Origin of the sequence: Vibrio sp. ArtGut-C1, assembly GCF_002105475.1 — a bacterium.
GTDB classification, from domain to species: domain Bacteria; phylum Pseudomonadota; class Gammaproteobacteria; order Enterobacterales; family Vibrionaceae; genus Vibrio; species Vibrio diabolicus.
The window spans coordinates 1-57,671 of sequence record NZ_NCTH01000022.1; the positions used below are offsets into that span (position 1 = coordinate 1).

The 57,671-nt window shown below is 45.5% G+C and carries 48 protein-coding genes and 1 pseudogene (1 of these 49 running past the window's edge); 22 read left to right on the top strand and 27 right to left on the bottom strand.

Annotated features, from left to right (window positions below):
* The first annotated feature begins 100 nt into the window (after positions 1-100).
* The 5 genes from yqfB to B7360_RS17190 all read left to right on the top strand — a co-directional run bounded on the left by yqfB (position 101) and on the right by B7360_RS17190 (position 4,617).
* On the top strand, positions 101-421 hold the full coding sequence (yqfB, locus tag B7360_RS17170) for a N(4)-acetylcytidine aminohydrolase (protein ID WP_005392475.1): 321 nt from the start codon (positions 101-103) through the stop codon (positions 419-421).
* A 50-nt stretch (positions 422-471) separates the two neighbouring features.
* Positions 472-1,071 carry a TetR/AcrR family transcriptional regulator gene (locus tag B7360_RS17175; protein ID WP_006742221.1) on the top strand — a complete coding sequence of 200 codons (600 nt, stop codon included), beginning with the start codon at positions 472-474 and terminating at the stop codon, positions 1,069-1,071.
* A 149-nt stretch (positions 1,072-1,220) separates the two neighbouring features.
* Positions 1,221-2,255 (top strand): NADP-dependent oxidoreductase, encoded by a 1,035-nt coding sequence (locus B7360_RS17180; protein ID WP_065645713.1) that lies wholly within the window; start codon positions 1,221-1,223, stop codon positions 2,253-2,255.
* Between the two features lie 15 nt (positions 2,256-2,270).
* Positions 2,271-2,888, top strand: a complete 618-nt coding sequence (locus B7360_RS17185; RefSeq protein ID WP_047008454.1) for a glutathione S-transferase family protein — start codon at positions 2,271-2,273, stop codon at positions 2,886-2,888.
* A 289-nt stretch (positions 2,889-3,177) separates the two neighbouring features.
* Positions 3,178-4,617, top strand: a complete 1,440-nt coding sequence (locus B7360_RS17190; RefSeq protein WP_085344110.1) for a catalase — start codon at positions 3,178-3,180, stop codon at positions 4,615-4,617.
* Positions 4,618-4,783: 166 nt separating this feature from the next.
* On the opposite strand, the gene B7360_RS17195 is transcribed toward B7360_RS17190, so the two are convergent.
* Positions 4,784-5,662, bottom strand: a complete 879-nt coding sequence (locus B7360_RS17195) for an NAD(P)-dependent oxidoreductase (protein WP_085344112.1) — start codon at positions 5,660-5,662, stop codon at positions 4,784-4,786.
* A 180-nt stretch (positions 5,663-5,842) separates the two neighbouring features.
* Positions 5,843-7,714 (bottom strand): fructose-specific PTS transporter subunit EIIC, encoded by a 1,872-nt coding sequence (locus B7360_RS17200; RefSeq protein ID WP_085344114.1) that lies wholly within the window; start codon positions 7,712-7,714, stop codon positions 5,843-5,845.
* A 267-nt stretch (positions 7,715-7,981) separates the two neighbouring features.
* Here B7360_RS17200 and B7360_RS17205 point away from each other — a divergent pair, with 267 nt between their 5' ends.
* A complete protein-coding gene (locus B7360_RS17205; RefSeq protein ID WP_005463048.1) occupies positions 7,982-8,284 on the top strand; it encodes a PTS fructose transporter subunit IIB in 303 nt (100 codons plus the stop codon).
* An 8-nt stretch (positions 8,285-8,292) separates the two neighbouring features.
* Positions 8,293-9,069 (top strand): PTS sugar transporter subunit IIA, encoded by a 777-nt coding sequence (locus B7360_RS17210; RefSeq protein ID WP_005392466.1) that lies wholly within the window; start codon positions 8,293-8,295, stop codon positions 9,067-9,069.
* Between the two features lie 34 nt (positions 9,070-9,103).
* On the opposite strand, the gene B7360_RS17215 is transcribed toward B7360_RS17210, so the two are convergent.
* The gene (locus tag B7360_RS17215) at positions 9,104-9,946 is read right to left on the bottom strand and encodes a helix-turn-helix transcriptional regulator (RefSeq protein WP_005392465.1); all 843 of its coding nucleotides are present in this window, start codon (positions 9,944-9,946) and stop codon (positions 9,104-9,106) included.
* Positions 9,947-10,331: 385 nt separating this feature from the next.
* On the opposite strand from B7360_RS17215, the gene B7360_RS17220 reads away from it, so the two are divergent.
* Both B7360_RS17220 and manA read left to right on the top strand, forming a co-directional pair.
* Positions 10,332-12,239, top strand: coding sequence for a fructose-specific PTS transporter subunit EIIC (locus B7360_RS17220; RefSeq protein ID WP_085344116.1), 1,908 nt, complete (start codon positions 10,332-10,334; stop codon positions 12,237-12,239).
* A gap of 77 nt (positions 12,240-12,316) precedes the next feature.
* Positions 12,317-13,549: a mannose-6-phosphate isomerase, class I gene (gene manA, locus B7360_RS17225; protein WP_085344118.1), complete on the top strand. Its 1,233-nt coding sequence runs from the start codon at positions 12,317-12,319 to the stop codon at positions 13,547-13,549.
* A 129-nt stretch (positions 13,550-13,678) separates the two neighbouring features.
* Here the strand turns inward: manA and B7360_RS17230 are convergent, their stop codons facing one another.
* The 3 genes from B7360_RS17230 to norV are packed head-to-tail and all read right to left on the bottom strand — an operon-like array spanning position 13,679 to position 16,722.
* Positions 13,679-14,017, bottom strand: a complete 339-nt coding sequence (locus tag B7360_RS17230) for a DUF1971 domain-containing protein (RefSeq protein ID WP_006742231.1) — start codon at positions 14,015-14,017, stop codon at positions 13,679-13,681.
* 44 nt (positions 14,018-14,061) lie between these two features.
* Complete coding sequence (norW, locus tag B7360_RS17235) at positions 14,062-15,210, bottom strand: NADH:flavorubredoxin reductase NorW (protein ID WP_085344120.1); 1,149 nt, start codon at positions 15,208-15,210, stop codon at positions 14,062-14,064.
* Positions 15,211-15,219: 9 nt separating this feature from the next.
* A complete protein-coding gene (norV, locus tag B7360_RS17240; RefSeq protein ID WP_085344122.1) occupies positions 15,220-16,722 on the bottom strand; it encodes an anaerobic nitric oxide reductase flavorubredoxin in 1,503 nt (500 codons plus the stop codon).
* A 190-nt stretch (positions 16,723-16,912) separates the two neighbouring features.
* Between norV and norR the strand changes: the two genes are divergently transcribed.
* From norR to azu, 3 genes are all read left to right on the top strand, one after another.
* Positions 16,913-18,445 (top strand): nitric oxide reductase transcriptional regulator NorR, encoded by a 1,533-nt coding sequence (gene norR, locus B7360_RS17245; RefSeq protein WP_085344124.1) that lies wholly within the window; start codon positions 16,913-16,915, stop codon positions 18,443-18,445.
* An 88-nt stretch (positions 18,446-18,533) separates the two neighbouring features.
* Positions 18,534-19,184 (top strand): HAD family phosphatase, encoded by a 651-nt coding sequence (locus tag B7360_RS17250; RefSeq protein ID WP_005392456.1) that lies wholly within the window; start codon positions 18,534-18,536, stop codon positions 19,182-19,184.
* Positions 19,185-19,546: 362 nt separating this feature from the next.
* The gene (gene azu / locus B7360_RS17255) at positions 19,547-19,999 is read left to right on the top strand and encodes an azurin (RefSeq protein ID WP_005392455.1); all 453 of its coding nucleotides are present in this window, start codon (positions 19,547-19,549) and stop codon (positions 19,997-19,999) included.
* Positions 20,000-20,066: 67 nt separating this feature from the next.
* Here azu and B7360_RS17260 read toward each other — a convergent pair whose 3' ends face one another.
* From B7360_RS17260 to B7360_RS17285, 7 genes and pseudogenes are all read right to left on the bottom strand, one after another.
* The gene (locus B7360_RS17260) at positions 20,067-22,112 is read right to left on the bottom strand and encodes an EAL domain-containing protein (RefSeq protein WP_085344126.1); all 2,046 of its coding nucleotides are present in this window, start codon (positions 22,110-22,112) and stop codon (positions 20,067-20,069) included.
* 402 nt (positions 22,113-22,514) lie between these two features.
* Entirely contained in the window at positions 22,515-22,865 is a 351-nt protein-coding gene (locus tag B7360_RS17265; protein ID WP_085344127.1) for an ethanolamine utilization protein EutQ, read from the bottom strand.
* Positions 22,862-24,178 (bottom strand): FAD-binding oxidoreductase, encoded by a 1,317-nt coding sequence (locus B7360_RS17270; protein ID WP_074189840.1) that lies wholly within the window; start codon positions 24,176-24,178, stop codon positions 22,862-22,864. Before B7360_RS17270 ends, B7360_RS17265 begins: the two co-directional genes overlap by 4 nt.
* Before the next feature lie 12 nt (positions 24,179-24,190).
* Positions 24,191-25,474, bottom strand: coding sequence for an NAD(P)/FAD-dependent oxidoreductase (locus tag B7360_RS17275; protein ID WP_254048132.1), 1,284 nt, complete (start codon positions 25,472-25,474; stop codon positions 24,191-24,193).
* A pseudogene (locus tag B7360_RS25285) lies at positions 25,463-25,624 on the bottom strand (rubredoxin); the annotation flags it as partial. The gene B7360_RS17275 and the pseudogene B7360_RS25285, both read right to left, overlap by 12 nt.
* Before the next feature lie 142 nt (positions 25,625-25,766).
* The gene (locus B7360_RS17280) at positions 25,767-27,203 is read right to left on the bottom strand and encodes an aldehyde dehydrogenase family protein (protein WP_085344131.1); all 1,437 of its coding nucleotides are present in this window, start codon (positions 27,201-27,203) and stop codon (positions 25,767-25,769) included.
* Position 27,204: 1 nt separating this feature from the next.
* On the bottom strand, positions 27,205-28,392 hold the full coding sequence (locus B7360_RS17285) for an aromatic ring-hydroxylating dioxygenase subunit alpha (protein ID WP_085344133.1): 1,188 nt from the start codon (positions 28,390-28,392) through the stop codon (positions 27,205-27,207).
* Between the two features lie 319 nt (positions 28,393-28,711).
* Here B7360_RS17285 and B7360_RS17290 point away from each other — a divergent pair, with 319 nt between their 5' ends.
* Positions 28,712-30,448 (top strand): BCCT family transporter, encoded by a 1,737-nt coding sequence (locus tag B7360_RS17290; protein WP_085344136.1) that lies wholly within the window; start codon positions 28,712-28,714, stop codon positions 30,446-30,448.
* 92 nt (positions 30,449-30,540) lie between these two features.
* Here the strand turns inward: B7360_RS17290 and B7360_RS17295 are convergent, their stop codons facing one another.
* From B7360_RS17295 to B7360_RS17320, 6 genes are all read right to left on the bottom strand, one after another.
* Complete coding sequence (locus B7360_RS17295) at positions 30,541-31,467, bottom strand: LysR substrate-binding domain-containing protein (protein WP_005392445.1); 927 nt, start codon at positions 31,465-31,467, stop codon at positions 30,541-30,543.
* Positions 31,468-31,715: 248 nt separating this feature from the next.
* Positions 31,716-33,080, bottom strand: coding sequence for a TrkH family potassium uptake protein (locus B7360_RS17300; RefSeq protein ID WP_085344137.1), 1,365 nt, complete (start codon positions 33,078-33,080; stop codon positions 31,716-31,718).
* A gap of 1 nt (position 33,081) precedes the next feature.
* The gene (locus B7360_RS17305) at positions 33,082-33,735 is read right to left on the bottom strand and encodes a TrkA family potassium uptake protein (protein ID WP_005375180.1); all 654 of its coding nucleotides are present in this window, start codon (positions 33,733-33,735) and stop codon (positions 33,082-33,084) included.
* A 151-nt stretch (positions 33,736-33,886) separates the two neighbouring features.
* The gene (locus B7360_RS17310) at positions 33,887-34,585 is read right to left on the bottom strand and encodes a response regulator transcription factor (RefSeq protein ID WP_065645694.1); all 699 of its coding nucleotides are present in this window, start codon (positions 34,583-34,585) and stop codon (positions 33,887-33,889) included.
* Positions 34,582-35,616: an ATP-binding protein gene (locus B7360_RS17315; RefSeq protein ID WP_061781634.1), complete on the bottom strand. Its 1,035-nt coding sequence runs from the start codon at positions 35,614-35,616 to the stop codon at positions 34,582-34,584. The genes B7360_RS17310 and B7360_RS17315 overlap by 4 nt, the downstream gene beginning before the upstream one ends.
* A gap of 237 nt (positions 35,617-35,853) precedes the next feature.
* Positions 35,854-37,707 carry an ABC transporter ATP-binding protein gene (locus B7360_RS17320; RefSeq protein ID WP_046876143.1) on the bottom strand — a complete coding sequence of 618 codons (1,854 nt, stop codon included), beginning with the start codon at positions 37,705-37,707 and terminating at the stop codon, positions 35,854-35,856.
* 145 nt (positions 37,708-37,852) lie between these two features.
* Here B7360_RS17320 and B7360_RS17325 point away from each other — a divergent pair, with 145 nt between their 5' ends.
* The 4 genes from B7360_RS17325 to fhuB are packed head-to-tail and all read left to right on the top strand — an operon-like array spanning position 37,853 to position 43,680.
* A complete protein-coding gene (locus B7360_RS17325) occupies positions 37,853-39,958 on the top strand; it encodes a TonB-dependent siderophore receptor (protein ID WP_085344139.1) in 2,106 nt (701 codons plus the stop codon).
* A gap of 52 nt (positions 39,959-40,010) precedes the next feature.
* Positions 40,011-40,796 carry an ABC transporter ATP-binding protein gene (locus B7360_RS17330; protein WP_085344140.1) on the top strand — a complete coding sequence of 262 codons (786 nt, stop codon included), beginning with the start codon at positions 40,011-40,013 and terminating at the stop codon, positions 40,794-40,796.
* A complete protein-coding gene (locus B7360_RS17335) occupies positions 40,787-41,716 on the top strand; it encodes an iron-siderophore ABC transporter substrate-binding protein (RefSeq protein WP_085344142.1) in 930 nt (309 codons plus the stop codon). Before B7360_RS17330 ends, B7360_RS17335 begins: the two co-directional genes overlap by 10 nt.
* Entirely contained in the window at positions 41,713-43,680 is a 1,968-nt protein-coding gene (gene fhuB, locus B7360_RS17340) for a Fe(3+)-hydroxamate ABC transporter permease FhuB (protein ID WP_085344144.1), read from the top strand. Before B7360_RS17335 ends, fhuB begins: the two co-directional genes overlap by 4 nt.
* A gap of 99 nt (positions 43,681-43,779) precedes the next feature.
* Here fhuB and B7360_RS17345 read toward each other — a convergent pair whose 3' ends face one another.
* From B7360_RS17345 to B7360_RS17380, 8 genes are all read right to left on the bottom strand, one after another.
* Positions 43,780-44,628, bottom strand: coding sequence for a mechanosensitive ion channel family protein (locus B7360_RS17345; protein ID WP_005392418.1), 849 nt, complete (start codon positions 44,626-44,628; stop codon positions 43,780-43,782).
* Between the two features lie 96 nt (positions 44,629-44,724).
* On the bottom strand, positions 44,725-46,065 hold the full coding sequence (locus tag B7360_RS17350; RefSeq protein WP_085344146.1) for an HlyD family type I secretion periplasmic adaptor subunit: 1,341 nt from the start codon (positions 46,063-46,065) through the stop codon (positions 44,725-44,727).
* The gene (locus tag B7360_RS17355; protein ID WP_085344148.1) at positions 46,040-47,758 is read right to left on the bottom strand and encodes a type I secretion system permease/ATPase; all 1,719 of its coding nucleotides are present in this window, start codon (positions 47,756-47,758) and stop codon (positions 46,040-46,042) included. Before B7360_RS17355 ends, B7360_RS17350 begins: the two co-directional genes overlap by 26 nt.
* A 151-nt stretch (positions 47,759-47,909) precedes the next feature.
* Complete coding sequence (locus B7360_RS17360) at positions 47,910-48,500, bottom strand: calcium-binding protein (RefSeq protein ID WP_005392412.1); 591 nt, start codon at positions 48,498-48,500, stop codon at positions 47,910-47,912.
* A 207-nt stretch (positions 48,501-48,707) separates the two neighbouring features.
* The gene (locus tag B7360_RS17365; RefSeq protein ID WP_080619247.1) at positions 48,708-49,364 is read right to left on the bottom strand and encodes a LuxR C-terminal-related transcriptional regulator; all 657 of its coding nucleotides are present in this window, start codon (positions 49,362-49,364) and stop codon (positions 48,708-48,710) included.
* 228 nt (positions 49,365-49,592) lie between these two features.
* Positions 49,593-50,261 carry a LuxR C-terminal-related transcriptional regulator gene (locus B7360_RS17370; RefSeq protein ID WP_048625358.1) on the bottom strand — a complete coding sequence of 223 codons (669 nt, stop codon included), beginning with the start codon at positions 50,259-50,261 and terminating at the stop codon, positions 49,593-49,595.
* A 247-nt stretch (positions 50,262-50,508) separates the two neighbouring features.
* Positions 50,509-50,709, bottom strand: a complete 201-nt coding sequence (locus B7360_RS17375) for a restriction endonuclease subunit S (protein WP_005392406.1) — start codon at positions 50,707-50,709, stop codon at positions 50,509-50,511.
* Between the two features lie 56 nt (positions 50,710-50,765).
* The gene (locus B7360_RS17380) at positions 50,766-52,682 is read right to left on the bottom strand and encodes a methyl-accepting chemotaxis protein (RefSeq protein ID WP_085344151.1); all 1,917 of its coding nucleotides are present in this window, start codon (positions 52,680-52,682) and stop codon (positions 50,766-50,768) included.
* A 310-nt stretch (positions 52,683-52,992) separates the two neighbouring features.
* Between B7360_RS17380 and B7360_RS17385 the strand changes: the two genes are divergently transcribed.
* The 5 genes in view from B7360_RS17385 to B7360_RS17405 are tightly spaced (at most 38 nt apart) and all read left to right on the top strand, a layout consistent with a single transcriptional unit that may run on beyond the window.
* A complete protein-coding gene (locus B7360_RS17385) occupies positions 52,993-53,949 on the top strand; it encodes a MoxR family ATPase (RefSeq protein WP_085344153.1) in 957 nt (318 codons plus the stop codon).
* Between the two features lie 14 nt (positions 53,950-53,963).
* A complete protein-coding gene (locus B7360_RS17390) occupies positions 53,964-54,890 on the top strand; it encodes a DUF58 domain-containing protein (protein ID WP_053808320.1) in 927 nt (308 codons plus the stop codon).
* Positions 54,891-54,928: 38 nt separating this feature from the next.
* A complete protein-coding gene (locus B7360_RS17395; protein WP_085344154.1) occupies positions 54,929-55,405 on the top strand; it encodes a DUF4381 domain-containing protein in 477 nt (158 codons plus the stop codon).
* The gene (locus B7360_RS17400) at positions 55,398-56,402 is read left to right on the top strand and encodes a VWA domain-containing protein (protein ID WP_085344156.1); all 1,005 of its coding nucleotides are present in this window, start codon (positions 55,398-55,400) and stop codon (positions 56,400-56,402) included. Before B7360_RS17395 ends, B7360_RS17400 begins: the two co-directional genes overlap by 8 nt.
* Positions 56,395-57,671, top strand: partial view of a VWA domain-containing protein gene (locus tag B7360_RS17405; RefSeq protein ID WP_085344158.1) — the 5' portion only. It continues 451 nt past the right edge of the window; only the first 1,277 of its 1,728 coding nucleotides appear in the window; its start codon is at positions 56,395-56,397; its stop codon lies off the right edge, out of view. The genes B7360_RS17400 and B7360_RS17405 overlap by 8 nt, the downstream gene beginning before the upstream one ends.

The following is a 57,671-nucleotide window of genomic DNA, read 5'->3' on the forward strand; positions in this document are numbered from 1 at the left end:
CCCATCAATATAATGGTGGATTAACACCAAATGAATCAGAACGACAGTTCTGGTTTCCTCATAAAACCGTGGCCAATTTTACTTGACCACTACATACATCATGTCATCCCACCCAACCAAGATTACCTTTTTTGAATTCTTAACCCCGTTGATCACATCAGGCAAAAAAACGATTACGATTCGAGATGAATCAGAAAGTCACTACGTTCCAAATACAGAGGTCGAAGTTTTTACGCTAGAGACGGATCGTAAAGTCTGCAACATCAAAATACGCTCTGTAGAACCACTCAACTTTGAAGATATCAATGAGTTTCATGCTGAACAAGAAGCCATCGAACTGCCAAAACTCAAGCAGTTAATTCGAGAAATCTACCCAAACACCGACACGCTATTTGTGATTGAGTACGAGCTAATCAAATAACCCACAACAAACACTAGACGACTGGTCTAATTCATTCTATAGTACGCTTCATGAACGCAAAGACGAACGACACACGCCAACATATTCTCGACGTCGGATACGAGTTAATCGTAAACCGAGGGTTTACGAGTGTTGGCCTTTCAGAGCTTTTAAAAAAGGCCGCGGTGCCGAAAGGCTCGTTTTATCATTACTTCAAATCCAAAGAACAATTTGGTGAAGCGATGATTCAAGACTACTTTACTAAGTATTTTGAGCGTTTAAACGCACGCTTTACCAATACCGATCTGAATGGCTACCAACGCCTGATGAGCTACTTTGAAGAAATGGTCAAAGTAGAAGACGACGTATGTAATGCGAACAAATGTTTGTTGGTCAAGTTAAGTGCGGAAGTCTCCGATCTCTCAGAGTCCATGCGTCTAGCGTTACGCCAAGGTGCAGACAAAACCATTCAAGCAATGGCGGATTGCATTGACGTAGGCATTCAAGATGGCTCTATCCCAAATGGTGACAGTGCTTTATTGGCAAGGCAGATATACTACCTTTGGAACGGCGCAAGCTTGCTGAACAAACTGTATCAAGATCAGGCAGCATTAACGCAAAGTCTGACCTATACTCAACATCTACTGCAAAACACGCGAACTTGCCCATAGTAGGTAGCGTAAAAGTAAGATGAACACCCTACATGTGTTTCACAGTTGGTAATAACTCCTGTGATTGCACAATACACCTTCCCGCTCTATGAGCGGGATATTTTGAAATTAAAACTAGACGACCGGTCTAATCAATAAGTGAGATAAATATGACTAACGCAACAAATCGCAGAATCGTACTCGCGTCACGTCCCCACGGTGCACCAACAAAAGAAAACTTTCGTCTAGAAGAAGTGGCGAAACCGACTCCTCAAGATGGTGAGATGCTACTGAGAACCGTTTACTTATCTCTCGACCCATACATGCGCGGTCGCATGAGCGATGCCGAGTCATACGCCGATCCTGTTGCGGTTGATGACGTAATGATCGCTGGCACAGTTTGTCAGGTAGAAGCATCGAACCACCCAGATTATGAAGCGGGTGAATGGGTTCTTGCATACACTGTTGGCTGGCAAGACTACGCGCTCTCAACTGGTGAGATGGTGATTAAACTAGGCAAAGAACCACAAAACCCATCATACGCTCTAGGTGTTGCTGGCATGCCAGGCTTTACCGCGTATATGGGCTTGCTCGATATCGGTCAGCCAAAACCAGGTGAAACCATTGTGGTAGCAGCCGCGACGGGCCCTGTGGGCGCGACCGTTGGTCAAATTGGCAAAATCAAAGGTTGCCGAGTTGTTGGTATTGCAGGCGGAGAAGAAAAGTGCCGTTACGCCAAAGAAGTCCTTGGCTTCGATGAATGTATTGATCACAAAGCTGACGACTTTGCAGAACAGTTGAAAAACGCCTGTGATCAAGGTATCGATGTTTACTTCGAAAACGTAGGTGGCAAAGTATTCGAAGCTGTAATGCCACTTCTGAATACCAGCGCACGTATCCCACTTTGTGGTTTAATTTCTCAATACAACGCAACAGAACTGCCTGAAGGTACCGACCATCTTCCATTATTAATGGGTAAGCTGCTGACTAAACGAATCAAGGTGCAAGGCTTCATCATTTTTGATGACTACGGACATCGTTACGGTGAATTTGCGCAAGATATTAATCAATGGTTGGCAGAAGGAAAGATCCAATACCGTGAACATCTAGTACAAGGACTGGAGAATGCACCAGAAGCATTTATCGGTCTGTTGGAAGGTAAGAACTTCGGCAAGCTTGTAGTACAGATTAACGACCCATTATAAGGAAGGGATAAATAAATGATTAAACTTCACCATCTCAATCAGTCTCGCTCAAAGCGCATCATTTGGTTACTTGAAGAGCTAAATGTGGATTACGAAATCGTGCCTTATGTTCGTGACAAAGTGACCTTCATGGCACCGCCTGAGCTAAAGAGCGTTCATCCGCTCGGTAAATCGCCTCTGCTTGAAGATGATGGCGAGTTCATCATTGAATCTGGCGCGATGACCGAATATTTGATTGAGAAGTACAGTGATGGTGCGTTTGCTCCTGAGCGTGGGACGAAGGCGCACACTGAGTACCTGCAATGGATGCACTTTGCTGAAAGTTCAGCAATCTTACCAATGTTGTTAAAAATCTTTATTAGCAAAGAGCCAAACGAAACTCAATTTCTATCAGGCTATGCTGACAAAGAAGCGATGAACGTTCTGGGTTATTTCGAGCAATCGCTAGAAGGCAAAACTTACCTAGTAGAAGAACGTTTAACTGGCGCAGACATCATGATGTCATTTATTGTCGAGCTCGTGCATAAGTTCGGTTTGGCTGGTCACTTCCCGAATATTGAACGTTATGGAAAACAACTTGCAACGCATCCAGCGTTTGAAAAAGCTGAGCAAATTGAAGTGAAGTACTCCTAATCATTCCGCCCCTTTGACGCTCAATAAAGCGATATCAAAGGGGCGATTTCCGACGTTAGCCTTGTCGACAAAGCGCAATTCATGCAAATGCCAGCGTGGTCTTTTTACCCTTTTCGCCAATACGTTAATAAACCAATCATAAAAATCAGCTAAGAATTTGATTCTAAGTTACTTTTCATCATCGTTACCACCTATTGAATTGATAAGCAGTATCAGTTTTTGCTTCCAGCTTTTCCGTAATAATCTTCTCTTCAGTTGCTAAGGTATTGATCCCTGGAGGGGAAGAAAAATGACAAATAAGAAATTAACCACCGCCGCAGGCTGTCCTGTCGCCCATAATCAAAATGTGATGACTGCAGGTCCTCGTGGTCCCCAACTACTGCAAGACGTTTGGTTCCTTGAAAAACTGGCACACTTTGATCGTGAAGTGATTCCTGAGCGTCGTATGCACGCCAAAGGCTCAGGCGCTTACGGCACTTTTACTGTGACTCACGACATCACCAAATACACGCGCGCGAAGATCTTCTCGGAGATTGGTAAAGAGACCGAGCTATTTGCTCGCTTTACAACCGTTGCGGGTGAGCGCGGTGCCGCCGATGCAGAGCGCGACATCCGTGGTTTTGCGCTAAAGTTTTACACCGAAGAAGGCAACTGGGACTTGGTTGGTAACAACACGCCAGTGTTCTTCCTCCGTGATCCACTAAAATTTCCAGATCTAAACCACGCGGTGAAACGCGATCCACGCACCAACATGCGCAGCTCGACAAACAACTGGGATTTTTGGACATCACTACCAGAAGCATTCCACCAAGTTACGATCGTTATGAGTGATCGTGGTATTCCAGCGTCTTACCGTCATATGCACGGCTTCGGTAGCCACACATTCAGCTTTATCAACGCAGAAAACGAACGTTACTGGGTGAAATTCCACTTTAAAACTCAGCAAGGCATCAAAAACCTGACTGACCAAGAAGCAGAAGCGATCGTAGGTAAAGACCGCGAAAGCCATCACCGTGACCTTTACGAAGCGATTGAGCGTCAAGACTTCCCTAAATGGAAGATGTACGTACAGATCATGCCTGAGCTAGAAGCGGATGAAGTGAACTTTAACCCGTTCGATCTAACAAAAGTATGGTCACAAAAAGATTATCCATTGCTCCCTGTAGGCGAGTTTGAACTGAACCGTAACCCAGAAAATTTCTATGCGGAAGTTGAGCAATCCGCGTTTAACCCGGCAGCTATCGTTCCTGGAATTGGCTTCTCGCCAGACAAAATGCTGCAAGGCCGTCTGTTTGCATACGGAGACGCGCAGCGTTACCGCCTAGGTGTAAACCATCACCAAATTCCAGTTAACGCGCCTCGTTGTCCGGTACACAGCTACCACCGCGATGGCGCAATGCGCGTTGATGGCAACTTTGGTTCAACACTAGGTTACGAGCCAAACTACAAACAAGAATGGGCAGAGCAACCAGATTACTCTGAGCCACCTCTACGCATCAACGGCAATGCTGATCATTACGATCACCGTGTAGACGAAGACTACTTCAGCCAAGCGGGTGACCTATTCCGTCTTATGAGCGAAGAACAGCGTCAAACTCTATTCGACAACACCGCTCGTGCAATGGATGGTGTGCCAGACTTCATCAAAGAACGTCACGTTAACCACGCCTACCAAGCGGACGAAGCTTACGGCAAAGGCCTTGAGATTGCGCTAGGCTTAAACAAGTAAACGGACACTGCACCAGCAAATGCTGTGATAAGAAGACATAAAAAAGGAGGTGCCCCAAAGCACCTCCTCATTCAAGTTCGTTAATCACACACTAATGTTCAAGGGGAACGATCATGATCAACTTAAATTTCTTCAAGCTCTTTGATACCAAAGAACTGTTTATCTACTACTGATTCTTAGCAACGGCTTTAATCAGAACAGACGTATCCATGCGGCCTAAACCATCGCGTTGAAGGTCTGCGTATTGCTCATCCACTTTCTTAGTCAGTGGGAGCTCTAGACCCACTCGCTCTGCTTCTTGCAGACAGAAGCCTAAGTCTTTGCGCATCCAATCAATCGCGAAGCCAAAATCAAACTTATCTTGCGCCATTGTCTTGGCGCGGTTTTCCATTTGCCATGACCCTGCAGCACCGTGCTTGAGTGTTTCAACTACTTGTTCAATATCCAAACCGGATTTCTGCGCGAGTAACAACGCTTCGCTCAAGCCTTGAAGCACACCACCAATACAGATTTGGTTTACCATTTTACAACGTTGACCTTGGCCATTTTCACCCAGAAGCGTCATTTGCTTTGCATATACGTCCATCGCTGGAGACACACGATCAAAAATGTTCTGCTCACCACCACACATGATGGTTAGTACGCCATTTTCTGCGCCTGCTTGACCACCAGATACCGGAGCATCAATGAAGTGATTGCCATATTTGGTACAAGCATCGGCCAATTCAACGGCTAAATCAGCGGAAGTCGTGGTGTGATCAACCAGTACCGCGCCTGCTTTTAGACCGACTAGAATGCCTTCTTCACCGTATACAACGCTGCGCACGTCATCGTCATTACCGACACAAGTAAATACGATATCGCAACCTTCTGCCGCTTCTCGCGGTGTCTCACACGCAATGCCGTTGTATTCTGCAGCCCATTTATCAGCTTTGGCTTTAGTGCGGTTGTATACTTTGGTTTCATACCCCGCTTTGCTCAAATAGCCCGCCATTGGGTAACCCATAACACCCAAACCAATAAATGCTACTCGTTGTTTTTCCATTGCACGCTTCCCTTAGTTCACCTGACTGAAATATTTTGTAACATGCTACTAAAGAATTGAAAACATTACTCGTGATTTATCCTTCACTCGCGGCACAAATAAAAGCGAACCGCGATGTTGGAGTAAATACCAAAAGCATTCATCAGGGTCATCGAGGAAACATTTCTCAGAAGTTAAATGTTAAGACACTCTACGAGCTTGCAACAAAGCCGTGGCGTTCAACATGGCATCCTTGGTACTGACATCCAAGACTTGGATTTTTCGAAAACGTTCCGGTTCTTTAATCGCCACATCGTGAGCAAAAATCACAAACTTCGCTTTCTCGATGTCTTTCTCGGTAATTCGGTTGATGACTCCATTCGCGCCTTGGGTTTCGACTTTAATCTTAATGCCGAGTGCACAAGCCGCTTTTTCCAATGACTTAGCCGCTAAGAACGTATGTGCCACACCTGATGGACAAGATGTGACCGCCAAAACATCCGCCTCACCTTCGCCTTGAACGGAGCCATATACTTGAGAATGACCAGTGTAACTCTCATCTTCGGTGACGGTTTTCTTTAGTGCAATCACGATCAACGCCGTGGTAACAGAGCCCGCAATCGTGCCGATGATGTAACCAATTTTTCCATCCACAACAGGGAGAACAATCCAACCGCCCCACGGTGCATGGTTCATTACGTGGAACATAAAGCCAATCACGTTACCAACGATGCCACCCGCCACAATAGCTGGTAACACTCGCGCAGGGTCGCCAGCGGCAAAAGGAATCGCACCTTCGCTAATACCGATCATCCCCATAATACCTGCGGCTTTCCCCGCTTCGCGTTCATCTCGCTTGAATTTACTCGGCGCCAAAAACGTGGCTAGTGCCATACCCAATGGCGGCGTACAAATCGCAATACCGACCCCGCCCATCAACCATGGTTGCGTGTTCACTTGGGTTTGAGCAAACAACGTCGCCACTTTGTTAATTGGGCCACCCATATCAAACGCGGTCATTGCCCCAAGCACGGTACCGAGCATCACTTTGCCTGAGCCCGCCATGCCCGTCAGCACCTCGTTCATGGTGGTCATTGCGCTGGCTATCGGAGCACCTATCACCCACATCACCGCGCCGCAAGTAACAAACGTACCGACTAGCGGATAAATAAAAATCGAGCCAAGCGAACTCATGCTGTCTGGTAGCTGAATTTTCTTTAATAGCCAAACGACAAAGCCAGCAAAAAAGCCGACCACAATCGCACCTAAAAAACCCGTATTGTAATGACTGACAGCAATCCAAGATCCAATCATACCCGGCGCAAGGCCCGGCTTGTCGGCAATAGAATAAGCAATGTAACCACCAAGAACGGCAGTAAACAATGTCAGGCCAGCAATCCCCATTTGAGCAATATCGGCCAAAATGCCCTCTTGTGGTACACCACCGTGACCAGAGATCATCACCGACAACGACAACAACACACCGCCCGCAACGATAAACGGGATCATGTGGGATGTGCCAAACAGCAAGTGCTCTTTAATGCGGCCAAGTTTTTGCGCCCAAGGGCTCAGAGGTTCTGATGCAAATTCTAAAGAAGTTGGGAGAAATTCATTGGATTGGGTTTGAATATCAATCAACATCTCAAGCGCTTCTTCTCGCGATTGAGCCTGTTTGAGCTTTTCAACAAAGCCGTCTTCGATAATTTTGGTGGAAATTTGTGCCAATACTTCAATGTGATGATGATCATCACCATCTGGAGACGCCAGCATGAAAAACACATCGGACAGCTCGCCATCTTCGGCGCCATAATCAATCCCACTGCGGCTGATCCCGACCGCGACAGCTGGTTGCGCTACAGCATCACTTTTGGCATGAGGGATCGCAATGCCATCATCAAATCCTGTGTTACCGATCTCTTCTCGTTTCCAGATATCTGCCAAGAACTGGCTTTGACTATTGAGCTTGCCGGCGGCCTCTAGCATCTCGACCAGCTCTTTGAGCGCTTCATCTTTGGTTTGAGCTTTTAGATCTAAACATATCGTTTCCAGCTCAATTAGGTTTGTGATGTCCATTGTTTTACCTTCCAATATTCACGCTCGAATATATACCCAAGTGAGTTTGAGATACAGGATCCCCTGGCTCGTATGCGTTCCTACTCATTTTATTTGGGCATAGATTAACCAGTGCCTACCCTTTGATATATAGGACTAAAAGTGCATTAACTGGATTAATGTAACATGAGATTCAAACTGTGATAGAGCTCTTGCGTTAATCCAGCTCAAATCAATTCAATCTGCGGTTGCTGTGTTAATATCCACAAAAAATAAAATGGATAGAACATGAAAATCGTAGCGGTGACAGCATGCCCTACAGGCATCGCTCATACTTATATGGCGGCAGATGCACTAATGAAAGCTGCGCCAAAACATAACGTGCAAATTAAAGTAGAAACGCAAGGTGCGATGGGGATAGAAAATCAGCTCACTCCTCACGATATCGCTCAAGCGGATCGGGTTTTGATCGTGTCGGATATTGAGATAGAACAACCAGGCCGATTCGAAGGGACGCGCAAAATTCAAATCCCCATTGAAGAGGTTTTGCTGAACGTCGACAAAGTATTCCTCGTCCACTGCCGCGACTAAATTTGCAGATGAACGAATACCAAATCACCTTTTTCGTCGATAATGCAAATGCCAGTGCGCACCTTGCTCAGCCACTCAATCGAGTGGCAAAGAAGTTCAAAAGTACCTTACATATCATTAATGTAACGCAAAACCGTGTTGCGGAACTCACCAAGTCCGTGGCGATTTTGCAAGCAGGTCTACAACAAGGTGATTTGTGTCAAATCACAGCGATTGGCATTGACGCAGAGCTGGCCTGCTTCGTCATCAAAGACATGATTGCTGAACACTTTACTGTGGTGGGATCTCATATCAACTATGAGTTTTCTAGCCAACTGGCCGAGCGTTTACCGCAAATTTGCCCACCTTGTGAAATCAAATGGCAGTACGCTAAAGCGCATACCGAGCTCACCAAGTTTGAATGCCTTAAAGGACTGGCTCAGCTCATCCACCCCATTCATCCCGACGAACTGATTCTTGCTTTTATTAAACGTGAAGAACGTTCATCAACTTGCGTGACTCCGGGGATCGCTCTACCGCATGTGATGTTTTCAGGTGTTGACCATATTTCTATTGCTGTTATTGCGAATGAAAAGTCGATGGATTGGGCTTCGAAGATGGGTGATGTTCATCTGGCTATTGCACTGGTGATGCCAGAAAAGCCGACCCGAGAACAGATCATTGCGGCCACTAACCTCACACGAAATCTGCTTACCGATCAAATGGCGGAACGCCTACTACTAACAAAAAGCAGCGTCGACTTACAAGCGCTGCTGATGTACGCCATGTCGAGGCTGCTCGCCTAAACTTCTCTATGATTTACGCATTCTGACTGAAGGCTTAAATCGAACCACGATATTCCGTCGGCGTTCTGCCTGTACGGTTCTTAAATACTCGGCAGAAATAGTTCACGTCTTTAAATCCACAGCGCACTGACACGTCATTGAGTTTGAAGTTGTATTTCTTGAGCATAAACTTCGCGCGATCCACGCGCACCCAAGTAATGTAGTCTGCCAAGGTCATGTGCCCCTGCTGACGGAACAAGCGCGACAAATGGTTCGAGGAAATACTGAATCTCGACGCAATGCTGTCACGCGTGATTGGGCGATGGAAGTTCTCTTGAATGTAGATGCAGATCCCTTGATAGAGATCTTGCACACGGCTATGTGACTGCTGCTCGACTGGCGCATCCAACATCGTCTTCGCGTATTGCAGTAATGCTTGCAGTAAAAGCTCATCCATTGGTTTTTTAGTATTCTCACGAGCCAGTGAGCTCAGCGCTTCTAAGATGTTATCTATCGCAAATCCTGAGCGCGTTTGGATGCTATGCTTTTGAATATCGTAAAAGTTTGCCTCACCTTTGTGTTTGCTCACCAAACTTAACCCAAGTTGTCGACGCCCAAACAAAATACTTAACACTGAGCAATTGGTATCCCAGTCTGGTTTATTCCAACAGTTAGGTGCAATAAATATCGCGTCGCCTTTTTTAGCAACGATGTGCGTTACTTTTCGATCATGACTTTCCATTTCATTAATATATTCCCCATCCAGAACTAACTCTAGGCGAGGGAAATTAACTTGATAGCTAAATTCAGGCGGCGTATGAAAATCTCCTGCAAACCAAATATTATGAAATGGCTCTCTTTCATTTAATACCGCTGAAATTAAATCATGAAAAATCATTGTCTCACACTCTATATATGCATCAATGATGCTATTTACTATAGATATACACCGGATTGGACTTTTGTGCTATTGAGCAAAATCACACTTCCATTTTAATGTTACAAAAATCCAGTTAACGCATCAAATCTCCAGTAACAAAAACTCTATCAACAACACTCAATCCCTTTTCAAGTGGGAGCGAGGCCACATTTCACTTATCGTTTAGCTTCTTATCCATCATGTCACAGATATGCAGCTAGATTTGTCCAGTGAACGATCTAAATCACACTATAGTTAGTCGGTTACAATCCTCCAGTAAATGCATTTTTTCTTCACTACAGTCTTTTTCTCACTAATTTAAAAATATCCCTGAAATAAAAATTATATTTATAGGGGTTCGACAATGATCACCAAACTAATAAATGAAGACTTAATTAAGCTTGATCTTAAAGCGTCTTCAAAAGAAGACGTATTTAAAGAACTGGTTGCCGTTCTTCATGCCCAAGGTCGTATTTCTGACCAAACACAATTTCTTGCAGATATAAAAGCACGTGAAGAATTAGGAAATACTGGATTTGAAGATGGCGTGGCAATTCCACACGCGAAAAGCGCCGCTGTGATTGAACCGGCGGTTGTGATCGGCGTAAGCAAATCAGGTATCGAGTACGGCGCGGAAGACGGTTTGCCTTCAAAGCTGTTCTTCATGATAGCTTCTCCAGACGGTGGCGATAACCACCACATCGAAGTACTTGCAGAGCTGTCTTCAAAACTGATTGAAGATGGTTTCATCGATGCGTTCTTAGGCGCAACAAACAGCCAAGACGCACTGGCGCTCCTTCTTGCTAAAGAAGAACCGCAACCAGTGACAGATGCTCCAGCGAACCAAGGTTTCATCGTTGGTGTTACCGGTTGTCCTGCGGGCGTTGCGCACACCTACTTAGCAGCAGAAGCGCTAGAGAAAGGCGCCGCGGCAATGGGTTACGAAATCAAGGTTGAAACGAACGGTTCAATCGGTGTGAAAAACAGCCCAACCGCAGAAGAAATCGAGCGTGCAGATGCCATCATCGTCGCCTGTGACAAACAAGTCGACATGAACCGCTTCGCGGGCAAACGCGTGGTTAAAACCAACGTAAAAGCCCCAATCCGCGATGCTCAAGGACTGATTAATGAAGCGTTAAACGCACCGACGTACCAAGCTGAGTCCAATGGCAATACGCAAGCGTCAGTTGTAAACAAAGCTTCTCAAGCCCGTTCTGACTTATATCGCTACTTGATGAACGGCGTATCACACATGATCCCCTTCGTCGTAACGGGGGGTCTGTTGATTGCACTTGCTCTTGCAATCGGCGGTCAGCCAAGTGAAGCGGGCATGGCAATTCCTGAAGGCAGCATGTGGAACCAAATCCTAAACGTAGGTGTGGTTGCCTTTACGCTGATGATCCCAATCCTAGCGGGTTACATTGCTTACGCGATTGCTGACCGTCCTGCTCTAGCTCCTGGCTTGATCGGTGGTTGGATTGCAAACAACGGTTCTTTCTACGGCGCAGACGCTGGTACAGGCTTTATCGGTGCCATCATCGCTGGTCTGCTTGTGGGTTACTTCGTGAAGTGGATTACGTCGATTAACTACCACAAATTCATTCAACCTTTGGTGCCAATCATGATTGCGCCAATCACAGGTTCGCTATTCATCGCTGGTCTTTTCATCTTCGTTATCGGCGCGCCAATCGCAAGCCTAATGGACGGTCTGACTGCGCTACTAACAAGCATGAGTACAGGTAACGTCGTTCTACTAGGCATCGTACTTGGTGGTATGGCTGGCTTCGATATGGGTGGTCCATTCAATAAGGTCGCGTTCCTATTCTCTGTGGGCATGATTGCGAGTGGTCAAACTCAATTTATGGGTGCGATGGCGTGTGCAATTCCTGTTGCACCTCTAGGCATGGCACTGGCAACGGCGCTTGGTCGTAAGTTCGACCTGTTCGAAGAATCAGAAACTGAAGCGGGTAAAGCAGCAGGTGCTATGGGTCTGGTTGGTATCTCTGAGGGTGCGATTCCGTTCGCAGCGCAAGATCCAATGTCAGTGATTCCTGCAAACGTACTTGGCTCAATGGTAGCGGCAGTAATGGCGTTCTCATTCGGCATTACCAACAGTGTTGCTCACGGCGGTCCAGTTGTTGCTCTACTTGGCGCGATGAACCACCCAGTACTTGCTCTGATTTGTATGGCAGCTGGCGCAGTAGTTACCGCAGTAACGTGTGTAACTCTGAAGAAAGTTCGCAAAGCAAAAATGATGCAAGCAGCCGCTTAATCACCCCTACCCCCAAATGGCTCCTATGGCTTGGGCAATGTCGCCCAAGCCATGATTTTCTCTCATGGTGACACTCTATGTCTGATTTAACGATGTCCGATACACAAACGATTCAAACTCAAGCTAAGCATCCGATGTTTTTCCTGATGAACAACGTGATTCAAAACTACGCTTGGGGCAGTACTACTTCTGTTAACCAACTGTTTGGCATTGAAAACCCAACGGGCGAACCACAAGCAGAATTATGGATGGGCGCGCATCCAAACGGTTGCTCATTGGTGATGGTAAACAGTGAGGAGACCAAACTCTCTTCGCTGATTGCTCAAGACATGAATGCCTTTCTGAGTGAAGAAGTCGCAAACCGTTTTGGTGAACTTCCATACCTGTTTAAAGTGCTTGCCGCTGAGAAAGCACTGTCGATTCAGGTTCACCCAAACAAACAACAAGCAGAATTAGGCTTTGCACTGGAAGAAAAACAAGGCATTCCCCTAACCGCTGCAAACCGTAACTACAAAGATCCAAACCACAAACCTGAATTGGTTTACGCGCTAACCGAATACCAAGCGATGAATGGCTTCCGCCCAACAAGTGAAATCATCAGCTTCTTCTCTGAACTGGCGATTCCTGAGCTACAAGGCTTGGTGGATGACCTTATCGCAAACCAAACGCCAACTGGCTTGGCGACCTTCTTCTCGGGTCTACTGTCACTAGAGGGCGAACAGAAAGAGATGGCGTTGACGGTGCTATTGGCTCAAGCTCGCATCACCGACTTACCTCTGTTCAACCTTATTCTTGAGCTAGAGAAGCAATACCCTGGCGATATTGGTTTATTTGCACCACTGATGCTCAATGTCATTACCCTACAACCGGGCGATGCCATGTTCTTAGATGCAGAAACGCCACACGCTTACTTAAAAGGTACAGGTCTTGAGATCATGGCGAACTCAGACAACGTACTACGCGCGGGTCTGACACCAAAATACATGGACGTGAAAGAGCTCGTTGCGTGCACACGCTTCAACGAGAAGCCATTCGACAGCCTATTGCTTGCACCAAACGAAATCGACGATATGTTGGAATACCCAATCCCAGTCGACGATTTCAAATTCGCCATCGTTAAACAAGCTCACCAGCGTACCCTAGAAGTTCAAACCGCTGAGATCCTTATGCCTCTGGATACCAAACTTGTGCTAACTCACGCAAACGGCGAAACATGCGTGGTTGAAAGAGGACAATCTGTTTTCATTCCGGCTTACGCAAAACAGGTTACTTTGGATTGTGAAGGTCGTGTCGCACGGGCTTACAGTTAATATCGCTGATTAAGTTTGCATGTCGTTACTGCCAATAAGCAAAAAAGAGCAGAGAAACGTCTCTGCTCTTTTACTTAATATGCGCTTTTCCCGATAAATTCACGCAATAATCAAATTGTCTAGAAAGGTTTACTGCTTAGCGTGGAACATCGCTTGTCCACTTTTATCTTTATTCGACCAAAAGTTAATATTGAACTGTGCATCATCGCTCATTTCAATACGATGCCAATACTGTGGCGGGCTTGTCGCGAACTGACCTGCGTTGATCACGACGACCATTTCAGGCTCTGTCGCGAATTCATCAGCAAAACCATAGTAGGTGACTTGCCCCTCCATTACGCATAACTGCCCAAACACGCCTTCGGCTGTGTTGTGATGAGTTAGAAGAGCTGGAGGCACACTGCCTTTGGTAAAAAATGGCGTCGAACGTTGAACCGTCCAGTCTTTCGGAATACGAAGATGTGACATGGTTATACCCTCTTTGAATATAAAATTGTGCTGCTTGAAGCGAGTTACGATTGCGCGACTTGAGACAGTTCACGCAGTAACGGAAAAGCCTGAGCCACTTGCTCACCCGTCACAACAAACCCTGTCAGTATGCTTTGTTCATTTTCAGCTTTTGCCACGATGCCAGATTGAGAAATCTGCACATTCCAATTCGCGACAGCACTGAAGTCCCCGGCAAGCTGAATTGGGTAACTCGGCGTTTTGACTTTTACTATCATTGGCGGCAACTTCAATTGCGCTTCCTGCCCAAGCAACTGCTTACCTAAAACATTAGCGCTCAACACAATTGGCTGAAGGTATGGAAGCATGCGCCCTTGTATCTCGGCGCAATCGCCCAGAGCGAATACATTGTTCGTAGAAGTCTGCAGCTTAGCGTCGACAGCAATGCCTTTCCCAACCTCTAATCCACAAGCATTCGCTAATTGAGTGTTTGAACGTAAGCCCGCGGCAGAAATCACTGCATCAGTCTCGATCACTTCACCGCTGTTCAAAGTCGCTACCAACGAATCGGCGTTACGATTCACCTCAACAACCCCATTTCCCAACGCCAATTGAATGCCTTGCTGCTTAAGTTGGCTTTCCAGAGGCAACGCCACAAACTCAGGAATAAGATTGGCAAGCAAGCGTTGGTTTGATTCAACCACCGTAACGGCTTTACCGCTGCTCGCAATATCCATTGCAATCTCAACGCCAATCAAACCACCACCGATAACCATTACGCGCTTTGCTTGACTGACTCTCTCTTCTGCGAGCTGATACTCTTGTAACGAATTGAGCGTTAGGACATCGCCAGAAGCATCACCTCGCATTGGAGGAACAAAAGCTTTCGCGCCCGTTGCAAAAACCAGTTTGGAGTACGCATAAACTTGTCCATCTGCTACCACTTGTTGGGCTTGCGTATCCACACTCTCAATTTTAGTGTGGGTTAATAACTCGATATGGTGCTCTTGGGCAAACGCTTCTCCCGTTGTTACTACCAGATCCCTCGCGGTCTGTTTTCTACTGAACACATGGCTCAAATCGGGCTTGTTATACTCCGCACCGTCATCAGCGGTGAATACTTGAATTGGCACCTGTGCATCCATTCGACGCACAGTTTTAACCAGTTGATAGGCAGCAAAGCCACTGCCTATGATTACAATTGGTGCTTGCATCACAGCTCCTTACCCCTTGAACTCAACAAATACATCTTTACCCAAGTGACACTCAGGGCAAAGGAAGTAATCCGGAACGTCTGACCACACGGTACCCGGTTCAATTCCTTGGTTAGGCTCACCCTGAGCAGGGTCATACACCCAGTTACAAACGGTGCAAATCATGCACTGGCAATCTGATGGATGTGCTTCTGAGCTTGGATTAATAAGCTCCCTTTCGACCACGGCTTGCGTTTCTACTTGTACAACGGGCTGTGATCGAACTTGCGGTGCAGACGCAGCCATCATCGGAGCCGTAACAGGAGTTGTTAGTGGATGTTTCGCCCACAGTTTCGCGATGCTCTTGCCATGTTCACGACACTCACGCATCGCTTTACCATCTGGTCGCCATTTGGTTTTCAGGCTGACTGCTGTTTCAAAACCCGCATCGGTCAACCGTGCGTGGATACGGTCTACCGCACCACCATTCCAACCGTAGCTACCAAAGGCAGCGGCTTTTTTCGCTTTAAAGCGCAGACCGGTAATTTCTTCTAGCATGCCTGCGATCTTCGGCATCATGACGTTATTCATGGTAGATGAACCAACCAATATGCCTTTTGAGCGGAACACATTGGCGAGGATTTCATTCTTATCGTGCTTAGACACATTGAAGACTTTAACAGCGACACCCGGGTCGACATCGTGAATGCCCTGTGCAATCGCGTCCGCCATCATTCGGGTATTGTTCGACATAGAATCGTAGAAGATGGTAATACGATCTTCTTGGTAGTTATCCGCCCATTCCAAATATTGCTCGATGATTTGAACTGGGTTATCGCGCCATACAATACCGTGTGAAGTTGCAATCATGTCGACAGGCAAGTTGAAGCTCAGTACTTCTTTGATTTTGGCTGTTACCAAGCTACTGAACGGCGTTAGAATGTTTGAGTAGTAACGCAAACACTGTTCCATCAGCTCATTTTGATCCACTTCATCATTGAATAAGCGTTCATCGCAGTAGTGCTGACCAAATGCGTCGTTACTGAATAACACTGCATCGCCAGTTAGGTATGTCATCATGCTGTCTGGCCAATGCAGCATTGGCGCTTCCACAAATACCAATTGTTTACCGTTACCAATATCAATGCTGTCGCCCGTTTTTACGGTTTTGAAGTTCCACTCAGGATGGTGGTGATGACCCACAATCGAATCAATCGCCGCTTCTGTACAGTAAATCGGCGTGTTCGGAATCTTCTCCATCAATGCAGACAATGCGCCTGAATGATCTTCTTCTGCATGGTTCACGACGATAAAATCGATCGTCTTAAGATCGATTTCCATTTCTAGGTTCTGGATAAATTGTTGGCTGAATCGATGATCAACCGTATCGATCAGCACCGTTTTTCCTTCACGAATAAGATAGCTGTTGTAACTGGTGCCTTTTGTCATTTTGTATTCTGTACCATGGAAATCTTGAACTTCCCAATCGCGTTGACCTACCCAGTGGATGTTGTTTTTTACGTGAATTGTCATAATTACTACCTTGAATGACGGGATAAACAAAAATAATTTCTTCTTGTATTGCACTGGGCATGCCAACTTTTAATTGCTATGTATTTCAATAATTTAATTAAAGAACAACTTTAACAACTGTCATTTAGACACAGTTGAAAATTGTCATTAAGACACTACAATAGTCATATTGACACAATTGGTATTGGCTATGACTTCTTTAATCGCGCAATGGCTACACATCACGCAAGACCTAAATTCAGCGCTCACTCGGCAAGCTCGATTTGATACCTTATTAACAACGATTCGCGAGATATTAAAATGTGATGCTTCTGCTCTTCTTTTGTATGAAGATCAGCACTTTAAGCCGCTGGCTATCAATGGCTTAGCAAAGGAAGTATTGGGACGCCGTTTTTCTATAAACCAACACCCGAGATTGGAAGCCATTGCACGCGCTGGCGATATCGTACGGTTTCCATCGAATAGCGACTTACCCGATCCCTATGACGGGTTAATTCCGAACCACGACGACAAGCTGCACGTCCATTCATGTATTGGCCTCCCTTTGTTGATCGACGATCAATTGATTGGCGCGATCACTATTGATGCCTTCGACCCGAATCAGTTCGATGGTTTACTCAATCAAGAACTACGCTTTGTAAGTGCGTTAGCCGCGGGTGGCTTGCACACTGCTCTACTACTGGAGCAGTTAGAAACACAAGCAAGCTTGCCACGTGAGTCTTACACTGAGAAACGCACGCTAAGCAACGAAATCATTGGCAAATCTGCTGGAATGAAAGCACTTCAAGAGCAAATCGATGCGGTGGCAGATACCGAGCTATCAGTGTTGATAATGGGTGAAACAGGGGTTGGTAAAGAGCTCGTCGCAAACGCAATTCATCATCGCTCTCACCGAGCCAATAATACCTTGGTGTACTTAAACTGTGCCGCGTTACCTGAATCTGTCGCAGAGAGTGAACTTTTTGGTCATATCAAAGGTGCTTTTACTGGTGCTATCAGTAATCGGAAAGGTAAGTTCGAGCAAGCCGACGGCGGCACACTATTCTTGGATGAAGTTGGCGAACTTTCTCTGGAGTTGCAAGCCAAGCTACTTCGCGCATTGCAATATGGCGATATCCAGCGTGTTGGGGATGACCGACATATTCGAGTCAACACACGCATTGTGGCGGCAACGAACCGTGTTCTGCATGAAGAAGTAAAAGCTGGCCGTTTCAGAGCAGATTTGTACCACCGTTTGAGTGTATTCCCTCTTCATGTTCCCCCACTTCGTGAACGTGAAGACGATGTCGTGCTACTGGCTGGTTTCTTTGCAGAGCAACTACGCAGCAAGTTGGGGCTGAACAGTGTTCGACTCTCTCCCATTCTAGTTCAAGCACTTAAAGATTACTCTTGGCCGGGCAACGTGCGTGAACTGGAACACGTCATCAAACGAGCGGGCGTGCTTGCCAAAGCTAGAACTCAATCGCTGGATATCGAATTGGTGGAACAAGATTTCGATATCAAAGCGTCGAACAATCAGCCCACCACTGAAGAGTCAGGTATACCTAGCTCTTCATTTGAACTGTCAGACGCTGGTTTAAAGCAAGCCACTGACACCTTCCAAAAAGCCATGATTGTAAAAGCACTAGAGCAGAATCAAGGAAACTGGGCTGCAACAGCACGTCAGTTAGAACTCGATAATGGTAATTTACATCGCTTAGCCAAACGGCTAGGTATAAAGTAAAAAAGGATACGGACGGTTTGAATTCCGCAAGAAAATCTATCTCGCTTATGTCAAAATGCACCATCACAATCGAAAAGTCTGTAATGTAATGAACTACCAAGCTGCTATTTTTGATATGGATGGTTTGCTCCTTGATACTGAGCGCGTCTGTATGCGTATTTTCCAAGAAGCATGTGAAGTCCAAAACCTTCCGTTTTATGAAGATGTTTACCTGTCGATCATTGGTCGTAATGCGGCAGGTATTGAAGCAATTTTCCGCAAAGCCTACGGTGAGAACCTAGACCGCCTGCATCATGAATGGCGTACTCGTTACAATGCTGTCGTCAAACACCAAGCCATCCCAGTGAAAAATGGTGTTGTTGAGCTGCTAGAATGGCTGAAAGCACAAGGCTTACCAATCGCAGTAGCGACTTCTACGGCAAAAGAGGTGGCGAAAATCAAACTGGAATTAGCGGGTTTGAGTAAGTACTTCGACAACCTCACCACAGGCTGCGAGGTAAACCACGGTAAACCCGATCCAGAAATCTATTTGTTGGCAGCGAATCGTCTGGATGTAGAACCAAGCCAATGTTTGGCCTTTGAAGATTCCAATAACGGTGTTCGCGCAGCGGTGGCAGCGAATATGGTTACTTATCAGATTCCGGATTTAGTTGAACCTTGCGAAGAGGTAAAACAATTTGGTCATTCCATCGTGCCGTCATTACATGAAGCGTTAGATGCGTTGAAGCAAAATCGCTAAACGTAAACTGCCGCTCTAACTGTTAAAGCTCAGCAATTTGGCTGAGCTTTTTTATGCTTGAGCCTCTCCTCTCACCTTCTCTAATCTACTTCTAATAAATGCCAAGATACTGCTCCAAAGGCTTAATAAGATAGACCTTATCTCTGTACGGGGCGTGTTCCTTTCTTTTTTGATTTACCTCACGCCATCGCATGAAATAGGGCCTATGAGTGATCAAATAGTGGAACTAACCAGTACAACTTTGCAACAAAACGTCAATATACCGCTTGAAGCACGTTTTTCGAGTGAAAATTGGCTGATAATGAGAACTATTGGATGAGATTAATCCAAGTCAGCCCAAAATATAAAATGGAGAGTGTTATATGTCTTTACGTTTATTAGCAGCAACCTTCGCATTAGTAGGAATGAGCTTTGGTGCCCAAGCCAGTGCCGAGTGTGAAGTGTCCCTAGATGCTAACGATATGATGCAGTTTTCTACTAAAACACTGAGCGTTCCAGCCACTTGTAAAGAAGTAAAACTGACGCTAAACCACACAGGTAAAATGCCTGCACAATCAATGGGTCACAACGTCGTTATCGCAGATACCGCTAATCTACAAGCAGTAGGTACGGACGGCATGGCAGCAGGTGCAGAAAACAATTACGTGAAGCCAAATGACGACCGTGTATACGCTCACACAAAAGTGATTGGCGGCGGTGAAAGCACCAGCATTACTTTCAGCACTGAAAAAATGAAAGCTGGCGGCGACTACTCATTCTTCTGCTCGTTCCCTGGTCACTGGGCGATCATGCAGGGTAAATTTGAGTTCAAATAAGAGCTAACTAAGTCAAAACAAGACTCACTATAGGGAAGCCATCGCTTCCCTTTTTATTGCACCTTAGTTAAGCACGTCGATGGATAATCTCATCCAAAGGTACAGGCCTTGCTAAGTAAAATCCTTGAACTTTATCAACCCCACTTGACCGCACAAAGTCATAGTCAGACTGCGTTTCCACCCCTTCCGCTACGACCTCGCAATTTGCAATATGTCCTAACTTAGCAACCAATCGATACAGTTGACGTCCACGATGATCGTTAGCGTCCAATAGCAGCGATCTGTCTAGCTTAATCTTGTTAAATGGATACTTGAACAAATGAGGAAACGATGCGTAGCCCGTACCAAAATCATCCATTGTGATACGAACTCCCATACTCTGTAGAGCTTTCATGGTGTTAGTTAAAGAAACTTCATTGTCTAATACGGCTTCTTCAGTAATTTCAATTTCAAGCCATTCAGCCGGGATTCCAAAATAGACCAACCTGCCTTGTAAATGCTGAACAAAATCCACTTGTTGAATGGTAGCAACAGAAACATTAATGGCCACTCTTCGCTGATCAGATAATCCCATTTCCTTCATATCCGACAACACCTTTTCGAGAACTAGTTTATCGAGCAGTGGCATAGCATCTAACCGGTGAAAATCTTCAATAAACGTTGGTGAAAGTAAGTTTCCATCTTCATCTTTATATCGAATAAGCGCTTCGTAAGAATACTGTTCCGCATCCTTTGTTGAGTGCTGCTTTTGATAAAACATCACCAACTCGCCTTCACGAAGAATGGAAGTTAAACGCTTCTGCGCGGATGACTTGCTGATACTCGATGTGTTCGCATCTTTCACACTACTGAGTAGTGATTTGAATAGGGATTGTTCTAAACCATTGTAAGTATTACTTACACCAAGCTGCCCCACATATTTGCCTGCATAGGCTAGATAAAAAGGTCGATAAATTAGTACACCAATCGCAATCACCACCAGTTGAAGTATCGCCCCCTGAACCTGATGCCCCATTGCAACATAACCACTCAACAGAGGCGGTGTCATCCAGTTCACAATATTTTCAACAGGCGCAATTAAGCCGGAAGCAATCGCGCAGTAGGTGATGATAAAACTTACCAGCGGTACTAATACAAATGGGACGACCAGAATAGGGTTAAAGATGATAGGCAAGCCAAATAGCAGCACTTCATTGATGTTGAACATCACCAATGGTGCTGCCGCTAACGCCAGTAAAATATGATTGCGCTCTTTAGCGAATAATAACAGACACAGGAGTAAACTAATGCTATTCCCTGACCCGCCCATGGATAAAAATGCGTCGTAAAAACCTTGGCTAATAACGTTAAGCGACGCTTCGCCTGTTTGCCAAGCAGCCATGTTGGCTTCGGTCGCAGCGTATATTTTCTGCTTAATGGCAAACAACATGTTGTGACCATTAATGCCCGCCGCTCCTAATAAGCTCAAGATGGATTGATAAAATAATCCTCCTGTGAACGTCAGCGGATCAAAGTTAAGTCCAGCCACTGTTGTAGTAAAAGCATCCATCACCGCTGCGGTGACATGAGATAAGCTAACCGCAAATAAAACGAATACGAAAAAATGTAAGACATCTTTAAAAAGACGAGAAGAGAAGTCCATTGCTTGAGGATCAAGCAACTCAATTCGGAAACTTTTACAATAAACGTATGACACCGTTGCACTAAAGAGTGCTAATAACGGGTTATTCGGCAACATGTAATTACTAGAAAGGCTGTCATTCTCTATTGAAATTAAATAGAACATGACCAACGAATAAATGATGATAATCGCGCTCGACACATTCACTTTATGCGATAAATAGTAACCAGCCACAATGCAAAACGCTGTGGGATATAAGTTGATTAAAATATCAGAAAGATGGAACAATAATTGAGAAACCTCTGACCCCCCTAGGATTCTAGAAGCGTGACCAAGAAAGATGGCAAGTGCGTTAGATAGCGTCAGCGGTAACAGCAATAAGGCAATAGATGCGAGATCAGTAAGATAAGATTTAGATCCAAGTCGCCATTTATCTGTAAATACCGTTAGACGATGAAAGGGATCAAATACGCGTTCACGACGAGTGTGCATGGTGAGTTCTTATATTAAGTAATAATCATCGGCTGCAAAATAGGCAGCCGTAAATGCAACGGCCAGACTCAGTAACGTATTATTTGGTGGATAATTTTTAGTGTTTCTATTGGCTAAAACAATAGTTTGAGTTGCCAGTCACAGCGCAAAGATGTCGCAAGTGCAATTTAACGATTATATACCCCTTGATCCAATGAGATTATTATCCTTAACGATAAAAGCCATACCAAGCATCTCGATATGGCTATCGTTAAAACTGATGTATATACCCAAATGACTTCAAGAAGGAGGCTTCGGTGACAAGCCCTTGACGAGCGAGTTGATTTGGCTCACATACACTGTGAACGATTTTTGATTTAGCACGAGTAGAACTTCAAGTCGTTGTCTCGTCTGTAAAACAAATCATTCAATCCCGTGTAGCTCTTTCCAGTTTCCTGGATGAACCACGTAGCCGAATAGAACATGCCCACCATAAACCAGCTCGGTTCCTTCCGGGATCCACAGCATTTGACCTGGGTGCACAAAATGTGTCTCACCATTTGCGGTCAGCTCGAAACAGCCTTCAATCACAAAAATAACCTCATCATAAAGCAGCGTCCAAGCCACTTGAGCGCCTTCCCATTTAGCAAAACCTACGCCAATGTTTGGTGAAATTTCCGGGCTTAACGCTCGGGCTACGTACGCCATTCCCGGTGTATCACCACGAACATTAAAATCTAGGTTTTTACTATCAACGAGTTTGACTTGCTTCATAACTCACTCCTGCTTTGCCATTTTGCTAATTGGATACGCGTTTTTACTCCCATGCCTAAAAAAGGCTCTGGCGGATTCAAACAAGGCATCCCTGTCACTTGCTGTATGTCATCCAATGATTTAGATGTCGCACCTACGACATAGTCAGCTAACAGCGTTCCAGAAATGGTTCCCCACGCGGCACCAACACCATTGTCACAAGCGCTGGCATAAACACCTTCATCTAATTGACCAAAAAAGTTAGTAAAGTTACGAGAGATGGCATATACCCCACCCCATGTGTGAGTAAATGGTACGTCGGCCAGCTCGGGGTAACGCGCCAAAAAGACTTGACGATGATCGTCTCGGATTTGCTCTCTGACTTTATCGTTCATGCTTGAGCCATACTTCGGCACATGTTTGTAAGTATTTCGGATCAAAATACGTCGATCGGCGGTCATACGTAACGTCGTTCCCGCATGATCAGCTGGGGTTAGGCCCCAATTCAGCTCTCCTCCGTATCGCTGCATTTCTGCGTCAGTCAATGGACGCGTCCAGCTTGCAAACGTCATCACTGGCAGTAATCTGTTTTTAAGGTAACCAAACTCACGAGTAAAAATGCTGGTGCCAAGTAACAGTTCAGTGGTTTCAACAGAACCACTATCTCCATGTAATACCCAGTAACCGTTTTCTTTACTAAGTTTGCGGATTGGCGAGTTTTCTAACACCTCGACATTCTCTGGAAGGCTTTCCCCTAGCCCACGCACCAGAGCAGCAGGTTGCATTAAATAACCACCTGGCGTGTAAATTGCGCGGCTGTAGTAATTTGTCCCTAAGACTTTCGCTAGCTCACTGCCATTAACATGGAAATATGGTTCGCCAAGGTCTTTCATTAGGTGCTCAAAGTGATCGAGATACGCTTCACCGCGCGCCCCTACGGCTCCTTGATATTTGCCCTTTGCTGACCACTGACAAGAAATACTGTGCTTCGACACTAAAGTGTCTAGCTGAGCAATCGCAGAACGGTTGAGCGATAATAACTTTTGTTTGTGCTCAGGATCGGGATGCTCAAGTGAAAACTTATGAGGCAAATCGATCACAAAGCCCGAATTTCTCCCTGACGCCCCTTGGCCGATACGTTGCGCATCAATCAGTATAATTCGTGCGTTAGGCTGAAGCTCAGCTAAACGTCTTGCCATAGCTAGTCCAGCGAAACCGGCACCTAGCACGGCATAGTCAGCAGTTTGTTTACCTTTTAACGCTGGTTTTTCTGCAATACTTGGCAACGCATGGTACCAACCACATGTTGCATCATCATTGGGTAAATGAATCATCTTCTTTCTCCGTTACGCTGCTGACAGTTTCAATGACAACTGATCTAGCCAAGGACCACGTAATGACTGTACTTTTCTTCCTAGCAACGCAAAGCCAAGCATCGTTCCCTCAGGAGAATAAAACGCAGCGGTCAATTCATCTGCCTGACTCTCGATATACCATTGTCCCAGTTCGTTCGGGGCAACCGGGAAAATAGTGAGTGGAAGAATCGGCGTTTTTACAATCACAGGAGTTGGCGTTAACGAGATTGACGCGACATCGCCTAGCAAGCTTTTCGCTACGGAAGGAATCATTTGATTAATCGGCGCAATATACGGCTGCCAACCTTGCTCGGTTTCAACACAGTCGCCTATCGAGTAAATACTCTCATCACTCGTCTGGCCAAATTGATTCACTTTAATGCCGCGGCCCACTTCGAGCCCCGCTTGCTCAGCCAGCGATACATTTGGCTTGAGTCCAACCGCGCTTAGCACTAGGTCTGCTTCAATTTTCTTGCCACTGTTTAGATGCAAAACCGCGCTTGATTCGGACCTTGGCTCGATTCTGGCGATACTGTCTTGTAGAGCCCATTGCACGCCTCGATCTGCAAGTGCACTTTGTAATGATTCACCCAACTGTTGCGGGATCAAACGCTCCATTGGCCATTGACCTAACCCGATAACTGTCACTTCATAACCGCTTTCGATCAGGTCATTCGCGAACTCACAGCCAATTAAGCCATCGCCGAGGATTGCGATGCGCTTTTTGTTCTGTAGCTGAATTCTGAAACGGCGGTAATCAACTAAGTCGTTCACACTCATAACACAAGAGCGATCTCCCTCAATTGGGATTTCAATCGGTGATGCACCTGTTGCCAGTACCAAGCGGCTATAGGCGTATTTGCCGATAGAGGTGTGTAGCGTTGAATTGGCACGATCGATATGCTCAACGCGGGTATGCGGGTAAACGCGGACATTGAGACGGCTTTCCCACTCCAACGCGCTCTCACTTTGTAGCGCGTCGCCATCTTTCTTCATGGCCAGTGCATTAGACAAGGCTGGCTTGCTGTACAGTGCGCCATCATCAGCGGTAAAGACAGTGATCGGAACCGTCTCAGATTGTGCTCTAAGTGCCGCAGCCAACTGGTAACCGCTGTGGCCACTACCGATGATAACGATAGGGTCAGCTGAAAATATAGGTTGAGTGGCTTCAGATGGAAGTGGCTGAGCCGCATTTGGCTGAACAGACGATCCTACCGATACCGAAGACACTGCAGCGACCTCTTCTACTGGCGCATCGTCGGTGATTTCGATCATTTCAAAATCAGCCTTACCCACTAAACAGTCAGGACATAACCAGTCATCCGGTACATCTTCCCATGCTGTTCCTGGTGCAATGCCATCGGATGGCCAACCTTGTGCTTCATCATAGATTAAGCCGCAAATAATACAGAGCCACTTTCTCATCACTTATACTCCAACTACCTTGTTCAGAATTTCCGTGTTTACAAACCGCTGTCAGATTTGTTGTGATTCCATCAACCTCGCCCTAGCTTGTAGTCTGAAATCCAAGCCGGTACGAGGTGATGAAAATACAGTTACACGGTAGCTATACGTTGCTGTCTTGCTGCAAACGAATGGCAATATTGCGTGTCTGGACGTAGCTATATATCGCTTCTTGTCCTTTTTCTCGCCCAAACCCGGACAAGCCCACGCCACCGAATGGTGTTTCGATGCCACCAGCAAACCATTCATTGATGAACACTTGTCCACCACGCAGTTGCTGTGCCACACGCAATGTTTGGTTTAGGCTTTCACCAAAGACACCAGCAACCAGGCCAAAATCAGTGCCATTCGCGATATCGATCGCTTCGTGTTCAGTTTCAAACGGTGTAATTACCAGTACAGGGCCAAACACTTCTTCTTGAGCAATACGCATATCTGGTGAGGCTTCAATCACCGTTGGTGCCACAAAGTAACCCGATAAATCAGGTGCGTAGCCACCCGTTAGGATATTCGCGCCGTCGGCTTTTGCTTGTTCTATCATTTCAAGCACGCGAGCTTGTTGATCAGCAGATACCAACGGTGTGATGTCCGGCTGGCTTTCGCCTTGACCAATAGTTAGGCTTTTTGCCATTTCCACTACCGCCGCTTTTACTTCTTCATAACGCTCTTTTTGAATCAGCAAACGAGACATTGCCGAGCACACTTGACCAGCGTTAAAGAAAATACCGACCTGAACGCTTTTCAAAAGTGTTTCAAGGTTCGCATCTTTCAGTGCGATAGCAGCCGATTTACCACCCAGCTCCATCACCGATGGAGTAGCGCGTTGCGCTGAATCTTGCAGGATGCGTTGGCCGGTTAGAACGGAACCCGTAAAGACAATTTGATCGACCTCTTGGTGCTGCACCAAATGACTGCCAACGACTGAGCCTTTGCCACATAGCAAGTTAATCGTGCCTTTTGGGAAGCCCGCTTTTTCAATCGCTTGAATCAACAGCGTCATGGCAAGTGGGGAAATCTCTGGCGATTTGATCACCACTGCGTTACCTGCGGCTAATGCAGGTGCCAATGAGCGTGCACAAATAGAGACAGGGAAATTCCACGGCACAATCTGCACCGACACGCCAAACGGCACATATTGAGTGAAGTCGACATAGTCTTTACCCAACGGAATTGACGTGCCTTCCAGCTTGTCGGCCATGCCAGCGTAGTATTCGAAGTAACGTGCCGACTCTAAAAACTCATCTTTGGCATCTTGCAAAGATTTCCCATTTTCACGACAGGCAACTAACCCACCTTCATCAACCATTTCACGAATAGCTGCGGCGGCTTTTAACATCCACTCGGTTCTGACGGCTGGACGAACGTCCGAAAGAAGACCTTGCTTGACTACTCGACGTGCCGCTGCCATTGCGCGATCGGCATCGGTGATAGTGGCTTCTGCAATCGTCGCATACGCTTCGGCTGTGCCAGGATTCATGACGGTCAGCGCTTGCTCTGAATCGCACCACTCACCATCAATATAATTAAGGTAATGCATCATATTACTGCTCCAGTGCCGCTTTCACTTGCTTTGCCAACCAGGTTTGGAAGAAATGCGTCGGAACATCCATTTCTGGTGAGAACACACCACCACCAAAGCCAGGTGAGTAACGACCTTCCTGCATGCCTTCGACCGCTCCAATATCTTCGCCGAACACGACTCGCCACGACTCAACGGTAGCGGTACGACACGCAGCAAACTCATCTTTCGTTGCTTCATCACCCACATAGAAAACACGTAGGTGCTCAACACTCTTATTCGCAGTGATTGGTTCAATCATCATTGCAAAGGCATGATCGGCTTGAATACCAAGCAACACGTTTGGAAAGAGTGCAACGTATTCTGCATGACGCAGTTTATCTTCTGGCCAGCTTGGAAATTTAGGTAAGTGTGTTCCTGCTGTATCAGAAAGGTTGTACGCGAGACTACCTTGACCAGCAAAGCGCTCTGCAAACATGATGTTGTAGTGATCCTCTAGGCGAGAATAACTGTTCAAACTCGGATGCACCCAAGGTAAGTGGTAAGCCTCGCAGTAGTTTTCTACGGCAAGCTTCCAGTTACTTTTCACTTCGATCTCTAAGTTGCCACCCATGTTCACGCGGCGAAGAAGCCCTAACCCATCTTCACCTAAGAACTGCTGCCAACGTTGCTCTAGTGGCGCGATATGATCTTCAAAGCTTTCTGCATTGCCCGATAAGTTAACGAATACCATGTCCATCCAAACAGCTGAACGAAGTGGCTTAAGGCCGTGTTTTTCACACTTAAATCGATCATCTTTGTGTTTTGCGATACCACCAATGTGTGGTGTGCCTTTTAGATTGCCGTCAAGATCGTACGTCCATGAATGGTAAGGACAGCGAATCATGCCTTGAACTTCGCCTGCCTCATGCACCAGCTTCATACCACGATGACTACATACGTTGTGGAAGACTTGGACTTCACCTTGACGATTTCTCATCATGAGTAGTGGAAGATTCATGAAATCAAGTGGCATCACATAACCATTTTTAAGCAGGTCTGATGCAAAACCAATGCATACCCAAGTGTTACCAAACACCTGATCACGCTCAAAGGTAAAATACTCTTCGCTAGTGTAGGCCTGATTCGGCATTCCTGTTGCTTCACTGATTGGGTTCAGTACATTATCAACAAGTTCAACAGGAATAATGGTTTGGTTGACATTGCTCATATTCTTATCTCCGAGAGTCGAGTTGCATCCAGTGCGTACAACATCGTGTTGTGTTAGTGGAGATGATTTTGATTAACAACCCAGCAACAAACAAACGACTTTTTCGCCGGGTTTGGATGAGTTTTTGTCATTCATGCATTGATCTCAAACAACAAAATAACCTTTTAATTAACAAGGTTCTTCTTGTCATGATTAATACTCATTAACCGATGAGTATTAATCAGTTGAAACACAAAAGCCCTCTCTCTACTCTCTTTCAAAAATTAACAATAACGCAACAAACAATAACGCTAAAACAAAAGCACTGTGAGGGATGCCTATGAGAGCAACATCTGGGATATTGAAAGGACTCAATCCGACTGTGACTATCGCATCAAAGATCGTCGTTATCGGTTTTGTACTTTTCTGCGCCATTCTCGCCAACCAAGCGGGCCAATACTTCGAAACGATTTCCGGCATTTTGCTACAGAATATGAAGTGGTTTTACATCGGACTTGTTTCACTCGTTGTCGGTTTTCTTCTTTACCTTATGGTTAGTCGATATGGGCATATTCGTTTGAGTAAAGATGACGAAAAACCAGAGTTTAGTTATTTGTCTTGGGTATCCATGCTTTTTTCCGGAGGCATGGGGATAGGCTTAATTTTCTGGTCGGTCGCCGAACCGATGTGGCATTACGCTGACAACCCATTTACTCAAGGCCTGACCAATGAAGCCGCAACAACATCAATGAAACTGACATTCTTTCACTGGGGTCTACATCCTTGGTCTGTCTTTATTATTGTTGCACTCGCATTAGCCTACTTTTCCTACCGTAAAGATCTGCCTTTTACCCTACGCTCTATCTTGTACCCTTTGATTGGCGATCGTATTTATGGGCCTATCGGGCACACGGTTGATATCCTAACAGTCGCGGTGACTGCTTTCGGTATCTCTCAAACCTTGGGGATGGGAGTTATCCAAATAAACTCTGGTTTGAATCAAGCCTTTGGTCTAGACATTAGTTTGGGGATTCAACTCTTTATTATCGTTTCCCTTTGTACTTGTGCGGTTGCGTCGGTGCTATCTGGTGTAGGGAAAGGTATTCGCCGTTTATCAGAATGGAACATGCTGCTTTCACTCGCACTCATGCTGGTCGTACTTTACATTGGCCCAACTCGCTATATCTTGAATACGCTACTTGAAAGCACGGGGCTTTATGCACAAAACATTGTCGGTATGAGCTTATGGAGCGATGCACAGAATGACTCTGGCTGGCAAAACTGGTGGACGGCTTATTACTGGCCTTGGTGGATGACTTGGGCACCTTTCGTTGGCATGTTTGTAGCTCGTATCTCTAAAGGGCGCACAATACGTGAACTTATCGGTGGTGCTCTCATAGTTCCTACGCTGATCACGTTTTTATGGATTTCAGTATTTGGTGGCGCAGCGTTAAAGGTAGAGCAAGACGCTCGTGTTGCTCATCAAGAGCAAATCACTGCGGCACAAGAAGCCAAACAAACACCACCTGCGGATTTTTCTGGCGGCCCGATTCTTGAAGCGACTAAAGCCGATACGACACGCGCTTTGTTTACGCTATTCGACAATCTAGATACAGGTATGTTTGGTAAACTACTTAGCGTACTTGCGTGTTTATTACTCGGTACTTATTTCATTACCTCCGCTGACTCAGGTACCTTAGTTCTATGTACCCTCGATGCCGCTGGACACAGTGAACCTCCCACGTCTATACGCGTATTGTGGGGGATCATGATCGCCGCCATTGCGGGAGTGCTTCTATATGCAGGAGGGTTAAAAGCAATGCAAACGGCCTCCATTATTGCCGGTTTCCCTATCGCCATTTTTATCGCGGTGATGAGCTTAACGCTATTTCATAGTATTCGACGCGAGCCTAAGCCATGGGCAATGCTGCCTGAGCATGTTCACCCAGAGCAAGAGAAACTTGATGGTCCTGTTGAACCGCTTGTTGAAAGCAAAACAGTGGTTTCCGAGCCTATCGCTTCAACATCCTCACTAAAAGATGATTCCACACTTAATCAGGGACCAGTACTAAGTTAGTGCGTCGTTTCATCAATCAATTAAAAAAGCGGGAACTGATATTCCCGCTTTTTTAACATTACCAAACTCTGTTATTTTCTCTGCTTATTGATTTAAGCTAAGCCTCGATCACCCACTTCATCTGGCAACTGATGCAAAAGCCATTCTCTAAAACGTTTGACGCTGGCAGGGATTAAACCTCTATTTTTAGGTTCAAGCATAGAAAAATTGGAAGGTGTTGAAAGCACGTGTTCGACTGGTCTAACCAAAGCACCACTTTGTAAATAGTCGTCCACTAATGAGCCCCAGGCTAACGCGATGCCCTGACCATTAATTGCCGCTTGTAAAAGCATTGGATAGTTATTGATGTTCATGCGATTGCGAGGCGAAATATTTGGCAACCCCACACTCGCAAACCACTGCTCCCAATTCACCCAATCTCTTTGAGACTCTTCCAGATAGAGTAACGTTTTATTGAAGATTTCTTCTGGCTCACTAGGCTGGCCGATTTTCTCTAAATAAAGCGGGCTACACACAGGGAATACTTCTTCTGAAAATAGCGTTGTCACGTCCATTTCCGCAGGTGGAGTGCGACAATAAAACAAGGCGATATCGCAATCTAATCGGCGTAAGTCCAACACATTATCTGAGGCCAATATTCTTATATCGATGTCATCATGTTCATTTTGAAATTGAGCAACCTTAGGCAACAACCACAAGGCTGCCATTGCATTTGTCGTCGCAACCGTGATCTTTTGTTCGCCCTGCCACTTCTTCACTTCACCCGTGATTTGAGCAATATCGAGTAAAGATTGGCTGACAGCTTGATAATATTGAAGACCTGTAGGCGTTAAATTAATGCTTCGATTGGCTCGCGTGAACATAGCCTTGCCTAAGTATTCTTCTAATTGTCTAATTTGGCGACTGATAGCACCTTGGGTCACGTTTAGCTCGTCAGCGGCTAACGTAAAACTCAAGTGCCGCGCCGATGCTTCAAACGCAACGAGGCTATTTAAAGGTGGGAGGGGTTTGATTTTCATGTATCTTCCAGTAAGGCAGTATTGTAATTATTTTTATTCCCGGCAATCTTATGTTGCACGTGGATAATGCCATTCTGGACAACACCTCAAAAACGACAATTTATAAATGATAAAAAATAGAGATGAATCATAAATTGTTGTGAGATAGGCAACCGTATACAGTTTCGTGGCTACAAAGAGCACAAAAAAGAGGAGCAGTTACTCCTCTTATGCTTAGCCTTTTGGTCATTTTCTCCGAGTTAGCCCATTTACCCTATTGCCAGTTTAGTACTCACGTAACGCGCTTTTTTCTTTCTTGGGCTGGCTAAGAAGTACGCCAAAGTAAGTGGGCCTAATCGTCCCATAAACATCATGAAGATGATCACTAACTCACCCGGTTCGGACAAACTGCCCGTTAAGCCTCGCGACAAACCAACCGTACCCAGTGCCGAGACCGCTTCGAACATAATGTCTAACATAGACGCTTTCTCTGTCAGTAACAGCGTGAATATGGCAAACCAAGTCACGCCCACCGAGATCAGAGTCAGCGCCAATGCCTTGCTGATGGTCTCTTTGGGAATCTCGCGTTGAAAGGCGTAGGTTGCTTCATCGCGACGCAAATAGCTGTAAGTTGCCAAGACTAACACCATAAATGTCACAACTTTAATACCACTTGCCGTGCTCAATGATCCACCGCCGATAAACATCAACACCAGAATGATCGCCGTTGTGGCATCTTCCAACTGATCGATAGCTAAAGTGTTGAACCCTGCCGTTCTTGGCGTCACCGCCTGAAACCACGATGCCCACCATTTCCCTGCTTCGCTCAACGGGGCAAGCGTGTTGGGGTTGTCATATTCAATCAGATAAATCGCGATAAGTGCCACCACGTTAATGATCATCGTGCCTAAGATCATCATTCGACTGTAAACGGTGAGTCGGTGCCAACGGCGATTGCGTTTTAAGTCAATCCAAACCGAGAAGCCTAAACCACCAATAATGAACAAACTGGTAATGGTGAAGTTAACGACCGGGTCGTCCACGTAAGGCATTAAGCTATCGATACTCAACGCAAAACCTGCATTGTTAAACGCACTGATGGTGTAGAAGAAACCATGGAACAAACTGGTTTTCCAGCCCAGCTCTTCACTCCAATAAACGCTCAAAATAGTAAAACCAATAAGTTCAACGAGCAGAGCGAACATCAATACAGATTTAGCAGTGGCAATGAGTGTCGACGAGTCAGTTTGGTTGAACGCCTCTCTCGCGACGGCTCGCTCCAAAAAGCCAATTTTTCCGCCCAGAGCCAGCAAGGTCACGATGGCAAACGTCATTAAACCTAGGCCACCACATTGAATCAGGAAAGCAATAACCACTTGCCCAAAAGGCGTAAACGCCGTGCCCGTGTCCACCACAACTAATCCCGTCACCGTAATGGCTGATGTCGCAGTAAACAGGCTTTGAATCCAAGTGATGGGTGCTGTGGTGGCAATCGGCAGTTTGAGTAAGACCGTGCCGAGCATGATCAAGCACGCAAAGCTGAGGCTAAGTATCAGCGGCGGTGCGCCCAACAATTTTTTGCCCGCTTTGGGTTTTCGCTCGATCGGGATAATAGAGGGATGCCACAAAACCATGTTACACCAACCTTGGAGCGACGTATTTCAGCTCAGCGCGACTACCGCAAAGCAACAGCGTGTCGAACTCATTAAGCACAAACTCATCATTGATATTGGTGTAGACGGCTTCTTCGCGCTTCACCAAGATAGGCTGAATGTTGTAACTGCCTCGGCTGATCAACTTAGAAAGCGGCGTATCGTGCAGATTGGATTTAACGTGGATTTCCACCACATACAAGCCATGCCCCATTTCTAAATAGTTGTTCACCATCGGATAGTTGAGTGCCTGCGCGACTCTTACGCCCATCTCCTCTTCCGGATGAATAATGCGTTGTACACCAAGCTTAGACACGATGGTGTGGTGCGCTTTGGTGCTCGCTTTGACCCAAATGGATTTCACACCCAGATTTTTCAGCGCCAGCGTACACAACAAACTGGCTTGCATGTCTTCGCCAATCGCCACCAACACCACATCACTGTTCGCTAGCGCTAATTCTCTGAGTGCACCTTCGTCTGTTGCGTCACATATGACCGCTTGCGTTAACTCTTCGACGTATTTTTCGACGATTTTCGGGTCGCTATCCACCCCCGTTACGGTGTGTCCAAGATGAATAAGTTCTAAGCTGGCGGCAACGCCAAATCGCCCTAAACCAATTACTGTAAAGTGAGCCATATCAATCCCTAACTGTGTTTTATGTATAGAAAATGCTAATGCGCTAAGGGCTAGACTGACTTTCCGTCACGAAAAATAGGCAACACGAATCCTGTTCGAGTGCCGATAACCAGCACTAAACCTTGGCATTAACGTTGATTAAATTTGGAATTTAGTGGTGCTTGGACGTCTCAAGCACTAAACGATAACCCAGCCCCGGCTCGGTTTTTAATAGCCGCTGTTCGTCAGCACTATCGTTCAGTTTTTTGCGTAGTTGACTCACTAACACGCGTAAGTAGTGAGTATCTTCGATATGACTTTTTCCCCAAATTACCGATAGCAAATGAGTTTGCTCAATGAGTTTTCCCGGCTTGAGAATCAACTGTTCAATGAAGGAAAACTCTTTCTTGGTGAGTGGAATTTCCCTCTGATCCAACCAAAATTGGTGAGTACTTTTGATGATTTTGACTCGGCCAGCCACCAGCTCATCAGCGACGGCTTGCTCATCCACCAAATCTCGAACCAGCACTTTGATGCGCGCGATGAGCTCTTTTACGCCAAAAGGCTTGCTCAAGTAATCATTCGCGCCCGCTTCTAAAAGGCGGATTTTTTCCTCTTCTTGATCGCGAGCTGTCAGCACTAGCACTGGCGTTTTATACGTCTGACGAAGCGTAGTGAGAAACTCCGTTCCATCGCCGTCGGGCAAGCCTAAATCAAGCAGAATAACGTGCGGTGAATGCGCTTCGAAACACGCTTTAGCTTCTGCAATGGTACTCGCGCCAATGTAATCAAACCCTTCAGCAGACAGCGAAATACGAATAAAGGTATGAATGCGAGGCTCATCGTCCACGACTAAAACTTTGTAACTCACGCCTGCTCTGCTCCTTGATTGAGGGGAAGTCGAATGCGGATCAGCGTCCCTTCTGATACTGGCATAGATTGAATCTCTCCTTGGTGCGCGGTGATGATGCCTTTGGCAACCGCGAGTCCCATTCCGGTGCCTGAATCGGCCGATTTGTTGTTCGCGCCGGAATAGAAAAGGCTGAATATTTTTTCCGCATCTTCAGCTTTGATGCCAATCCCCATGTCCCGAACATCAATCACGCACGACGAACCCTGCTTAGAAAGAGAAACCTCAACAGATTCACTCTCTGGCGAAAATCGCATGGCATTATCCAGCACATTAAAAATCGCTTGTTCGATGAGCGAACGACTTACTGACAAATAGCCAACGGCATAATCCATATTCATGGATACTTTCTCGGTGTAATTCGGCAAACGAGAAACCGCATCCTGCACAATATTCGCAATAGGCTCATCTTTTTTGGTAATTTTTAATGTGCCATGTTGGAGCTTAGTCGCCTGTAAGAGGTTCTCTATATATTGATGCAAGCGGTGGCTTTCTGAAGTCGCACTGTCGAGCAATTCTTTGCGCTCTAAGTCATTGAGCTTGGGCATGTACTCGTTGAGTGTGGTCAGTGTTCCAATAATGGTTGCTAGCGGCGTGCGTAGGTCATGGGACACCGATAGCAGGATGCTATTTTGCAGCTTGGTTTGTTTTAACTCGCCCTGCTGGCGACGATAAAGATCTGCAAAAGTGCTGGTGATAAATGCCACCACCATAAACACGACTAGATTAAAAATGTCTTCCGGACGAAACATCTGCAAAGAGTAACGAGGCGTCGTGAAAAAGAAGTTGAAGCTCAGCGCTTCGATCACCGCCGCCGCATAAGCGAATCGCGAGTTGCATTGAAATGCCACCACCACGACGGCTAACTGCAAAATCAGCAGGACGGCAGCCGTAGAGCCAAACAGTTGGTCTAACAGCCATGAGGCCACAACCGCGCCAACAATCACGATGGCAGAAAAGAGAAATGTGTTATCTCGCCAATGAGCAAACATAAAGTACATCAACCAAAATTCGATGTAGAAAACTTTAGCAAAAGCCCATTCGGAGTTCGCGTAAAAAAAGCGTAAAAAATTCAATAACGACAGTGAGTTATAAACATAATCATCATTAAGTTGGCCTAACTCAATGAATAATCACAAGTTAACGTTGCCCATTAACGCCTACTTACTCGGTATAAACGACAGACACAAAAAAGAGGAGCATTTGCTCCTCTTTCGTGTAGCGTCATATTAGATGACTTGCAGTTGAGCATCACCTTGCTCAGACAAAAAGCCGCCGGTTTGATGCTTCCACAACTGAGCGTAAACGCCGCCCAATTGCAGCAGCTCGTGGTGTGAGCCTTGCTCAATGATTTTGCCGTCATCCATCACAATCAAACGATCCATCGCGGCAATCGTTGATAAACGGTGAGCAATTGCAATCACTGTTTTTCCTTCCATCAGAACTTCAAGGTTTTCTTGAATTGCCGACTCCACTTCTGAATCAAGTGCAGACGTTGCTTCGTCCATGATCAAAATTGGTGCGTTTTTCAGCAGCACGCGAGCAATCGCCACACGTTGACGCTGACCGCCAGACAACTTCACGCCGCGTTCACCCACTTCAACGTCATAGCCAACGTTACCTTGCTCGTCTCTTAGAGATTGAATGAAATCATGAGCGTGTGCTTTTTCAGCAGCTGCGATAACGGCATCCATTGAAGCATCTGGATCACCGTAAAGAATGTTTTCCTTAATTGAGCGATGTAGCAAAGAGGTGTCTTGCGTGATCATACCAATGTGTTGGCGCAGCGACTCTTGTTCGACTTGAGAAATATCCTGTCCATCAATACAAATTTTCCCCGTATTTACGTCGTAAAAACGCAGCAACAGGTTAACCAACGTGGATTTGCCTGCCCCTGAACGACCGACAATACCGACTTTTTCGCCCGGTTTGATGGTCAGGTTCAAGTTCTCAAATACCGCCTTTTCATCACTGTAGTTAAAACCTACGTGATCAAAGCAGATCTCACCTTGAGAGATTTGCAGAGGCTTGGCATTTGGTATGTCTTTCACTTCAACGTCGTTTGAAATCGTATTAATACCGTCTACTACCGTACCGATGTTTTCAAACAGTGCGCTAACTTCCCACATGATCCACTTCGACATTCCTTGTACGCGCAACGCAATACTAATGGCAATCGCAATAGCACCAATTGTTACAGCGTGATCTAGCCATAGATAAACCGAAATGGCACTGATAGACATCAGCAGTAAATAGTTGATGGCATCGACACTAAACAGCAAACAAGTCACCATGCGCATTTGGCGGTAAACCGTCACCAAAAACTGCTTCATGCTGCTTTCTGCGTATTCCAACTCTCGCTGTGAATGAGCGAATAGTTTTACGGTAGAAATGTTGGTGTAAGAATCGACAATGCGCCCAGTCATTACAGAGCGAGCATCCGCTTGCTCTGTCGCTACTTGTTTCATTTTAGGGATAAAGTAGAACTGGATAACCGCGTACATTCCTATCCAAATCACAATAGGCAACATCAGCAAACCATCGGCCTCGCCCATCATCCAAAGCATCGAAAGAAAATAAACGCTGATATAAACCAGTACATCCACCAACTTCATGACCGTTTCTCGTACCGCTAACGCACTTTGCATCACTTTGGTCGCAACTCGGCCTGCAAAGTCACGTTGGAAAAATCCAACCGCTTGTTTTAGCAAGTAACGGTGAATCAACCAACGGATAGACATCGGGTAGTTACCCAATAACGTTTGGTGCATCACCATTGAGTGGACAAAACCGAGAGCTGGCATCACAACCGCCACTAAGAACAGCATCATTAGCATGCGATCACCCTGATCTTGCCAGAATGTTGCGCGATCCTGATTAGAGAGAATATCGACGAGCTCACCCATGTAACGCAACAGCGTCACCTCAGTAATGGCAATAAGCGCACTGAACACAGCCATGACAAGTAAAGGGGCTTCAAAGCCACGAGTGTAAAAGCGACAGAAGCCAAAAAGTGTCTTCGGTGGCTTTTCGGTTTCCATCTGGGGAAAGGGTTGGGTCAGTTTTTCAAACCAATTGAACATAACAACGACTTTAAGTACCGCGAATGAATTTGCGAACGTTTTACTATCTTTTGATACAAAAGTCAGTAAAATACCGAAACAAAAGTTCAAATGATAATAATTACAATTAAGCTTAGCGTTAATCATAATTGTCGGGAATATATTTATGACAAAGAATAACTTACTGACCATCGCGATCCGTAACGCGTTGGTCTGTGCTTTGGCACCAACAGCAGCAGTGGTTGCATTCACAGCACAAGCTCAAGAAGACGTTGTACAAGATGACATTATTGCAATGGAGACCATTACGGTCACCGCGCAAGCACTTAAAGTAGAAACCCCTGCGGCAGAAACGCCGCGCAGCGTATCTATCATTTCTGAAGATGAACTTCGTGTTCGTGCACCGCAAAAATTGGACGAAGCATTACGCTACACATCTGGCGTAACCGCTCAGCCTTATGGCGCCGACAACGACACCGATTGGTTCAAAGTTCGCGGTTTTGATGCTGCTACTTACCTAAACGGCAACCGCCTATTCCGCGATGGTTACTACACATGGTTGGTCGAACCTTACGGCCTAGAAAGTGTGGAAGTGGTTAAAGGCCCATCAGCTATTCTGTTTGGTGAATCGGCACCAGGCGGTATCGTGAATGCGGTGCAGAAAAAACCAACGTTTACGCCTCAAGGTGAAGTAAAAGTCGAAGTAGGCAACAACCAACACCAGTCTGTAGGTTTTGACATTGCTGATGAAGCAAACGACGCTGGCACAATCCGCTACCGTTTAGTTGGCCTGATGACAAGCCAAGATGGCGAACTGGACGGCACTAACAACGAGCGTTTTTATCTAGCGCCAAGCGTCGAGTTCGACATTTCTGACCGTACAATGCTGACCATTTTGGCTACTTACCTTCGTGATGACGGTGTGCCAACCAACCCATTCTTCCCAGCAGCAGGAACTTTGATTGGTTCTAACTTTGGCAAAATCGATCCTTCGACTAACCTTGGTCAGCCAAACTACGATAAATACGAACGCACGCAGTTCTCTCTAGGTTACTTGCTAGAGCACGACATCAATGACACGTGGTCATTCTCTCAAAACCTCAACTACGGCTCCAATGAGTTGTACTTGCGCAGCTCTTACGCATTCTCAAACAACGATCCTGCGAAAGAAGAATTAGCGCAAGGCATCGTATTCCGTGACGGCAAAAACCAGAGCATCACATTCGACAATAACGCTGTCGGCAACTGGATGACTGACAACGCAGAGCACACGGTGCTTGTCGGTATGGATCTGCAATTCCACAAAACCGATGGCGACGAGCAGGACAACTACGCGTTTGGCACCATCAACCCGTGGAACCCAGTTTACGGCAACTTCACCCCTCTTGATCCTGCCAACAACGTGAAACGTGAGATTGAGAAATCTCAAGCAAGTGTCTACTCACAATACCAATTGAAACTGCATGAACAGTGGATTGGTAACATCGGTGCTCGTTACGACTGGGTGAAAACAGAAAACTCTGGCAAAGGCGCAGGCGTTGATCAAAACGAATCTCGTGATGATGGTCAGTTGTCTCTCAGCGCGGGTGTGATGTTCCTTGCAAACAATGGTCTGTCACCTTACGCAAACTACTCTCAGTCGTTTGAAGTGATCAGTACAATTGATACAGCAACCAATGAGCTTTACAAACCGCTGGAAGGCGAGCAAGTAGAAGTGGGTGTGAAGTATGAGCCAAGCTTTATGGATGGCTTTATCAACCTTGCATGGTTCGACATTACGCAGAAGAACGCGTTGGTGACCAACCCTTCAACATGGATCGCGACACAAACGGGTGAAGTGACTTCTCAAGGTATTGAGCTAGAAAGCACGGCGCAGCTAACCGACGATCTAAAACTGATGGCAAGCTACACCTACACTAAAGCGAAAACTGATGAGAGTTTTGGCCAAGGTAAAAAACAAGCCGCACTTATTCCTGAACACCAAGCTTCTGCATGGGTAGACTACAGCGCCTACAGCCTGATTCCTGGCCTCAATATCGGTACTGGTGTGCGCTACGCAGGTGAGTCAAAAGATAACCCTAAGAGCTCTAACCTAACTGTTCCTTCAGTCACTCTTTGGGATGCGTCAGTCACTTACGACATCACTTCACAGTGGCAAGCACAGCTAAACGTGAACAACATTCTGGATAAAGAGTTTGTTTCAGGTTGCGATTACTGGTGTTACTACGGCCAGTCTCGCTCTGTCATGCTAAACGCAAACTACCGCTGGTAATTGAACTTCCTACTCCCCTCTCTTGAGGGGAGTTTTCTCCTAAGAGTCATCCATGTTTCAACTGTCTAATATTGAGATCGTTCGAGGTGGACGTCAGATCCTCGGCATCGACCAACTAAACATCCCAACGAATGAACTGACTGTCGTTTTGGGCCATAACGGTTCAGGCAAATCGACACTGGTGAACCTGCTTTCTGGTCAAATGTCACCAGATAAAGGCACGGTAACACTAAACGATGCTTCCCTTTCATCACTCAAAACCAAAGAGTTGGCAAAGCAGATCGCCTATTTGCCACAAAAGCTGCCCTCTTCGGCTGGTTTAACGGTAGAAGAGCTAGTGCGCTTAGGCCGCTTTCCGTGGCGTGGCGCACTTGGTCGTTGGAAACCTGAAGACAAACAGATTATCGCTGAAGCCATGGCTCGCACTGGCGTAGCTCCGTTTGCTCAAGCATTAGCGGACGATTTATCGGGTGGTGAGCGCCAACGCGCTTGGGTGTCTATGCTGTTGGCTCAACAATCACCGATTTTGATCCTAGATGAACCGACCTCCGCGCTCGATGTTCACCATCAATTTCAACTGATGGCGCTACTGGCAGAGCTGAATCGAACCGAGAACGTAGGCATTATCGTGATCCTTCACGATTTGAACTTAGCACTGCGCTACGCAACCCACATAGTTGCGCTCAAAAAAGGTCAAATTGCGTTCGAAGGCAACGCCGACATGTTGTTAGATGAGGAGCGCCTCTCTGAGTTGTATGAGTCACCGATTAAGCTCATTGATCATCCAACTCCAGCCAACACATTGGCGAGCCAAAAGGTGGCTGTTGTATGCGCATAATAGCTCGTTTACTTACTGTGGTTACACAATCTGCTTTTCTGTTAGCATTTTTTATGACTAATGCAAATGCAGTCATCACCGTTACCGATGAATATGGTGAGCATAGTTTTGAGCAAGCGCCGCAGCGCGTTATCGCCTTAAATTGGGATATCCTAGAACAAGTTTTGGCGCTAGACGTGGAACCAATTGCCGCCCCCAATTTACCAGGCTACCGCCAATGGGTGGTTAATCCGTATGCGCCAGAGTCAATCGAAGATATTGGAACCCGAGCCGAGCCCAACTTAGAAAAAATCGCCAGCTTGAAGCCAGATGTCATCCTTGCTGCGTCTCCACAGCAAGACTTGATTCCGTTACTCAAACAAATTGCTCCGGTAATCTATTTACCTAATTTTTCCGAAAGTGAGGCCGCTGCTGAAACGGCCATTCGTCACTTTCGTACGCTCGGCAAGCTATTCAATAAAGAGGCACTTGCTGAACAGAAACTGGCAGAATTAGATGCTTCATTTGCGCAGATGCGCCAGCGAATTCGCCACTATTACTCTGAACCACTCAGTGTTCTGGTGATGCGTTTTTCAACGCCGAATACGGTGTTTCTTGCAACCGAAAATTCCACCACAGACTACGTGGTCAGAAAGCTGGGATTACACGCTCCAATTAAAGAGGCTCCACGTGCGTGGGGCGTAAAGCAAGATCGGATTAATCGACTTCAAAACCTTCAAAACAGCTACGTTCTCTACGTACAACCTTTCCCAGAAGAACGCAAACTGAAAGATTCGCCACTTTGGCAAGCGATGCCGTTTGTAAAGAAGCTGCGGGTAAATTCAGTCAGAGCAGTGTGGGCGTATGGCGGTGCTATGTCTTTGCAATACACCGCTGAAGCGATTACCGACAGTCTAATAGAGTTGGCACCAAAGCAATGAGAACGAAACATTATATTGGTTATCTGGCGCTGATTACGTTACTTAGCGTCTTTAGTCTACAAATTGACACTAATTTATCACTCTTCGAACAGTGGCAATTATTAACAAAACCAGAGGTAGCGAGCGAATTTCGTGACGTATTTTTTACGCAAGCTCAGCTTCCTAGGTTAAGTATGACCCTGCTTGTTGGTGCCATGCTTGGTCTCACCGGCAGCTTAATGCAGCAATTAACGCAGAATAACCTCACCTCGCCGTTAACTCTTGGCACCTCTTCTGGTGCTTGGCTTGCATTAGTCGTGGTAAACATTTGGTTCGTCGATTGGGTAGCCGATTACTCTGCATTAGCCGCAATGGCGGGGGCTTTAGTGGCGTTTGGCCTGATCGTATCAATTGCTGGTGTGCGTAATATGACAGGTTTGCCGCTGGTCGTTTCGGGGATGGTGATTAATATCCTGCTCGGTTCTATCGCCACAGCCATCATTATTTTAAATGCTCAGTTTGCGCAAAATATTTTTATGTGGGGAGCAGGCGACCTCTCACAATACAGCTGGGATTGGTTTGAATGGTTGCTGCCACGCGCTGCTATTGCAATCGTCATCTTGATCGTCGCACCACGTATTCTGACCTTAATGAAACTAGGGCAAGAAGGCGCAGCAGCGCGTGGGTTAGCAGTATTACCTGCTTTTGGTACGTTAATGGTGATGGGTATTTGGCTGGTATCTGCCTCAATCACCGCAGTTGGCATTATCAGCTTCATCGGATTACTGACCCCCAATATCGCCAGAGCGATGGGGGCAAGAACACCGCGCGACGAATTGATCAGCAGCATGCTTTTGGGCGCAATGCTATTAATCATCACAGACTCTGCCGCTATCTCGCTAAGCTTATGGTTAGAGGAAACCATTCCTAGCGGCGTAGCGGCTGCAGCTATTGGCGCTCCCGCTTTAATTTGGTTTACTCGTAAAAAGCTGACGGCAACCGATCAACTTAACCTTTCAATGAGCCAAGGAAAAACGGCGCTTTCTAAGCGCGCAGTTTGTAGCATAGTGATAATGAGCATCGTCGGGGTTCTGGTTTACTCATTCGTTACCCATGGTATAAACGGGATCCAATGGTCCGTGCCAGGGGAGTTCCAATGGCAATTACGCTGGCCGCGAATGCTAACCGCACTTTCTGTCGGTATTGCGCTATCCGTTGCCGGAATCATTTTGCAACGCATTGTTTACAACCCTCTGGCAAGTCCCGATATTCTCGGTGTGTCTTCCGGAGCCACGTTTGCCATTATTACGACAGGAGTCATCGCTGGGTCACTTCTCTCCGCATTTAACTGGGGGATCGCTTTTTTCGGAAGTATGTCCGTATTGATATTATTGCTGATTATCGGTAAACGAAGCCATTTTAATCCATCTAACTTCGTGTTGTCCGGCATCGCACTAACGGCACTATTAGAAGCCCTTGTTCAATTTTCGCTAGCTCAAGGTTCTGGTGACAGTTACAAAATTTTATTGTGGCTAACTGGTTCAATTTATCGAGTCACAGCCGACACCGCACTGATGCTATGTTTGGCAATAATGGTTCTGCTTACCGCTGTATTCGCGATTTCTCGCTGGCTAACATTAATTTCCATCGGACGACAATTCTCAAATGCACGAGGACTTAACCCCACCGTAGCCAATACGCTAATGCTCACCATCGTTGCTTTATTATGCGCCTTTTCTACCTCTACAGTTGGTCCGATATCTTTTGTTGGCTTGGTCGCTCCCCATATGGCGATGATGTTAGGAGCAAGAAAAGTGAAAGAGCAACTAAGTGTCGGAGCCTTAATTGGTGCAACCCTAATGTTGTGGGCAGATTGGCTGGGACAAATCGCTATTTATCCAAGTCAGGTCGCAGCTGGCACATTAGTCGCTATTTTAGGCAGTACTTACTTTCTGTTTTTAATGCTGAAAAGTAAATTCAGCTAAGTATTCAGGGAATATAGTTAGAGCTGGAAATAACGTTAGAAAAACAAACCCCGCTATGTTTGATAGCGGGGTTTGTTTTAACTGGCGTACGACACTTCTCTATTTTTCACTCACCACAGGAAAGCGCTGCTCATAAAGTTCCATAAAGTCTTTACGAATCAAATGCTCCAAGTGGTTAGCTTTATCGGTCGGGCAGAAAATCATAACATGCAAAATCTGCTCACCATTGATATTACTAGAAATATGCATATGTGGCTCTGCACCGGGAAGATCGACCCCCGCGTGTTTTTCAATCATCGCATTGTAGCGATGCGCAACATCACTGAAGTAGCTACAATGCTCTTCAATCTTGTCGGTCAAGATTGGTAACAGAGGATACAAATTAACGAAGTCTTTCACCACGATAGAAAAATTGTGGTAGACGTAGCGTTTCATAAAATTGAGGTTCTTTACTGGGTAAGTAAAAAACATACTATTGGGTAAGGTCGCGGTTTTGCCGGTGTAATGATATTGCCCATGGTGCAGGTCGATCTCTTGAATCACCGTCGCCATCATATTGTGCTCGATCACTTCGCCGCACAGTTTACCGACCTCAATCCAGTCACCGACACGAAAAGAACGTGAGCTTGCTCTTTGAATCGAGCCTGTAAAACACAAAATTATCTCTTTGGATGCCACAACAATGGCAACCGCTATCGCCGTGACACTTAGAGCAAACTCGTTTATTTCTGATTGCCATAAAATAAATAAAATCAGTAATGTAACGGCAAAGGTGCCGTTCTTAGTTCTGGACATCCAGCTGCGCTGATCTTCAGAAAGAAAGGCATGGTCACCACGAATCATCGATAAAATGGTACGACGAATTAACCACATAATCACAAAGATCAGTGCGGTAAAAATCAGTTTATGAGTGAGAAGAAAATCGACGACTAACTGCACTTTCTCCATTCCACGGCTCCCTTAGAATTAAAATACGGCCTAGTAACGGGTAACCATAACAAATTATTTTGTCAGTTGTCCGTGTTCACTCAAGTACTTTTGAGATTACTCCTCTCTAAAGGCGCGATTCATGCTTTCAGTGATTGGCTTTATTAAATAACTTAAAGGCGTTCGCGGTTCAGATAAAATAAGCACTTCCGCGTTCATTCCTGAAGTTAAGCGGTGTTTGGCTACATCTTCTTGCGAAATTGCAATTCTAGCGAGGTAAAAATCCTCTTGGTTTTCTTGTGAAAGCTTATCCGCAGAAATCGTTAACACCGTACCGTCTAATGGTGCCAACGTTCTAGCATTCAGAGCGGTCAGACGAACATGCGCCTGCTGACCCGGGTTAACTAAATCGATATCCTGAGGATTCACGCGAGCCTCGACTAACAACTTATCGTCTTGAGGAACCAACTCTAATAGCGTTTCACCCGAACCAATCACACCTTTTTCGGTAAATACCTGCATGTTGACCACACGGCCTGCAGTAGGTGCATTGATGGTTGTTCTCGCTACAATATCTTGGGCTGAGCGATACTCTTCACGGATGGCGACGATTTCCTTTTTGGTGTTTCGTAGCTCCTCGACAATCTCATTCAGTCTTTCAAGCTTCAACTCTTCAATTTGCGCTTGGTTTTCATCCAACCTTTTGCTTACTGTGAGTGATTGTCTGTCTAACTGACTTAAGGTACTCCGCACTTCCGCTGCAAGACGTTTGAGTTGAAGTAAGGTGGATTTACCCGAAAAGCCTTTTTGAACTAAAGCTTGGTTACTGTCTATTTCTTCGGCGATAAAATTGAGTCTTTCTCTCTCAATGACTTTGGTTTGCTGGAGGTTTTCTAGCTCCAAATTTGCCCCAGAAATACTCTGCTCAATGATGCTCAGCTTACTATCAAAGAATCGCTTTCTCGCTTCAAAGATCTTGTTTTGAACCAGTTGAGCTTCTTGGACGATATCGACGCGAGGAATACTTTCAAGATCATCAGACCATACGATCGTTGGCAATTCATCTAGCTCAGCACTTAGACGGTTTTCCTTCGCTAGAGTATGAATAAACTGACCACTTAATGAATCCAACTTCGCCATAGCTTGTCGCTTAGAGAGTTGAATTAATAATTGACCTTTTTCAACCAAGTCTCCCTCCTGCACGTACAGCTTTTCAATAATGCCGCCTTCTAGATGTTGAATTTCTTGGCGCTTAGTGAGAACAGACAAATCGCCATAAGCAATTGCAGCACTCTCTAATTTCGCTGTCGCAGCCCAGTAGCCTAGACCGCCAAGAAAAACACTTAGCGTCACCACACCAAGTAAAATTGGCTTTCGAAAGCTTAGTTTCGCTTGCGGACTAAAACGATAAACGGTTTCAGACGGATGCTGATTAACGGCTGGCAGTTGATTGCTCATTTCTTACCCTTGGAATATCTGTTCTTTCTTCGCCCATCAAGCGTTTTAATACTTCATCTTTATCACCGTATAATTTGACTCGACCTTCAGCCAAATACAGCAATCTATCCATTTGTCGTAATGTACTCGGATTATGGGCAATGACGATAATCGTTGATCCTTGCGCCTTTAAATGGGCAATCAAACGTTGATATGCAGCCTCTCCTTCACCATCAAGGTTGGCATTAGCTTCATCGAAAATCACAATAGATGGATCGCCATAAACGGCTCTTGCAAGTGCGATTCTCTGCCTTTCTCCTCCTGATAAACCACGGCCATTTTCGCCAATAACGAAATCATAGCCTTTGTTTTTCTTGAGTATTAATTCATGACATCCTGCTAGTTGCGCCGCCTTAATGACTTTAGCGGGGTCTTCTTCTTTGAAGCGCGCGATGTTCTCCCGAATTGTGCCAGGAAACAACTCTACTTCTTGAGCGAGATAACCAAAATGGGCGCCGCGGTCTTCCGATGCCCAAGTAGACACTTCCATACCATCAAGCGTAACCTTACCCGCTAGTGGCTTGATCGTACCTAATAACAACCGAGCAAACGTCGATTTACCAGTACCAGAAGGGCCAATAACTCCGACAGCGACTCCGGGAGGAATAGATAAGCTGCTCGATGAGAGTACAGGGTCTGCTGTGCCAGGATGGCGATAAGCAAGTCCAGTAAGTTCATAGTGTCCTTTTGGCTTTGGCAGTGGCATATTCGATTCATCTTGGCGTACGATTGCGTCGATTTCTTTTAGTCGTTTATACGCGCCTTTAGCAGACATAGCACTTCGCCATGTTCCAATCGCCTGCTCCATCGGTGAGAGTGCCCGACTCATTAAAATGGAACTCGCGATCATCGCTCCCGCAGTAATCTCATGTTGGATCACTAACCATGCTCCGCCTCCCAGCAAAAAGATCTGTAGTGAACCACGTACAAACTTAGAAAAGTTAGCCATGTAAATGGACTTACCCGCCACTCGCTCTTCGAGCATATTGACTTCATTCACGCGCGACTGCCATTTCTCTAAAAACGCGTTCATCATCCCCATAGCAAGAATTGAATTGGCATTTTGCGTGGCTAGCTCGGCGTTGTTGATATGAGAGATCGCCCTGACTTCACTCTCTTGCATGGTTTTACGCGTCATTAGCTCATTGAGTAGCCCGAGACTAAACAATACGATAGACCCGAGTAACGCGATGTGACCCAATACTGGGTGCAATAAATATACGAACAAAATAAACAGCGGTGTCCAAGGCGCATCCAATAGTGGATAGGGTGCTTGGCTGCTCAAAAAGCTTTTGATGTTCTGAATGTCTCGCAGCGTTTGCGAGGTGTAACTCTTCCCTGTGTGCGATTGGTTTTGAATGCTGCGCTTAAGCATAAAAGTGGACAGTTTGGTGTCCATCCAATAACCAAATGATTTACTCATTTGCGCGCGAGCGATATCAATAATCGACATGGTTAATAACGCGACAATCACGATAATAGTGAGCAAAAGTAGAGTATCGGTTGAATAGGAGGATATCACTCGGTTGTACACTTGAAGCATGTACAAGGGAATCGAGAGGACTAGTATGTTGATAAAAAGGCTAAAAGCGATTAGCAAGCCCGCAAGCGTGCATAGTTTTTGTCTCACTTCTTTGAAAACCGTTTTTTGCACGACTATTTCCGTTTAAATTGAAAATGTAGGCGCTAGCAAAAGCTAGCACCTAACTTAAGACAGCCTCAAATCGCTCTAGAATGACCGAGTTAGTTCACCTCAGCGTGACAGAGCCACACAAACTAATCCCATTCTGAGTGATTTAAGTCATTTAGATTGCAAATAAATCCGCACCGTAAGTATTGATGTCAGTTTCGGTAACGCCAATGAGTTTCACGGTTAGATCAGCACCATCGGTAAACACGGCATTACCTACAGCATCATAGCTAAAGCTTAAATCACCGAAGTCTGTGACCGAGTCGCTAATAATGTGCAAAGAATCTTCACCAATGGTGAAATCCACAACTTTTGCTTCGCCATGGCCACCAAACTTATCCGTGAACACAAACTTATCGCCATTGCTGCCGCCAACTAGAACATTATCACCAGAACCAGCTACAAGAATATCTTCACCGACGCCGCCATTTAGTTTGTTGTCACCCAACAAACCCAAAAGCAAATCATTACCTGTACCACCGCCGAGGTAATCGTTTCCTGTACCAGCCCTTAGGATGTCATCACCAGCACCACCAGTTAGGCGATCATCACCGTCGCCGCCGATCACATAATCGTTACCGCCACCGCCAACAAACGAATCATTACCACCAAAACCAATAAACAAGTCATCGCCGCCATCGAAATCAGCAAATTGGTTATTTACACCTGCATCGCCTAGATACGTGTCATTGTCACTTGTGCTCATTTTTATTCCCTCTTGTCTTAATAATTGAATAGACCTTTTATTCTATGTCTGAGTAGATTTGTAACAGACATGAGAAGTCTAATAGTCAACCGAATAGGAATAAGTTTGAATATGGGATGATATTTCAGACTGACATTTTAATAATAAATATAAAACTTAGTACTTTATAGAGTATTTTCTTTTTATTACAGTAAGTTAATACTAGTACTACAGATTTCGCCTAGCCCAACTTGTTGCTTGAGTACGGTTCTTTACTTCTAACTTTCTAAAAATATTGTATAGATGTGATTTAATAGTATGCTCACTGATAAATAAAGAATCAGCAATTTCCATATTTGAGCCTCCTTCTTTCAACATTTTTAAAACTTGAATTTCACGCCGAGTAAGCTCTACCTCGATAGCAGGCTCAATAATGCTATTCGCTTCTTTTCCTCGATAATAATTAACCAGCTGATCCAGTAATCTTCGAGACAGCCAATTATCTCCTTTTATTATTGCTTTTAACCCCTGACACACCTTGTCCATGGAGTCTCCCGGACCGAATATACCCTTTACATGCGGCCATGAGGCGAGTTCTTCTGTGTCTAAGTCATAACCTAAATTAAGCATTATGGTTCCTAGCACTTTATTACTATCTTTTAAATAAACTAAAGTTTCGGATGGAATCTCAACTGAAAAATCAACAAGCAAAAAGTAGCGTTCCGGAATGAGTTCGTGATAACTAGGGTTTTTAGTATCTATGATCGTTATTTTAGTTTCTATATTTTTAGAAAGCATTTCCTTAAAGTTTTCACTCTGTAAACTTTGTTGAGTGAGCATTAGGACTTCAGGCTTTTCCATATACTGTTCCATAATGTTTCTCATACTTTCAGTGACTTAACATTCTTAAATTAGTCGTTAATCGTCCGCACTTAGTGTGATATGTAAGTGCTAGTCCACAGAGTAAAGTTATTTGCTACTTTTTTAAATTCCAAAGTTATTAAAAAGAGAATCAAAAAAAGTGTTTCTCATAAAAGAAACACTTTTAACACATTTAGGTCACAGTAATGATTAAGAATTCACTAAATTAAATAACGTAATATTTCAAGGAGATTACACTGTTAACGTGTTATCCGAAATATTTTCTTTCGCCCAAATAAGTGCTTGGACTCTATTTTTTACTTCAATCTTCTTGAAAATATTGTGTAAATGAGTCTTTACCGTATTCTCGCTCACAAATAGTTGTTCAGCAATTTGTTGATTGGAAGCCCCCATAGAGAGAAAGGTAATTATTTGTTGCTCTCGTTTGGTCAAAATAGCGGGAACATTCTTATTTATCGGTTTGCAGTGGCGACGAAGGTGAGTAATGTATTGCTGAGAAAACTTACGGCTGAACCACATATCCCCCTGAAGCACCTTACCAATCCCAACTTGCAGCGTTTTTATATCATCAGAGGTATAGAAAATACCTGCTAGAGTACGCCAAGCAAAAAGATCTTCAGTCGAAATGGATTGATCACAATTAATTAAGATTTCGAGCGTATCTTTCTGTTGCGACTCTTTAAATTCCGAATAACGCCGAAAGATTTCATCAGTGATCACGCTGCAATCAACAATAATGGCTGACGCTAAAGGCGAATCTAACGCTCCTTGAATAAGAGAGTCTGGTGTGATTAGAGCAACACTAATACCGAGTTTGGTCTCCAATACATCTTTCAGCAGAGATGACTGCAGACTGCCCTCCGTGATTAAAATGACATTTCTTGTTTTTTGTTGCTCCATCCTGATCGCATTCCCTTGGTCGCTTTTATTGAAATACGCAATAGATTTAGATAGAGCAGTAGTATTGTCAAGTATGAAAATAACTAGTACTAATTAATAACTCATTGAAGTGTCAATAATTTTTAAGTGGCAAGTATGTAAGAGGTATTAGCATTTTTCAGGCATTAAAAAGGGAGCATACACTCCCTTTTTTGTATTTGAGTTAGTGATTTTGTCGCGCCCGTTAGAGCCGAAACCTCACCCTAGCTTAGTGAACTGGAACAGAGTTTTTTTGGTTAAATTTACCAAAGTGTTGCTCTAACACTTCTGGCGTCAACTTACCTTCTGCTTCCAGCTTTTTTAGCTCAGCGACGATCGCTTTTTGCTCTTCTAGCGACGGCAGTTTTACTTCTGGCTCCTGAGCGGCTTCCTGAGAAATCTGCTCTAGTTCTTTTTCGAAGTCATTCATAGTACTTACCTAAATTTAGTTAGTGAACTTTTAAACTTCGGCTATTCTATCCAACTCTATAGCTTGAAGCTACCAACCATCTTGTCCAGACGTGAAGAGAGCGCTTGAAGATCACGACTTGCATCCGCCAGCTCTTCTGCCGTTGCAGTTGTCATTTCATTGATCGCGTTGATTTCTTCAATGTTTTGGTTAATGGTATGCACCACAGTGGATTGCTCTTCCGTCGCCGTCGCAACTTGCGTATTACGATCAGAGATGTCTGTAATTCGCTCAGAAATATTGACTAACACTTCCACTGCTTCATCGGTTGAAGCGACCCCTTCAATAGTGACCGCTTTACCCGCTTCCATCGCACTTACTGCGTCTTGTGCGTCACTTTGAAGTTGGTTGATCATCCGTTGGATCTCTTCTGTTGAATCAGCCGTGCGTGACGCTAGGTTTCTTACCTCGTCAGCAACCACCGCAAAACCACGACCTTGCTCTCCAGCGCGTGCAGCCTCAATCGCGGCATTCAACGCGAGCAAGTTGGTTTGTTCTGATATGTCACGAATTACGCCCAGAATCGAGCCAATATCTTTAGTTGTCGATGCCAGCTGCGTGACGACAATATTGGTCGTTTCTACGTCATCAGCTAGGCGGCTAATCACCTCTTTGGCTTTCATAACCACTTCACGACCCGTTTGAGTATTATCAGAAGCCTGATTTGCCGTATCGGCAGCAGTAGCCGCGTTCGATGCAATTTCGCTGATGGTCGCACCCATCTGGTTAATCGCCGCAACAACTTGAATGGTTTGATCACGTTGCTCTTGGCTGTTGTCATGTGTGGATGTTGCTTTCGTCGAAACACTTTCTGCCGCTTGACTTAATGAGCCACTGGTCAAAGCAACTTCTTTCATTGTGGCGTGGATCTTCTCAATAAATCCGTTGAAGCCTTTTGAAAGCTGAGCAATTTCATCATTACCCTGAATTTCAATGCGCTGCGCCAAGTCGCCTTCACCTTGCCCAAGGTCGGTAAAACGATCGGCAATCAGTCGAATTGGTTTAGTAATACTATTTGCCAACCATACACCCATCAGAATGAATACAACGGCGACAATGATGGTCGTAAACAGCATTTTTTGCGCAGTAGCATTTAGGTCCGCGAAGACTTCATCGACAGGAACTACACCAATGACAAACCAATTCATTGAAGGAACATACAAACTGGAAACAAACGTGTCCTGCCCTTCAAAGTCCACATTAATCAAATTGAAGCTGTTTTTATTCAGCAGTGCACTCGCATCACTACCAAATAGCTTGGTGATAGAAGTTTGGTTTTTACCTTGTTGACGATGTATTTGAATCTCACCCTGTTCGTTAGTGAGGAACACATAACCCGTATCTTCAATTTTAAACCCATTGAGCAGCGCAACCATGTCGTCCATCGACTTTGAAAGACCTGACATTGATGTGCCATTTAAGTCTTGGTAGTTGGCAAACATTTTTACTTCGCCGTTTGCCTCTTGGAAAACGCTCACTGACGTTTCTTGACCAGAAGACGTAAAGCCAAAGAACCAAGCATCTTGAGTTCGATTAAGCTGACGCAAGAACCCGTTTTGATTCCAGTAATATGCCGTTTGACGATTGGCTACCGACGCATCATTAAGTCCGTACTGGGATTTAACGTTATTGAGCTGCTGAACTAACTGAACTTCTACCGCCGGATCGCGGTCTGTATTAGATAGAGCTTCGACAATAAACTCGTTTTTTGCGAGCTGTTTTGCGGCTTGTTGCATCTCTACAACTTCGCGGTCAATTTCTGTATTGATTTGCTGCAGCATCGCAGGTAGTTCGATATCAATAAGACGGTGGCTCAACACATCTCTTGCATGACGCTGAGCCATAACACCAACGATAATTGTTGATGCTAAAACAGCAAACGTAATACCAAGTACAACCTTCTGTTTGATGCTCAAGGAATGAAGTTTCAACATATTCGGACCTTTTAAAAGAATCACTTGTTATTGGCCCCATAAGGGGAATCTGGTGCATATCTCATGACACGCACATCACAGAAACTTTATCGGCTCACATATACAAAACTAGAGGCATTTCTCACTATATTATGAAAAATAAATGTAACGCCCTGTCAGGTAAGAACTTTCAGTGATAGCAAGTACTTGCAATTCTCTGCAAAGTCCCAATATTGAAAAGATAAATTGCGAAAGCGCATTGGAACTTTTTCCATCTGGAAAATGACCAATACTCAACACAAAAATCAAATGGATATCGAGAGTCCAAAGCATGCATAAATCTAACTTCGAAACTCTTCAGCAATACCTAGAGTCGCAGATCATTGGTCAGCAAGATCTAGTCAAACAACTGCTTGTTGCCCTTTTGGCCGATGGACATATTTTGGTTGAGGGCCCTCCTGGGCTGGCAAAAACCCGTGCAGTAAAATCACTCTCAGATTGTGTTGAAGGCGACTTCCACCGAATTCAGTTTACCCCTGACTTGCTGCCAGCCGATTTAACCGGCACCGATATCTTCCGCCCCGAAACCGGAGAGTTCACTTTCCAATCTGGTCCTATCTTCAATTCTCTTATCCTTGCGGATGAGATAAACCGTGCACCGGCCAAAGTACAAGCGGCGATGCTTGAAGCAATGGCAGAGAAACAAGTCACAGCAGGTCGCCATACTTACCCGTTGCCAGAGTTGTTTTTGGTCATGGCGACTCAAAACCCGATTGAACAAGAAGGGACTTATCCACTACCTGAAGCGCAGCTAGATCGCTTTTTATTACATTTAGAAGTGGAATACCCAGATGCGGAACATGAGCTATCTATCTTGCGTATTAACCGCGGTGAAGCAAAAGGCGAAACTACCGTCGAGCGCCCAATGTTAAGCCAACAAGATATATTCACTGCGCGTAAAGAAGTGTTGGATATTCATATGGCCGAAACGATAGAGCAGTACATCGTCCGTTTAGTTATGGCAACACGTCGAGCCAGCGAATATGACACTGAGCTGGATAAGTGGTTGTCAATGGGCGTTAGCCCACGTGCCACCATCGCTCTGGATCGTTGTGCCCGTGCGCACGCTTGGCTTGCTGGTCGTGATTTTGTGTCCCCAGAAGATGTTCAAACCATGGCTTATCCGGTTTTGCGCCACCGCTTATTACTGAGTTACCACGCTCAAGCGGAAGGCATTACGGCAAACCAAGTCATTGATAAGCTGCTAAACCTCGTTAGCAGTGCATAAGACGAGGAAGAGATATGTCCACAACGCATCCACTGCCACCTCATGCGAATGGGGTGACATTAACCCTTGAAGAGCTGCTGCAATACCGCACTCAATCTGTACGTTGGTTGCCACCAGCACAAAGTATCTGGTCGCAAATGAGCGGTAACCATACCAGCCGCCAAAAAGGGCGAGGCATGGATTTTATGGAAGTACGCCAATACCAACCTGGCGATGATATCCGCAGTATTGATTGGCGGGTAACTGCTCGTACAGGGAAAGCGCACACAAAGTTATTTGCAGAAGACAAAGAGCAAGCTGTGATTCTTTACCTTGACCTGAGTTCTAGCCTGCATTTTGGGTCTAAGTATATGCTTAAGTCGGTTCAATTGGCTCACTTTGCCAGCGTGTTGATTTGGCTCACTTTGGCTAAAAAGGATCGCATCGGTGCGGTGATTGACGATGGACATCAATGTTTTGAGTTTCGCCCTTCCTCTCTACAAAAACAGGGGCTGCGGATTCTTAATGCTATCGTCGATACACATAACGCGCAGGTGGCTCGTACTGCCAACAACGAGGCTCGTACACTGCCGTATACTCAGGTGTTAGAAACACTTCATACACTGACACCTAAGGGCAGCGAACTGATTATGCTCAGCGACTTTGCCCACATAAGCGCGGCAGAGTTGACGCAGTTACGTCGACTAAAACAGCACAACAGTGTGAGGGCTATTCAGTTTTATGACCCTTTAGAAAGAGGTGAAACAAACTTTAGAGGTCAAGTAAAAGCCTCGGATGGACAACGTAGTCAATGGTTCAACTTTGGCTCCAAGGGCCAAAGAAAGGAACTCGAAACACACTTTACTCAACACCAAGAAACCATTAAACAGCAATGCCATTCGATGGCGATTCCATTTAACACGCTATCAAGTGGTTGGCCCTTGATTTCACAATTAAGCTAACAAACTGTACAAGCAGCATTTATTAAGCAGTAATAATAATGACAACAAACAACCAAAGCCTAAACCTTGAACCTCTGATTTTACCAAACGCTCCGGATTGGTTTCCGCTCGCTTGGGGATGGTGGGCAGTGCTTGCGGCCACCGTGCTTTTCGTTTTCAGCATTTATCTTTATACGAAATGGCGTAAAAAACGCCTACGCGCGCAAAAGGCAGCCTTAAAACTTTTAACTCAATCTGTCACACCTCATACCCCCTCCTCTGCTCTGGAAATATTGCGTCAGGCGGCATTGAGTTACTTTCCGCGTGAAGAAATCGCGCCATTAACTGGAATCGCTTGGTATGAGTTTCTCGATAGCCATACAAAAGAAACTCGATTCGTAGACAAACAACATCAGTGGCAAGAAGCGCTGTATCAGAAATCCTCTCAAGAAAATCATCAAAGCTTGGTCGATGATTGTGTCTTTTGGATAACTCACGCTTTGCCACCAAAGAAAAAGGCAAATAACCGTGACTGAGCAAACACTCATAACCGATCTTGCCCAATGGCTAAACATTGAATTTGTCTGGTGGTGGGCACTATTTTTGCTGCCTGTCCCCTGGCTGGTATACAAGCTCCTGCCACAAGAATCTCAACAAGCCGAGATCAAATTGGCGTACTTACCAACTAATGAGAATGGCAGCAAGCCTAGGCAAGCCCTGCAAAAATCACTATCAATGGCGATCTGGGTTCTTCTTATCATTGCTTGTGCGCGTCCAGTTTGGTTTGGTGATCCAGTTGAGTTCCAACCCAAATACCGGGACTTGATGTTAGTCGTCGACCTATCTGGCTCGATGCAGCAAGAAGACATGGAGCTCAACGGCGAATACATTGACCGCCTCACCGCTGTCAAAAAAGTTCTATCGGATTTCGTGGCAAAAAGAAAAGGTGACCGTCTCGGGGTTGTTTTGTTTGGCGATCACGCGTATTTGCAAACGCCACTCACTGCAGACCGTAAAACCGTCATGCAGCAGATTAATCAAACCGTCATCGGCTTGGTTGGTCAACGAACCGCCATTGGTGATGGTATTGGTCTAGGCACGAAAACTTTTGTAGACAGTGATGCTCCGCAACGAGTCATGATTTTGCTTAGTGACGGCAGCAATACTGCCGGTGTGCTCGAACCGCTCGAAGCAGCGGAAATCGCAAAAAAATACAATGCGACCATTTACACCGTAGGCGTAGGTGCTGGTGAAATGATGGTGAAAGAGTTTTTCATGACTCGCAAGGTTAACACCGCAGCCGACTTGGATGAGCAAACACTAACTAAAGTGGCAGAGATGACTGGTGGACAATATTTTCGGGCGCGAGATACTGAACAGCTCGAAAAGATCTACGACACGATCAACCAGCTCGAGCCCGTGTCAAGCGACACGCAAACTTGGCGTCCGCAGTCAGAATGGTTCCCATACCCATTAAGCGCTGCATTCGTACTGTCGGTATTGTTATTCCTACTGAGGAGAAAACATGGCTGAGTTTATTTTCCTTAACCCTTATTGGCTTTTGGGGCTTATCGCAATCCCTATTGCGCTCTTGCTCAATCACAAATTTAGAGCAAAAAAATCGACACTGATTGCCCCTCACCTAGCTAAAGTGCTCGGACAAAACACGCAGTCCAAACACTATTTTATTCTCTGGGGCGTAGCTTGGGCGCTTGCCTGCATTGCGCTAGCGGGACCAAGCTGGCAATCCAACGCTCGCCCAAGCTTTGAGTTAAACCAAAACCGCATTTTAGTGCTTGATATGTCTCGCTCGATGTTCGCTACGGACATCAAGCCTAATCGACTCGCGCAAACACGTTATAAGGCGCTGGACTTACTTCCTAAATGGAAAGAAGGGGCTACGGGTCTTATTGCTTACGCTGGCGATGCCTATAACTTAAGTCCACTGACGACTGATTCCAGTACGCTTGCTGGAATTATCGAGAATTTGTCACCAGAGCTAATGCCTTTTCAAGGGGCAAACCTGCCTTCCGCAATTGAATTAGCGCTCAACCAGTTCTCTCAAGCAGGTGTGCAACAAGGCGACATCATCGTGTTAGCTGATGACCTTGATGAGTCAGAACTGTCTCGGACGTTGAATTTGGTCGAAGGTAAAAACATTCGCATCTCAGTTCTCGCAGTAGGAACCGCTAATGGCGCTCCCATCGCCCTACCCGATGGTTCTCTTTTAAAAACTGCACAAGGCACAACAGTCGTAGCGAAAACAAATCTGAAGAATTTACAAATACTAGCAAAGAAAACAGGTGGAATTTTTGTTCCTATTCAGCACACCAATCGCGATGTTGAGAACATTTCAGCCTTTACGAACAACGTTGGCAGTCAACTTTCGGCCAAGCAGAGTGAAGAAGTGAGCACTGACTCTCGCTTAAACGGTGGCTTTTGGTTGCTGCCGCTGTTACTTCTGCCTGCAGCTTTACTGTTCCGACGCGGCCTGATTTGGATGTTTGTGGCAACAATAATACCTATGACTTGGACACAACACGCCGAAGCAAATCCGTTCTTAAATGCCGACCAACGAGGAGCGGAACTCTACAAGCAAGGTGAGTATGAACAGGCGCAAAATCTATTTACAAACCCAAGCTGGAAAGGGGCAGCCAGTTACCAAAAAGGTGACTACGAAGCCGCTATCGAAGCATTTTCTCATGACGCCTCTCCTAACGGCCGCTATAACCTTGCCAACTCTCTGGCGCAAAATGGTCAATTAGAAGAAGCGGCAGAGCTTTATAAAAAACTGCTTGAAGA

Bases quoted from the DNA above. Each gene is read 5' to 3' on its own strand.
- azu (WP_005392455.1), top strand. From the start codon at position 19,547: ATGTCTTTACGTTTATTAGCAGCAACCTTCGCATTAGTAGGAATGAGC.
- B7360_RS17175 (WP_006742221.1), top strand. From the start codon at position 472: ATGAACGCAAAGACGAACGACACACGCCAACATATTCTCGACGTCGGA.
- B7360_RS17390 (WP_053808320.1), top strand. From the start codon at position 53,964: ATGTCCACAACGCATCCACTGCCACCTCATGCGAATGGGGTGACATTA.
- norW (WP_085344120.1), bottom strand. From the start codon at position 15,210: ATGCAAGCACCAATTGTAATCATAGGCAGTGGCTTTGCTGCCTATCAA.
- B7360_RS17345 (WP_005392418.1), bottom strand. From the start codon at position 44,628: ATGGAGAAAGTGCAGTTAGTCGTCGATTTTCTTCTCACTCATAAACTG.
- B7360_RS17360 (WP_005392412.1), bottom strand. From the start codon at position 48,500: ATGAGCACAAGTGACAATGACACGTATCTAGGCGATGCAGGTGTAAAT.
- B7360_RS17180 (WP_065645713.1), top strand. From the start codon at position 1,221: ATGACTAACGCAACAAATCGCAGAATCGTACTCGCGTCACGTCCCCAC.
- B7360_RS17395 (WP_085344154.1), top strand. From the start codon at position 54,929: ATGACAACAAACAACCAAAGCCTAAACCTTGAACCTCTGATTTTACCA.
- B7360_RS17260 (WP_085344126.1), bottom strand. From the start codon at position 22,112: ATGCACACTCGTCGTGAACGCGTATTTGATCCCTTTCATCGTCTAACG.
- B7360_RS17220 (WP_085344116.1), top strand. From the start codon at position 10,332: ATGATCACCAAACTAATAAATGAAGACTTAATTAAGCTTGATCTTAAA.
- B7360_RS17365 (WP_080619247.1), bottom strand. From the start codon at position 49,364: ATGAGAAACATTATGGAACAGTATATGGAAAAGCCTGAAGTCCTAATG.
- B7360_RS17315 (WP_061781634.1), bottom strand. From the start codon at position 35,616: ATGTTTGCTCATTGGCGAGATAACACATTTCTCTTTTCTGCCATCGTG.
- B7360_RS17330 (WP_085344140.1), top strand. From the start codon at position 40,011: ATGTTTCAACTGTCTAATATTGAGATCGTTCGAGGTGGACGTCAGATC.
- manA (WP_085344118.1), top strand. From the start codon at position 12,317: ATGTCTGATTTAACGATGTCCGATACACAAACGATTCAAACTCAAGCT.
- B7360_RS17320 (WP_046876143.1), bottom strand. From the start codon at position 37,707: ATGTTCAATTGGTTTGAAAAACTGACCCAACCCTTTCCCCAGATGGAA.
- B7360_RS17380 (WP_085344151.1), bottom strand. From the start codon at position 52,682: ATGTTGAAACTTCATTCCTTGAGCATCAAACAGAAGGTTGTACTTGGT.
- B7360_RS17250 (WP_005392456.1), top strand. From the start codon at position 18,534: ATGAACTACCAAGCTGCTATTTTTGATATGGATGGTTTGCTCCTTGAT.
- fhuB (WP_085344144.1), top strand. From the start codon at position 41,713: ATGAGAACGAAACATTATATTGGTTATCTGGCGCTGATTACGTTACTT.
- B7360_RS17290 (WP_085344136.1), top strand. From the start codon at position 28,712: ATGAGAGCAACATCTGGGATATTGAAAGGACTCAATCCGACTGTGACT.
- yqfB (WP_005392475.1), top strand. From the start codon at position 101: ATGTCATCCCACCCAACCAAGATTACCTTTTTTGAATTCTTAACCCCG.
- B7360_RS17300 (WP_085344137.1), bottom strand. From the start codon at position 33,080: ATGGTTTTGTGGCATCCCTCTATTATCCCGATCGAGCGAAAACCCAAA.
- B7360_RS17270 (WP_074189840.1), bottom strand. From the start codon at position 24,178: ATGATTCATTTACCCAATGATGATGCAACATGTGGTTGGTACCATGCG.
- B7360_RS17210 (WP_005392466.1), top strand. From the start codon at position 8,293: ATGAACGAATACCAAATCACCTTTTTCGTCGATAATGCAAATGCCAGT.
- B7360_RS17350 (WP_085344146.1), bottom strand. From the start codon at position 46,065: ATGAGCAATCAACTGCCAGCCGTTAATCAGCATCCGTCTGAAACCGTT.
- B7360_RS17325 (WP_085344139.1), top strand. From the start codon at position 37,853: ATGACAAAGAATAACTTACTGACCATCGCGATCCGTAACGCGTTGGTC.
- B7360_RS17265 (WP_085344127.1), bottom strand. From the start codon at position 22,865: ATGAAGCAAGTCAAACTCGTTGATAGTAAAAACCTAGATTTTAATGTT.
- B7360_RS17335 (WP_085344142.1), top strand. From the start codon at position 40,787: ATGCGCATAATAGCTCGTTTACTTACTGTGGTTACACAATCTGCTTTT.
- B7360_RS17185 (WP_047008454.1), top strand. From the start codon at position 2,271: ATGATTAAACTTCACCATCTCAATCAGTCTCGCTCAAAGCGCATCATT.
- B7360_RS17285 (WP_085344133.1), bottom strand. From the start codon at position 28,392: ATGAGCAATGTCAACCAAACCATTATTCCTGTTGAACTTGTTGATAAT.
- B7360_RS17190 (WP_085344110.1), top strand. From the start codon at position 3,178: ATGACAAATAAGAAATTAACCACCGCCGCAGGCTGTCCTGTCGCCCAT.
- B7360_RS17275 (WP_254048132.1), bottom strand. From the start codon at position 25,474: ATGATCGAAATCACCGACGATGCGCCAGTAGAAGAGGTCGCTGCAGTG.
- B7360_RS17230 (WP_006742231.1), bottom strand. From the start codon at position 14,017: ATGTCACATCTTCGTATTCCGAAAGACTGGACGGTTCAACGTTCGACG.
- B7360_RS17295 (WP_005392445.1), bottom strand. From the start codon at position 31,467: ATGAAAATCAAACCCCTCCCACCTTTAAATAGCCTCGTTGCGTTTGAA.
- B7360_RS17375 (WP_005392406.1), bottom strand. From the start codon at position 50,709: ATGAATGACTTCGAAAAAGAACTAGAGCAGATTTCTCAGGAAGCCGCT.
- B7360_RS17215 (WP_005392465.1), bottom strand. From the start codon at position 9,946: ATGATTTTTCATGATTTAATTTCAGCGGTATTAAATGAAAGAGAGCCA.
- B7360_RS17200 (WP_085344114.1), bottom strand. From the start codon at position 7,714: ATGGACATCACAAACCTAATTGAGCTGGAAACGATATGTTTAGATCTA.
- norV (WP_085344122.1), bottom strand. From the start codon at position 16,722: ATGACAATTCACGTAAAAAACAACATCCACTGGGTAGGTCAACGCGAT.
- B7360_RS17205 (WP_005463048.1), top strand. From the start codon at position 7,982: ATGAAAATCGTAGCGGTGACAGCATGCCCTACAGGCATCGCTCATACT.
- B7360_RS17305 (WP_005375180.1), bottom strand. From the start codon at position 33,735: ATGGCTCACTTTACAGTAATTGGTTTAGGGCGATTTGGCGTTGCCGCC.
- B7360_RS17370 (WP_048625358.1), bottom strand. From the start codon at position 50,261: ATGGAGCAACAAAAAACAAGAAATGTCATTTTAATCACGGAGGGCAGT.
- norR (WP_085344124.1), top strand. From the start codon at position 16,913: ATGACTTCTTTAATCGCGCAATGGCTACACATCACGCAAGACCTAAAT.
- B7360_RS17385 (WP_085344153.1), top strand. From the start codon at position 52,993: ATGCATAAATCTAACTTCGAAACTCTTCAGCAATACCTAGAGTCGCAG.
- B7360_RS17195 (WP_085344112.1), bottom strand. From the start codon at position 5,662: ATGGAAAAACAACGAGTAGCATTTATTGGTTTGGGTGTTATGGGTTAC.
- B7360_RS17280 (WP_085344131.1), bottom strand. From the start codon at position 27,203: ATGATGCATTACCTTAATTATATTGATGGTGAGTGGTGCGATTCAGAG.